Source organism: Bradyrhizobium cytisi (assembly GCF_008123515.1).
GTDB classification, from domain to species: domain Bacteria; phylum Pseudomonadota; class Alphaproteobacteria; order Rhizobiales; family Xanthobacteraceae; genus Bradyrhizobium; species Bradyrhizobium cytisi.
In genome coordinates, this window is record NZ_VSSR01000109.1 from 1 (window position 1) to 49,789 (window position 49,789).

The following is a 49,789-nucleotide window of genomic DNA, read 5'->3' on the forward strand; positions in this document are numbered from 1 at the left end:
TTCCCCATGTGAGCAATCCAGGAAGCCTCCGCAGAGGCAGCCTGGATTGCTTCGTCGCAAGAGCTCCTCGCAATGACGATCTCCCCCAAAACAAAAACGCCCCCGGCTTTCCGGGGGCGTTTTCCGTCTCCAGCCTTGCGGCCAGGATCAATCCTTTTTGAGGAAGCCCGAAAACTTCTTCTGGAAGCGCGAGACGCGGCCGCCGCGGTCCATCAGCTGGGCGTTGCCGCCGGTCCAGGCCGGGTGCGACTTCGGGTCGATGTCGAGGTTCAGCGTGTCGCCTTCCTTGCCCCAGGTGGAGCGGGTCAGGTACTCGGTTCCGTCGGTCATCACGACCTTAATCGTATGATAATTCGGATGAATCTCGGCTTTCATGGCAATTCCTGGGGCGCCCGGCGCCTTGCTTGAGTGGCTATCGAATGACGGATTTGCCGGGTCTATACCCCAGAGACCCCCTCAAAACAAGCCATTGTGGGCACAGCAGAACCGGGCGGTCCCCTAAGGGACATCCCCGATTTGCCACGACCGGCGCCCCGGCCTATCTGGAGCAGACTTACCTCTTTTGGTCGGATCTCATGAGCGCAGTAGAACGGCTTGAAACCGGGCCGGCAGAAGCCCCGTCGATCGAAGTCGAGCTGATCGAGCAGCCCGAGAAGGGCCGCGCCAGGCTGCGGCCGCTGATGGCGCTCGCGCCTTACGTGGCCCGCTACCGCGGCCGGGCGGCGCTCGCCTTTGTCGCGCTGACGGTCGCAGCCCTGACCACGCTGCTGGTGCCGGTCGCGGTGCGCCGGATGATCGATTTCGGCCTGACGCCGGAAGGCATCGCGCTGATCAACAGCTACTTCTCGGTGATGATCGCGGTGGTCGCCGTGCTCGCGCTCGCGAGCGCGGCCCGCTACTACCTCGTGATGACGATCGGCGAGCGCATCGTCGCCGATCTCAGGCGCGATGTGTTTGCGCATCTGCTCTCGCTGTCGCCGGCGTTCTTCGATTCGGCGCGCAGCGGCGAGCTGGTGTCGCGACTTACAGCCGACACCACGCAAATCAAATCCGCCGTCGGCGCCTCCGTGTCGATCGCGCTGCGCAATCTCATGATGTTTTTTGGCGCGGCGGCGATGATGGTGATCACCAGCCCGCGTCTGTCCGGCTTCGTGCTGCTGGCGATTCCCCTGATCGTGCTGCCGCTGGTCGCCTTCGGGCGCTGGGTGCGGCGGCTGTCGCGCAATGCGCAGGATACGCTGGCCGACGCGTCCGCCTATGCGGGCGAGCTGATTGGCGCGATCCGCACCGTGCAGGCCTATACCAGCGAAGGGCTGGCGGCGAAGCGTTTCGGCGGCGAGGTCGAGCAGGCCTATGAGGCGGCGCGCACGTCCACGCAAGCCCGCGCGGTTCTCACCGCCATCGTCATCTTCATCGTGTTCGCAAGCGTGGTCGGGATCCTCTGGATCGGCTCGCATGACGTGCTCACAGGGGCAATCACGCCGGGCCGGCTCGGCCAGTTCGTGCTCTATGCAGCCTTCGCGGCCGCGGGCCTCGGCCAGCTCAGCGAGGTCTGGGGCGAGGTGTCGGCCGCATCCGGCGCTGCCGAACGCCTGTTCGAGATTTTGCACGTGCAGCCCGACATCAGGGCGCCGGCGTCGCCGCGCGCGCTGCCGGTGCCGGGACGCGGCGAGGTCGGCTTCGATCGCGTCAGCTTCTCCTATCCGGCACGGCCCGACGTCAACGTGCTCGACGCGGTGTCGTTTGCGGTGCGGCCCGGCGAGAAGGTTGCGATCGTCGGCCCGTCCGGCGCCGGCAAGAGCACCATCTTCCATCTGCTGCTGCGCTTCTACGACCCGCGGGGTGGTGCAATCTCGCTCGACGGCGTGCCGGTGAAGGCTGCCGATCCGCGTGACTTCCGTTCACACATCGCGCTGGTGCCGCAGGAATCGAACGTGTTTGCCGCGAGCGCGCGCGAGAACATCCGCTTCGGCCGGCCCGATGCGACCGATGCCGAGGTCGAGCGCGCCGCCGAGCTCGCACATGCCACCGAGTTCATCCGCCGCCTGCCCGAAGGTTTCGACACCCCGCTCGGCGAGCGCGGCGTGACGCTCTCCGGCGGCCAGCGCCAGCGCATCGCGATCGCGCGCGCCATCCTGCGCGACGCACCGCTGCTGTTGCTCGATGAAGCCACCTCCGCCCTCGACGCCGAAAGCGAGACGCTGGTGCAGACCGCGCTCGAGGAGCTGATGAAGCACCGCACCACCCTGGTGATCGCGCACCGATTGGCGACCGTGCTGTCCTGCGACCGCATCCTGGTGATGGACCAGGGCAGGATCGTCGAGCAGGGCACCCATGCGGAGCTCGTCGCTGTGAACGGGCTCTATGCGAGGCTCGCGAGGTTGCAGTTCGAGGGGGCGTGAGGCGGAGCCTCATTCTCTCGTCATTGCGAGCGCAGCGAAGCAATCCAGAATCTTTCCGCGGAGGGACTCTGGATTGCTTCGTCGCATCAGCGCAAAGTCCCGATTTTCAGGACGCCAAGGTTCGCACCTTGAACGCTCTCCGGGACACCGGCCCCATGACAACTTTCGAATTTGACATGACTATCCCTCCATTGGTTGCAGCCTGAAGGCTGCTTGGAGGAGGCAATCAGTGAAACATCTCGCCCGTTCTTCAATTGCGATCTGCCTCATCGCGGCCGTTTGCACGACCGCCGCCACGGTCAGTGGATCGGCTGCGGCCGAGGACTTTCCCCACCGCACGATCAAGATCGTGGTACCGGTGCCGCCGGGGCCGTTGTTGGATGTCATACCCCGGATTGTCGCCGAGAAGCTGTCAGCGAAATGGGGCGTTGCCGTCATCATCGAGAACCGACCCGGGGCGGCTCAGAATCTCGGTGCCGAAGCCGTGGCCAGGTCGGATCCCGACGGATACACGCTCTTGGCCTCGCCCCCGGGGCCGCTCGTTGTCAGCGGTCATCTTCGGAGCAAGTTGAACTTTGATCCGGACGCGTTCGTGCCGGTGAGCCTGATGGTCAGACTTCCGACGGTGCTCGTCATCAATCCGAAGGTGCCGGCCTCAAATCTCCAAGAGTTGCTTGCCTATGCCAAGGCCAATCCCGGCAAACTCACATTCGGATCGCCAGGAACGGGTAGCACGCCGCATCTCGCCACCGAGCAATTGATGAAGGCCGCCGACATTCGCCTGGTCCATGTGCCTTATCAAGGCATGGCGCCGGCGATGAATGACCTGATCGGTGGTCATATCGACATGATGATCGACCTCTACGGCAACGTCGCAGGCAACATCAAGGAGGGCAAGCTCAGGCTTCTCGCTGTTACAACGCCAGCACGACTGCAACAGGAGCCTGCCGTTCCCAGTATTTCCGAGGCCGTCCCGGGATCTATTCACGAGGAATGGTTTGCGATCGTCGCTCCACCAAAGACGCCGGATGCTATCGCCGCAAAGCTTTCCGCAGCGATCAGAGAAGTCCTGGCGCTTCCCGATGTTGCCGGACGCCTGGCCGATCTCGCAGCGGTTCCGGTCGGCAGCAATCCGGATGAATCCGCCGCCTTCATCAAGGCCGAAAGCGCCCGCTGGAGGGAGCTGATCGACACGACCGGCCTCAAGATCAACTGACACCGCGTCAGGCCAGAGCCCCTGAGATGAGCAAACCCCGCGCCCTGGTCATCGGTGGCTCCCTGAGCGGACTGCTCACGGCGAACCTGCTACGATCCATCGGGTGGCATGCCGATATTTTCGAACGCGCACGTGGAGATCTCGCCGGGCGGGGGGCCGGACTTGGCGCGCAAGCCGACTTGTTCATGGTCATGCGGCAGATTGGAATCCGTATCGACAGGTCGATGTGGACGGAGGTGCGCTCGCACGTCTGCCTCGCCCGGAGCGGTGAGTCGATTTGCCAACTGCCGGTGCGAGAAGTGACTACGGCATGGGACCGGGTCTACCAGTCTCTCAGGGAAACGTTCTCGACCGGACCCTACCATGGGGGAATGACGCTCATCCGCTGCGAACAGAAGGAACGCAGTGTTGTTGCCTTGTTCGAAAATGGGGCGCGGGTCGAAGCTGATCTGCTGATTGGGGCGGATGGTATTCGTTCAACGGTGCGCCGGCAGTACATGCCTGAAATCGTCCCGCGCTATGCCGGCTATGTCGCGTGGCGAGGCATCGTCGCGGAAAACAGCATCTCGCCGCAATGGCGCTCCACTACACTCCAGCACATGGTATTCTGCCTGCCGAACGGGGAACTCGCGTTTTCCATCCCGATCGCAGATCGTGATGCGGTTGGCGGCCGCAGATGCATGTTTGTCTGGTTTCGTCCGGCCGACTTCGATTCCACGCTGCGGGAGTGGTGCACCGATGCGACGGGGTATTGTCACGGAGATTCGATACCGCCGCCTCTCATTCGAAAAGAGGTCATCGCCGAACTTAAGCTGACCGCTCGCACATTGCTGGCTCCTCAGCTCGCCGAGTTGGTCGCCGGCAATCAACAGCCGATTCTTTCTGCAATCTTTGACCTCGAAACGACCTGCATGACGTTCGATCGTGTCGCACTCGTTGGCGACGCGGCTTTCGTCGCTCGACCGCATGTCGGCACCAGCGTCACCAAGGCTGCGCAGGACGCCTGGGCGCTTGCCGATGAGCTTGCCAAAGGTGACATTGGCGGCGCATTGCCCGCCTACGAGCGCCGCCGAAAGCATGCGGGCAGAGAACTTGTCGCGCGCGGCCGTCGCTTGGGCCAATATCTCGAACCCACAGGCGGGGGCACACGACCTCCGATTGATACCCTTCTAAGGGAATACGGACCCGGCAGCATTGGCGCGTGGCCCTCGACGGTTTAGTCGTGGATATGGTAACTTGATGCCACAAATCGTGCTAGAGCCGCACACCCCCGTGGGTACCCGTGTTGCCTTCAACGCAGCAGATTCGCTTTTGCGCCAGCCGCGATGGCACACGCATCGCCTATGGAATATGCGGCAACGGACCTCCGCTGGTGTGGGTCGCGCATTTTGTCCACCACCTCAATTTCGATTGGGACAGCCCGGTCTGGTGGCCTTGGATATCGGCGCTGGCAAAGCGGCACACCCTGATCCGCTACGATTTTCGCGGGACCGGCCTATCCGATCGTTCGGGTGTCGAGTTCACCTTCGAAAAGCTCGTTGAGGATTTTGAAGCCGTCGTCAACGCGTCTGGAGTCCGCAATTTCGCACTCCTGGCCATGTCCGGTGGCGCGCGGATCGTTCTCCCCTTTGCCGTGCAGAATCCTGATCGCGTCAGCCGGCTCGTGCTGTATGGCACATCGCCGGCGGGGCCATTGACGGCAAAGGCCCCGCCTGAGCGGGTCGAAAATATGCAGGTACAGCTCAAGGCGTTCGAGTTGGGTTGGCCGCAGGACATTCCCGGATTTGGGACCTTCCTGACATCTCTGCACATTCCAGACGCGACTGCGGAGCAGGCTCGCTCTTTCAATGAGCTGCTACGCTTGACAACTTCTGCCGCAAACGCGGTCGCGCTGCTGCGCACCCTCGTGGAGAGTGATATGCAGGACCTGCTGCCGAACCTGCGCTGTCCAACGCTTGTCTTTCATTCCCGTCAGAGCGCGGTGTTGCCCTTTGATGATGGTCGCAGGGTCGCGGCGCTAGTTCCCGACGCGCGATTTGTGCCGCTCGAGAGCCGCAATCACATTCTGTTGGGTACCGAGCCGGCCTGGAAGCAGTTCGTGTACGAGCTCGACGAATTCCTTCCCTGTACCTCTCATGACGGCGCGACCGAGTCATTCGACGAATTGACAGCGCGGGAGCGCGATGTCGTCGAACTTCTTGCTCACGGTATGAGCAATGCCGATATCTCTGTCCGGCTGAAGATCTCGGCAAAGACTGTCCGCAATCATGTCTCGGCTGTCTTGGGGAAACTCGGAGCAAACAGCCGCGCCCAAGCGGTCGCTGTTGCTCGCGACGCGGGCTACGGCCGAAGAATGATGGCGCGTACCGGAAGTAGACAGCGCTCTGATTAGCCCCAAGTGTGAACTGGCGTTAGGCGCCCGCGAGGACCCGCTACCTTATCATCGGCTACTGTGCATGGGGTTGTTTTCGTCGTTTCGGTTGAGGCGGCTGCGCTCACGGGCACTTCGGCGAGCCCATTGGCACGTTCGGCCACGGCCAGTTCTTCCAGCTGCCGCCCTCGCCGATGCAGGCCGACCCGCCATTGGCCGGAGCCGGGCTGTCTGTCGGAGCGGGAGTGCTCGTCGACGCCGGCTCACTCGCCGTCTCATTCGCCGTCTTGGGCGGCGGCGCGAGGCGCTGGTCGACATAGATCGTCGACACATAGCCGGCGACGATGACGGCCAGAAACACCGAAGACCCCTTGGCCAGATCGCTCAGCCGCATCGATCCTCTCCATCTGCTTGCCGTCACGGCCGCCACGCCATCTTCAGCACCGGCCGTCCCGACGTCGGGTTCACATCCTCGCCGGCATGGGCAAAGCCGTTGCGCTCGTAGAAGCGGATGGCGCGGCTGTTGTCCTTGTTGACCAGCAGCGTGACGCCCGATGGTGACAGGCGCTTGGCCTCGTCAACCAGCAGCCGTGCCGCGTCCGAGCCCCAATGATCAGGATCGACCACGAGCTGGTCGAGATAGCCTTCACCATCGATGGTGACGAAGCCGGTCAGCACGCCGTCCTGTTCGGCAACCACGATCGCGGCGTTCGGCACCAGCTCGCTGCGCCAGCGCTCGCGCCACCAGTCCACCCGCGCGGCAAAATCGATCTGCGGATAGGCCTGCTGCCAGGTGCGACGCCACAGCTCGATCGTCGCCGCTTCGTCGGCGGCCAGGTAGGGGCGGAGGTGGAGCGTGCTCACTACCGCTCCGTCAGCTTCAGCTCGATTCGGCGGTTGCGCTTGTAGGCGTCCTCGGTGTTGGCGCTGTCGAGCGGCTGGAATTCACCGAAGCCGGCGGCGACGAGGCGCTGGGCCGGCACGCCCAGCGAGATCAGGTACTGCACGACCGAGATCGAACGGGCGGCCGACAGGTCCCAGTTGGATTTGAAGTTCGGACCGCTCACCGGCCGCACGTCGGTGTGGCCGTCGACGCGCAGCACCCAGGCGATCTCGTTCGGGATCTTCTTGTCGAGCTCGATCAGCGCGGCCGCCACGGTGTCGAGCTCGGCGCGGCCCTCGGGCAGCAGCGTTGCCTGTCCGGTGTCAAAGAACACTTCCGACTGGAACACGAAGCGGTCACCGACCACGCGAATATCAGGACGGTTGCCGAGAATGGCGCGCAAGCGGCCGAAGAATTCCGAGCGGTAGCGCGACAATTCCTGCACGCGCTGCGCCAAGGCAACATTCAGACGAGACCCCAGATCGGCGATGCGGTTCTGCGATTCCTTGTCGCGCTTCTCGCTGGCGTCGAGCGCCTCTTCGAGTGCCGCCAATTGCCGCCGCAGCGCGCTGATCTGCTGGTTCAGCACCTCGATCTGCGCCAGCGCCCGCGCCGAGACCGCTTTCTCGGAGTCGAGCGCCTTGCCGAGCTCGGAGGTCTTGCCCTGCGCGTCGTTGCCGGCGGCGGCGAGCCCCTCATAGAGGCCCTTGATGCGGTCGCGCTCGCTCTCGGCCGAGGCGAGGCCCGCCTTCAGCTGCGAGACCTGGTCGTCGAGCGAGAGCTTGCCGAGCTTCTCCAGCGATAGCAGCTCGTTGAGCTGGGCGATCTTGGCGTTGAGCTGCTCCAGCGCCTTGTCCTTGCCGGTCACCTCCTGCGACAGGAAGAACTGCACGACCAGGAACACCGACAGCAGGAACACGATCGATAGCACCAGCGTCGACAGCGCATCGACGAATCCGGGCCAGTAGTTGAAGGCGCCATCGCTGCGGCGGCCGCGGGCTAGAGCCATTGTCGTCGGTCTCCCATTCCGTGTCCCGGACGTGGTGCAGCGTGCAACGCTGCTCCGCAGAGCCGGGACCCATGTCTCACCTAACGCTGGGCCCCGGCTCTGCAGCGCATCGCTGAAGAAGCGCTGCGTCGCGTCCGGGGCACGCGAGCGTCTAACTCTTCTCGGGCTGGCGCGCGATGCGCTCCAGCAGGCGACGGATCTCGCGGTTCTGCTCGCCCTGGCCGTCGGCCCATTCGCGAATCATCTGCTGCTCGGTGCGCATATGCGAGACCAGCGCCTGGATCGCTTCGGCAAGGCTCGCCATCGACGCGGTGGTGCTGCGGCTGGCGGTGCCTTCCTCGAGCACGGAGCGCAGCCGCTCGACGGCCGCTTGGAGCTCGCCGCTGGCAACTCCGCCGCCGCTCGATGCGACGGCCACCTCGCCGCTGCCATATTCGCGCACGGTGGTGGCGAGCCAGTCCTCGAGGTCGGTGTAGAAGCGGTTCTGCGCCTGGCTCGATTGCAGGTCGAGGAAGCCGAGGATCAGCGAGCCGGCGAGGCCGAACAGGGAGCTCGAGAACGAGATGCCCATGCCGCCGAGCGGGGCGGCCAGGCCCTCCTTCAGCGTGTCGAACAGTGCGCCGGCATCGCCGCCGACCTTGAGGCCGTCGATCACCTTGCCGACCGAGCCGACCGTCTCGATCAGGCCCCAGAAGGTGCCGAGCAGGCCGAGGAAGACCAGCAGGCCGGTCATGTAGCGGGAGATGTCGCGGGCCTCGTCCAGGCGGGTCGCGATCGAATCGAGCAGATGCCGCATGGTGGTCTGGGTGATCGACATCCGCCCGGTGCGCTCGCCGCCCAGGATCATCGCCATCGGTGCCAGCAGTTTGGGGTGCCGGGCCGGCGCCAGGCCGGGATCGGCGATGCGGAAATTGTTGACCCAGGACACCTCGGGATAGAGCCGGATCACCTGGCGGAAGGCCAGCACGATGCCGATGAACAGCACGGCCCCGATCAGGGCGTTCAGCCCGGGATTGGCGAAGAAGGCCTGGATGATCTGCTTGTAGAGCACCACCCCCACCAGGGTGCAGAGCACCAGGAAGACCAGCATCCGCACCAGGAAGACGCTGGGCGAGGAGAGCTTGGTGTACTCGATGTCGAGGGAGGAGCGGGGCGAGGCGCCTGACGGCATGGCCGGTATCATCCGTTACGAAAGCTTGCTTGCATCCGCACTATGGCACAGCGCTCGCCCAAAAAAAGCGCCGGATGTGCGGATTTCGGGAGGGGATCGGGGAACCCAAAGCTGAAACCCGGCTTTGATACACGTATTTTGCAAAACTTCGGTATTCCACAGACTTAGGTCGGATTCTTGGCATGGCGACGTTTCCTAGGGGACTGGCGGCCATCGCACTCTCGGCGGTCTATCCGCGGGCCTGGGCCCATCTGCTTGCGCCTGTTTTCATGTACCGGATCCTGGTCCACATCACCGGCATCCCGCCTTTGGAAGCGCAGATGCTGCGATCGCGCGGCGAGCGCTACTGCAACTATCAATCCCGAATCAGCATGTTCTTTCCCCTGCCACCCAGAGAGGGAATGGCCGCATGAGCGTCGTCTCCGCGATCATCGGGACTGCCGAACGCGTGCCGCTGCCGGACCTCGTGGTCCGCGCCGCGATCCAGCGGCTGTGCTCGCGCACCGCAACGCGCCTCGCCGCGCACACCGCAGCCGACGATGCCGCTTTCGCCGGCCGCATGATGATAAGGCCGATCGCCGAGCACACCGAGACGGCCAACAGCCAGCATTACGAAGTGCCGCAAAGCTTCTTCGCGCAGGTGCTGGGCCCGAACCGCAAATACTCCTCCTGCTTCTACAAGACCGATGCGACCACCTTGCGGGAGGCTGAGGAGGAAGCGCTGCGCCAGGCCGTCGAGCATGCGGGGATCGCCGACGGGCAGACCGTCCTCGAGCTCGGCTGCGGCTGGGGCTCGCTGTCGCTGTGGATCGCTCGGCAATTTCCGCATGCGAAGGTGACCGCGGTGTCGAACTCGCAGTCGCAGCGCGCCTATATCGAGGAGATGGCGCAGAGCCGCGGCCTGTGCAATTTGCGCGTCGTCACCGCCGACATGAACGTGTTCGCGCCGGAGGGCCAGTTCGATCGCATCGTCTCGGTCGAGATGTTCGAGCATATGATGAACTGGCGCAAGCTGATGACCCGGGTGCTCGCGTGGCTTGCGCCGGAGGGGCGCTTCTTCATGCACATCTTCACCCATCGCGCCGGCTCCTACGCGTTCGACCGCGCCAATCGCGAGGACTGGATCGCGCAGCATTTCTTCACCGGCGGCGTGATGCCGAGCCATCAACTCGTCAGGCAGTATGACGATATCTTCGCCATCGAGAAGGAATGGCGCTGGAGCGGCACGCATTATCAGCGCACCGCAATTGACTGGCTCGCCAATTTCGATGCACGTCGCGACGCGATCGAAGTTTCATTGCGGAACGTTTATGGCGGGGACACCGCGTTGTGGATGCGGCGCTGGCGCTGGTTCTTCCTCGCCACCGCCGGTCTGTTCGGCTACGCCGACGGAACCGAATGGGGCGTCAGCCACTATCGCATGAGAGCCGCAGATTAGGGCGCCTACGGATCAATCGTGCGACGGGACGAAGCAGCGGTCCCTGCTTGCAAACAATTCCGGCGGTGATCGGAAACGTCGAGCTCCTCGGCGGTTATCGGCGTAAGACCCTGAGGAGGAAACACCATGCGACATCTCGCACTCGCGGCAATTGCTCTGGTGGCCGGCTTCACGGCACCGGCGATGGCGCAGCAGGCCTCGCCATCGCACAATCTCCAGAATGAGGCCGACAAAGGCATCAAGACTCAGAACTCCGGTGCATCGGGTTACGTCTCGGAACAGGAGAAGCCCGGGTCCGCGGCTCAAATCCCGGGTAGCCCTCCTCGCGCCGAGTCCGGCAGCGCGGCAACCGCGCCGAGTGCGCAGAACTCAGACGCAGGAATTGCGGGTGCTCCCGGCAACAAGAACGGGCCGCCGGCTGGTACTGGCACGGTTGGCTCGGCGTCTCAAAATCAATCGGTGCAGGAGCAGGATCCGGCGAACGTCAAGGGATTGCCGGGCAACAAGAGCGGTCCGCCAGCCAAGCGATAAGGTCGCTACCGTTCTGCAGGCCCCGCGACGGCATCATCGCCAGCGCGGGGTCGCGCGGCGGTCACGTAATGGATGATGCTGTTTTTGGAGGGCAGGTGATGTTGCGGCCAATCGCCGAATATCCGGACGCCCCAAACGTCCAGCACTACGAAATGCCCGCGGCTTTCTTCGAGCAGCTTTCTTCACCGGCGGGCGCCGTAGTCCAAAGCCTACCTAAGAAAGCCTACCTAAGTATGGTCACTTCATACCTGCGCGCGATGGCAGCGACCAAGTGTTGGTGGTACCGATACATCCAGAGTGAGAAAAGCAACGGAACCGGCCCTCCGAGCCGGCAGTTGCGGGACAAGGCCGGCGGCGTAGCGCCCACCGGCCTTTCTTCCGATCCAGCGGCGCTTTTCCGCTCAACTGATGCTTACTGTCACAGGTGGTGCAGCGAGTACGCCATGAGAAACATCGCCGGAAACATCGCCGATCTCCTCATGCGGCTCTGGCAGGGAAGCCAGCCCGCGTCCAATACTCAGGTTGCGGCCATGGCTGACAACCGAGATCGATCCAGCATGGCTGATTTTGTTCGGATCCTGCAGGCCTGCGATCAAGCCCAGTAGTTCGTAGGTAGAGCGACTTGTCCGCCGTAGCTCGAAGGCGGAAGCGAACCCCATCAAACTCCGTCCGCGCAGTGACATCGAGCTGACAACCACGAGCAGACGCTGCGTCTGCCCGTCAGGGCGATGGGTTTCGCAAGAGCTCAACCCATCTTATGAAGCTGACGGAATTCATTGTAGCCCCAGTCCCTTGCGATGTTCTGTCGCAGCGCGCGACGACGGAACCCGACTCACAATCCGGTGAGTCCCAAAAATAAGCCTGAAGTCAGCGCGATAGCTCATGTGACATTGAGCCGCCCGCCGCATGCGTTGCGCCGCAGCAAGTCCATTCTATCTTGATCGCATCAGGCGCGCAGAAATTGCCCGGGACGGGCGCTGCGCGAGAAGCGTGATCAGTTTCAACAATTTTGGGGCACCCCACTTCATGTCAGGACTTCGAGCGCGATCGGCATGCGTTGCAATGATGCTCGCGGCCTTTGCGCCGCTGCTAGGCGCTTGCGACGAATCCTCTTCCGCCGTCTCCGCTGCCCAACCCATCGACCCCGATGTCAGCGTCGTCGTCGTCAAGCAGCAGGCCCGCGCCGTGGTGCGCGAGCTGCCCGGCCGCATTTCGCCGACGCGCGTCTCCGAGGTGCGGCCGCGCGTGTCCGGCATCGTGGTCGAGCGCCTGTTCCGCCAGGGCAGCGAAGTGAAGGCGGGCGATGCGCTGTACCGCATCGATCCGCGCCCGTTCGAGGTCGAGGTGATGGCCAACGACGCGGCGGTCGCCAAGGCCGAGGCCGCGTTGATGCAGGCGCAGCAGCAGGCGCGCCGCATCGCGACGCTCACCAGCCAGCGCGCCGCGCCGGAAGCCGAGAACGAGAAGACCATCGCCGCCGAGCGCCAGGCCCAGGCCGAGGTCGAGGGCCGCAAGGCCGATCTCGCGCGGGCAAAACTCAATCTCGACTACGCCACCGTGCGCGCGCCGATCGACGGTGTGGTCGGTGCGGCGCTGGTCAGCGAAGGCGCGCTCGTCGTGCAGAACGAGACCAATCTTGCCACCGTGCAGCAGCTCGATCCGATCTATGCCGACTTCACCCAGTCGGTGACCGAGCTCAACCAGCTGCGTCGCGCTTTCGAGAGCGGCGATCTCGATCGCATCGAGGCCGATGCCGTCAAGGTGCGCCTCGTGCTCGACGACAACACCATCTATGCGCTCGACGGCAAGCTTCTGTTCTCGGACGCCAAGGTCGATGCCCATACCGGCCAGGTGACGCTGCGTGGCGAGTTCCGCAATCCCAGGCGCGAGCTGCTGCCGGGCATGTATGTCCGCGTCCGCCTCGACCAGGGCCTGGACTCCGACGCGATCGCGGTGCCGCAGCAGGCGGTCCAGCGTAATGGCGGCGGTGGCAGCGAGGTGTTCGTCGTCAAGGACGACAACCGCATCGCCGTGCAGCAGATCCGCACCGGCTCGGTGCAGGACGGAATCTGGTTCGTCACCGAGGGCCTCAAGGCCGGCGACAAGGTGGTGGTCGAAGGCTTCCAGAAGTTTGCAGCCGGCGACAAGGTCAATCCGCAATCCTGGTCCGAGGCCGAGGCGAGCGCGGACAACCGGCACGCCCTCAAGGTCACGCGGTAACGCACCATGGCCAGCTTCTTCATCGACAGGCCGATCTTCGCCTGGGTCGTCGCGCTGTTCATCTGTCTGATCGGCGCGATCTCGGTCCCGCTGCTGCCGATCGCGCAATATCCGATCATCGCGCCGCCCTCGATCTCGGTCTCGACCAGCTATCCCGGTGCGTCGCCCGAAAACCTCTACAACAGCGTCACCCGGCTGATCGAGGAGGAGCTCAACGGCGCCTCCGGCATTCTTAATTTCGAATCGACCAGCGATTCGCTCGGCCAGGTCGAGATCATCGCCAATTTCCAGCCGGGCACCGATACCAGCGCTGCGTCCGTCGAGGTGCAGAACCGCATCAAGCGCATCGAGGCACGGCTGCCGCGCGCGGTCATGCAGCAGGGCATTTTGATCGAGGAAGCATCCAGCGCGGTGCTGCAGATCATCACGTTGAATTCGACCGACGGCAGCCTCGACGAGGTTGGGCTGGGCGACTTCATGATCCGCAACGTGCTCGGCGAAATCCGCCGCATTCCCGGCGTCGGCCGCGCCACGCTGTATTCGACCGAGCGCAGCCTTCGCGTCTGGGTCGATCCGGCAAAGCTGGTCGGCTATGGGCTGACCGCCGATGACGTCAACAAGGCGATATCGGCGCAGAACGCGCAGGTCGCCTCGGGCAGCATCGGCGCGGAGCCGTCGACCGACAGCCAGCGCACCTCTGCGCTGGTGCTGGTCAAGGGCCAGTTGTCGTCGCCGGACGAGTTCGGCGCCATCATCCTGCGTGCCAATGCCGACGGCTCGACCGTGCGGCTGCGCGATGTCGCGCGGGTCGAGGTCGGCGGCCTCAGCTACCAGTTCAACACCCGCCTGAACGGCAAGCCGACGGCCGGTCTCTCCGTGCTGATGTCGCCGACCGGAAATGCGCTGGCGACCGCAAGCGCGGTCGAGGAGAAGATGAAGGAGCTGTCGCGCTTCTTCCCGGCCAACATCTCCTATGAGATCCCCTACAATATCACGCCCGTGGTCGAGGCCTCGATCAAGAAGGTGCTGACGACGCTGGTCGAAGCCGTGGTGCTGGTGTTCGTGGTGATGTTCCTGTTCCTGCAGAACATCCGCTACACCATCATTCCGACCATCGTGGTGCCGGTGGCGCTGCTCGGCGCCTGTACCACGCTGCTGCTCGCCGGCTACTCCATCAACATGCTCTCGATGTTCGGCATGGTGCTCGCGGTCGGCATCCTCGTCGACGACGCCATCGTCGTGGTCGAGAATGTCGAGCGCATCATGAGCGAGGAGGGCCTGCCGCCGAAGGAAGCGACGCGGAAAGCGATGTCGCAGATATCTGGCGCCATCATCGGCATCACGCTGGTGCTGATGGCCGTGTTCGTGCCGATGGCGTTCTTCCCGGGCTCGGTCGGCATCATCTACCGCCAGTTCTCGGTGACCATGGTCGCGGCGATCGGCTTCTCCGCCTTCCTTGCGCTGTCGCTGACGCCGGCGCTGTGCGCGACGCTGCTCAAGCCCGTCGCGGCAGGTCACGGCCATGCGAAGAAGGGCGTGTTCGGCTGGTTCAATCGCATGCTCGAAGGCGGCAAGGAGGGCTATTCCCGCACCGTCGTCTTCTCGCTGAAGCGCACCGGCCGCTTGATGCTGGTTTATGTCGCGCTGCTCGCCGGCCTGTCCTGGGCCTTCGTCAATCTGCCGGGCGGCTTCCTGCCCGTCGACGACCAGGGTTTTGTGACTACGGACGTGCAGACGCCGTCGGATTCGTCCTACGGCCGAACCGAGGCCGTGATCGAGAAGGTCGAGAAATATCTCGCCGAGCGACCAGGCGTGAAAGACGTCACCTTCCTCACCGGCTTCAGCTTCTCCGGCCAGGGCATGAACACCGCGCAGGCCTTCATCACGCTGAAGGACTGGTCCGAGCGTGGACCGACGGAGTCCGCTGCCGCGATCGTCAACGACACCAACCGCGATCTGTCGTCGTCGATCCGCGACGCCAAGATCTCGGCGCTGCAGCCGCCGCCGATCGACAATCTTGGCAACTCGTCCGGCTTCTCGTTCCGTCTCCAGGATCGCGGCCAGAAGGGCTATCCGGCCCTGATGCGCGCCGCCGACCAGTTGATCGCGGACGCCAATGCGAGCCCGGTGCTGCAAAAGGTCTATGTCGAGGGCCTGCCCGAGGCCGGCGTCGTCAATCTCGTGATCGACCGCGAGAAGGCGGGCGCCTTCGGCGTCACCTTCGAGGATATCAACAACACCATCTCGACCAACCTCGGCTCGAACTACATCAACGACTTCCCGAACCGCGGCCGCATGCAGCGCGTCGTTGTGCAGGCCGACAGCCGCGACCGCATGAGGACCGAGGACATCCTCAACTACAACGTCAAGAACTCCCACGGCCAGCTTGTGCCGTTCTCGTCCTTCGCGACGGTCGAATGGTCGCGCGGTCCGACCCAGATCGCCGGCTTCAACTACTATCCCGCCGTGCGCATCTCGGGCGAGGCGAAGCCCGGCTTCACCTCGGGCGACGCGATCGCCGAGATGGAGCGGCTCGCCGGAAAACTGCCGCGTGGCTTCGGCTATGAATGGACCGGACAGTCGCTTCAGGAAAAGCTGTCGGGCTCGCAGGCGCCGTTCCTGCTCGCGCTCTCCGTGTTCGTGGTGTTCCTGTGTCTGGCCGCACTCTACGAGAGCTGGACCATTCCGCTCGCGGTGCTGCTCACCGTGCCGCTCGGCATCGTCGGTGCCGTGGTTGCGGCCATGCTGCGCGGTCTGCCCAACGACGTCTATTTCACCGTCGGCCTCATCACCATCATCGGGCTCGCGGCCAAGGACGCGATCCTCATCATCGAGTTCGCCAAGGACCTGCGGAAGGAAGGCAAGCCGCTGGTGGAGGCCACCATCGAGGCCTGCCGTCTCCGTTTTCGCCCGATCCTGATGACCGGTCTCGCCTTTATCTGCGGCGTGCTGCCGATGGCGATCGCTCACGGCGCCGGCGGCGCCAGCCAGCAATCGCTCGGCACCGTGGTGATGGGCGGCATGATCGCGGTGGTGATCCTGGCGCTGCTGATGGTGCCGGTGTTCTTCGTCTCAGTGCAGCGCGTGCTGGGCGGGGATCGGCAGAAGGCAGAGAAGGAAAGCGAGGCGTATGGGCCGCCAGCGCCGGTGAAGCCATAGGGCACACTGTCATGCCCGCCTAGTGCGCACTTGCGCACGGGGGCGGGCATCCAGTACGCCGCCGCATTTCCGTATCCAACAGACGCCTGTGGAATACTGGATCATCCGCCTTCGCGGATGATGACAGTCGAGTGTGGAGCAGCCGTCTCCGGCCCAGACTGCTCAGCACATTCTCCCGCGCCGGCGAGGGCAGGCCACCGACCGCCGGTTCGGGCGGCTTGCTTTCTCGGGGTGGTCAATCCAGACTACATCTCTGAATTGAAATAGCATGTATTCGCACCGCAGCGCGAATGCACAGCCAACCCGCCGATTGAGAGCGTGCGATGCGTCCGACCGACGTTGCGATTTCCAACTATCGCTCCATTCGGCAGCTCTCGATACCCATCCACCCCTTGTCCGTGTTTGTGGGTGAGAATGGTGTCGGCAAATCCAATCTCTACAAGTCCTTGTCGCTGTTGCGCGACGCGGCGGCAGGTCGAATCACGCGCACGATCGCCGAGGAGGGCGGATTAAATTCCGTCTGTTGGTCCGGCCTTCGCAAGCGAGGAGAAGATGGCCGACTGCGTTTGTCGGCCAAATTCGATAATCTCAGATATTCCATTGAGCTCGGATTTCCCGGCCCGGTTGAGGCGGCATTTTCCGGCGAGCCGATGATCAAGGCTGAAAGTATCGAGACGACACAGGGCAAACGTAAGGTTCAGCTGATGGCACGAACGAATTCGCTCGTCAGCGTCCGCGGCGAGAGCGGCGCCTGGACCGGCCACAAGGATGCGGTGCTGCCGTCAGAGACGGCGCTTGCGGGTTTTTCCGATGGCAAGGAATGCCCTGAAATCGACCTGATCAGAAACGCGATGCTGGGCTGGCGATTCTATCATGACTTTCGCACCGATCCGGCGTCGCCGATACGAAAGCCGTGTCTGGCGATTACGACGCCCTCGCTCAGTGCCGACGGAACCGATTTGGCTGCCGCCCTGGCGACGCTTTATTCCATTCGGGAAGATGCCACCGACTTGCAGGACGCGATCCAGGATGCATTCCCGGGCGCTGAGCTCCGCGCATGGGAAGAAAATGGTTGGTGTGAATTTGATTTGCAGCTGGCGGATATGCCGCGGCCGTTTAGGGCTCATGAACTGTCCGATGGGACGCTGAAATACATCTGCCTGCTCGCGGTGTTCATGGGCTATCGGCTGCCGCCCTTCATCGCGCTGAACGAACCGGAGACCAGCCTGCATCCGTCGCTGCTGGCGCCATTGGCCCGGCTGGTCGCCAAGGCGTCACGCCGCGCCGACATCTGGATTGTCACCCATTCGGAACAACTGATGGAGGCATTGCGAAGCGAGAGTTCAGTCCCGCCTCGCCGGGTGATCAAGCCGAAAGGCGCCACGACCATCGAGGGCCTGACCATCGGCGGTGAATATCGGGACGAGGAATCCGACGAAGACGACTCTTAGTCGTTGCAGGTCGTGCCGTCGTGCGACGGCTACTTCCGCAAAATCTTCACCAGTTCCCCGTGCGAATGGCCTCCCAATCGAACGACATCGCCGCGGAACGATATCGCCGATCCACCGCTGTTCTAATCTGAATATTCCCAGAAATCGTCCGGGATAGAGCTTCCCATGGCAGCCCGCATGGCATCCCGAAAAAGCCTCGCTGCGGGCATTGGACGAAAAGCTAGTGTGCGATCGACGATGAATCCCTCGTCGTTTTCTTCGATAAGATCGAAGCTTTCCAGCTCGTGGCCCTGAATTTTTCCCTTCCATCTCAGTAGGGTTCTTCGGTCGTCTAGCTTCCATTCACCCGTATAGGCACCCTCCCGTAGCGTGGTCGACGTCGCGAAAATCTTCGCAACTACCGCACGACCTTCTGCAGTTCGTATCAACACGGGACTGTGAAAAACAACATTTGGAGCGAGAAGCTTTTCGTAGTCAGCAACAGTGGCGTGGCCCGACTCACGCAGTTTGCGAATTGCATGCATGGTGGACGGCTCCTTGGATGGCTGCAACCCTATGCCTGCTTCTTGGTGACATTTGGCGAGTATAGCGGCAACGCCGCCCGCTTGAAAGCGATTGCGAACGGCGCCGTTTCGGCCCCGCACCCTGACGAAATCGCTCGAAGCCTTCCGCGTTTCGGAAGGAGACTTCTCAGTTTTCCCGTCTGTTGCACCGACAGTTTTCGCTCCACTTTCACCCAACGGCGCCGCCCGAGCGCGACAGCTTACAGATGGAGGCGAATATGGGTGAGGTTATCCGGTTCGTTCCAAAGGCCGAACGCGAACGGCTCCGCCTGATTCAAGAAGCCCGGGCGATCTATGACAGCGTTTTCCCGTCTGATGTCATCGGTGGGCGAAGCGACGGGGCATCAACCGTAGATGCTCGTCGTGGCGATACCCGCCCCTAAAACACAGCACCAAAGCGCACACCACCATCTATCCACTTCGAACGAATCCAAAGGAGGTCACCATGTCGATCCGAAGCGCTCTTTTCACGATTGCATTCCTCACAGCTACCCTTGGTACAGCCCATGCCGAAAGCCTGCGTCCGATCCAAGCCAAGAGCATTGATCTCGGCGACGTATCGGGCGTCACTTACTACACGATCGAGGGCGACGGTTTTCATGTCGTCACAACCCTGGCCCAAGGCGAGGCGGGAACGCCAATCCGTGTTGTGTCAGTTCTTGCACCTGGCCAGCACGTGGTCCTGTCGACGACAAGCCGGAAGACCGGGCTTGAAATCAGCCGGCAACGCGATCGCGTAATTGTCCGCAACGCGAGCTCCACCGTCGACTGAAGTTTGATTGGTCCGCGTATTCTGAAGATTGGGAGCTGAGCATGTCTACGATCCATATCCACCGAACGACCACGTCAACACCTGAACAGTATATTGCTGGGCTCACCGACTTCGGGCCGGGTCGTCGTTCGGAGCTTTTTGGTAACAGCGCGGACGAGTACCTGAAGGTGCATCACAAGGGTATTTCGGAGGCCGACGTCACGGAGGGGTCAGGTGGCATCTGGGAACGCTTGCACTACGATTGGTCTCATCCCAATCGGGTAATCCTCTCGACGACAGATTCCAATGTTTGGGGAGGCGCGTCAGGTCACACCTACAGCTTCACTCGGCGTCCTGACGGCATGACCGAAATCGACGTGACTGTCGTTCGCGATGGAAAGAATTTCAAAGGCTGGGTGCTAGGTGCCGTACTAGGCACGGTTGGCAGGCATGTTTTAGAAAGCGCGTTTGACCGCTCGATCGAGGCGATCGAGGCTCGAAACAGTCTTTCGAGATCTCGCGAAACGGTCGAGCAGGGTCGTGCGGCCTAACTATTAAACTCTGCCAGAACTCGTTTTAGCCGCGGGGCTGCGAAATCGAGGAAAGCTCGCACTTTGATCGGAAGAAATTTATCGGCCGTATAGACGAAGTTGACCGGCATCGTGGGCGGACGAAACTCATCCAGTAGAGTTGTTAACGATCCGCACTTTAGTCCGGAATGGAAATGATACGAGAGAGCGATCGTAATTCCCACGCCCGCGCACGCCGCTTCACACGCGGCCTCGGCGTTGCTGACAACGAGCCGTGGACGCATAGGTATCGCAACCGTCGTCTTGCCTACCGCAAATGTCCAAACATCGAGCGCCATGATGGCCGGATAGCTTATGCAGTCATGACCGGCCAGATCTTCCGGCTTGCGGGGCGTTCCGCGCGTCGCCAGATAGGTGGGATTGGCGCAAACTACGCTTCGCGTTGTTCCCACAGGCACCGCTATCAGACTGCTATCCGGTAACGCGCCAATGCGCAGGCCGATGTCGACCTGCTCTTGAAACAGGCTCTGCACACGATCTGTAAGAATCAAGTTCGTCCTGATGTCAGGAAAGGTCTTGAGGAAGTCGGCAAGGATCGGGATGAGGTGAGTGCGCCCAAGACTCTCCGGAGCCGTAACCGTCAATTCGCCGGTTGGCGCGGTAAACTCTCCAGAGGCCATGCGCTCGGATTCCGTAACATCCGCAAGAATGCGCTTGCAAGCAGATAGGAGCTGCCAGCGTCGGTGAGGACGAGTTGGCGACTTGACCGGTTGAACAGCTTGACCCGCAGATGAGATTCAAGTTCGGAGATCTTGCGGCTAACTGTTGTAAGGGGCGTCTTCATCTGACGCGCCGCAGCCGACAGGCTGCCAGCCTCGACGACCGCAAGAAAGGTTGACATGGCGTCCAGGCGATCCATCGCATCCTCTTCCAAAATTCGGAAGGATAGGTTCCGATTGTGCCACGTAACCGCGGATTTCGGAAGTCGTCGCTAAAGAACACAAGTAATAAGCCCTTGGGCTTGCGGGGCTTCTTCGCTCGAGGGCAAGAGCCCGGGGACGTCGAACCTATAGACCCTCCGTGGTTTGGTAGGGCTCCTTCCGCATCCGTCAGTTGGCAATGTCGAGTGTCGCCTCCACTTTTCGCAGTGAGAGCGAAGTGCCACCATCCGGCACAACGACCACCAAAGGAGAGAATGATGGCCGAGGTTCAGAAAATGCGAGGCGAAAAGATTTACGAGTGCGACTTCAATATCACCGGAGTGACCGACTACGGCGTGACGCTGGATGCACTCCTAAGCGGCAAAGAAAGGGTGCCCCTGCAGGGAGCACGAATTGATGTGGCTTTCGAGGGAGACATCAAAGGTCGGATCACGGGCAAAGTACGTAGTGGCGTCGAATACCTCCAGCTGCGTGCCGATGGACGCACTGATCTCGACGGCAGAGCCACAATTGAAACTGAAGACGGCCATCGCATCGCCATGCGTATTGAGGGCGTTGCGACGCCGCGAGCGAATGAACCGATGATGGACCTCGTTGCCAACGTGCGTCTTACCACCGCAGCTCCGAAGTATGATTGGGTCAACACGAGGCAGATTTGGGGGCTCGCCACTGTAAATTTGGCGACGGCGAAGATACACGTCGAATCGTTCTTGCAGTGACGAACGCAAACCGGCCGGCGGGGCAGAACGCCATGAGAGAATACTTCGCACCATAGAGGAGTTAGGCATGAGCACAATCCAGGAGCAGAGGGGAGCCGCGTCCAGGCACCCGGATGCAAAGAAGGTGAACTTCAAGCTTGAGGCCGTCGTCATACCCGTATCGGATGTCGATCGTTCAAAGTCTTTCTACGGCAGCCTTGGCTGGCGGCTCGACGCAGATTTCGCCGTCGGCGACGCGTTTCGCGTGGTGCAGTTCACGCCTCCCGGTTCACCAGCCTCGGTCCATTTCGGCAAGGGGCTAACGTCCGCAACACCCGGCGCAGCACAGAATATCTACCTGATCGTATCCGACATCGAAGCAGCCCACGCCGAACTCATCGCACGTGGCGCCCAGGTGAGCGATGTATTCCACCGCGCCGGACCGGGGCAGCCGCCTCTGAGCGGACGCGATCCGGCGGGGCGCAGTTATGTCTCGTTCGCCTCTTTGAGCGACCCCGACGGAAACACCTGGCTCCTGCAGGAGATCACCGCGCGATTGCCCGGGCGCGTGGACTCCGACGACACGGCGTTCTCCTCGCCGGCTGAGCTTGCCGCAGCACTTCGTCGCGCCGCCGCCGCGCATGGCGAGCACGAGAAGCGGACCGGCACGCATGATGAAAATTGGCCGGATTGGTATGCCGAATACGTGGTGGCCGAGCAATCCGGCCGTGAGCCGCCGAAATAAGCCAAGATCCAACCGGATCAGGCAACGTCGTCGGATCGCTACACGCTACGATAAGCTTGCCGCCAACTATCTTGCCTTCGTCCAGATCGCATCCATCCGGCTATGGCTCGCTGCCCGTAGCGAGTCCACGCCCTAGTAATGCGGATGCTACGATAGCATTGGCCGGGTCGTGGCCTTCAACCATCCCCCAGGATCGGATGACCGGCCAACATTCGTCAGCGTCGCGGACCGCATTGATGAGCTGGTTTGAGCAGCGCTACGTGGCGCGCTCAAGACGCCTCATGAGTCTAATCGCCGCGCATGCCGGTGAGTACTGGATCGTCCGCCTTCGCGGACGATGACCGCAGTGTGTAAGGTGTGGCCTCGGCCTACGCTGCCTTCCTCAAAATCTTCACCAGCTCGCCGTGCACGAACTCGTTCCCGCACACGACGTCGCCCGTGACGAGCGCATCGCCCGGCGTGTTGATATCGCTCACCGTTCCGCCCGCTTCGCGCACCATCAGCATGCCGGCGGCGATGTCCCAGGATTGCAGATTGCGTTCCCAGTAGCCGTCGAGGCGGCCGGCGGCGACGAAGGCGAGGTCGAGGGAGGCGGCGCCGAAGCGGCGCAGGCCGGCGACGCGGTCCTGGATCGCGGTCATCTCGCGGCGGAATTCCTCGTGGTCGCCGCGGCCGATATGGGGCAGGCCGCAGGCCACCACGCATTCGTTGAGTTGGCGGCGGCCGGCGACGCGCAGGCGCTGGTCGTTGAGGAAGACGCCCTTGCCGCGCTCGGCGATATAGAGCTCGTCATTGGCGGGGTTGTAGATCACGCCTGCGATGATGGTGCCCTCGCGCACCAGACCGATCGAGATCGCGAATTGCGGGATGCCGTGCAGGAAGTTGGTGGTGCCGTCGAGCGGGTCGACGATCCAGGTGTGGCTCTTGTCGGAGCCTTCCCGCGTGCCGCCTTCCTCGCCGATGAAGCCGTAACCCGGCCGCGCCTTGGCGAGGTCCTGGTAGAGAATTTCTTCGGCACGCTTGTCGGCGAGCGAGACGAAATTGGCCGGCCCCTTCAGCGAGACTTGCAAATGCTCGATCTCGCCGAGATCGCGCTTGAGGCTGCGGCCGGCGCGGCGCGCGGCCTTGACCATGACATTGATAGTGGCGGAATACAGCATGAGCTCTGGTCTTGATCGGGGGAGGAGGCGCAGAACCGCGCCATTTGAGGGGATTGGGTGCCCCGCGAGGGGCCAAACGTCAAGTCGTTCAGGTCATTTGCAGGGCATTTGGTGTCAGGTCATTTGTTTCCGAGCCATTTTTTGGCGGCGGCCTCCGCCTTGGCGCGGTCGTCGGCGGGCAGATCGGCCAGCTGCTTGTCGAGCTCCGGGTCGCCCTTGCCGGAGGTTTTGGCCACCAGATGCCATTTGAACCCCTCGACCTTGTCCACGGATGTGCCCATGCCGTTGATCAGGACCCAGGCGAGGCGGTTCTGCGCGATCGCGCTGCCCTGGCGGGAGGCCTTGCGCAGCAACGCCACGGCTGCGGGCTGGTTCTTCGGCGTGCCGGCGCCGTTGAACATGGCGATGGCATATTCAACCTCGGCATCGACATTGTCGGCCAGCGAGGCTGCCTGCAGCAGCCGCACCGACCGATCGGGGTCCTTCGGCACGCCGGTGCCTTCCTTGTAGAAGGTCGCGAGGGCGTATTGCGCCTCGGGCAGCCCGGCATCGGCCGCCTGGCGCAACAGCTCGGCGGAGCGGTTGACGTCCTGCGGCAGGGTCTGGCCGTCCAGATAAAGCAGGGCAAGGTTATAGGCCGCCCTGGGCTCGCCGAGCTTGGCGGCGGAGGCCATCAGCTTGACCGCCTCGCCCTTGTCGACGGGGCCGCCGCGGCCGGCGATGCGCAGCATGGCGAGCGCGAACATCGCCTCACGGTCGCCGGCGTCGGAGGCGCGCTTGTACCATTCGATCGCCTTGGCGTAGTCGCGCCTGATGCCCATGGCGTTGGAATAGAGCTCGCCCAGCATGGTCATGGCCTTGGCATCGCCGGTCTTGGCGCGCGCGCTGGCGAGGTCGAAGGCGGTCTTGTACTGGCCGCGCTGATAGGCGCCGAACACCAGGTCGACGTTGGAATTGTCGGTCGGCGGCGCGGGGATCACGGTTGCCGGCAGCGTCGGGCTCGGCGAGGCCGACGGCTTTGGCGCCGGTGCGGCCTCCTTCTTCCTGGTGATCGTGTGCGGCGCGACCTTTGGCTTTTCCTTTGCCGTTTCCTTGGGCTTCGCAGGGCTCGGGATCGTCGCCGGCGGCGTGATCTGGAGCTGCGCGGCCGCAGGCGCCGCCAGCAGCAGCGTGGTCAGAAGCGTGATGCGCAGGAGTGTCATGGCGGGGCGCTAGCCCTGGCCCGCGGCAACAGCCGTGAAGGCCCTCTTGATCGCGGCATCGGCCTCGATCAGCGCGGCCTTCGGCCCGCGCGAATCCGCCCAGACGAGGTCGCCGACCAGCACGAAATCGGCGCCGCTGGCGGCGAAGTCGTGGGCTTCCTCGAACGACATCGCAAAGCCGACGCAGGGCGGCTCGAACAGCTCGGCCCACCAGTCCAGCCGTTCGGCGATCGCCTGGGACGACGGGCGCTGGCCCTTCGTATCGGGCTCGCCGAACAGCACGTAATCAGCACCCATCTCGCCCGCGTTCATGGACTCGTGCCGCGTCTCGAGCCCGCCGACACCGGCGATGCGATCGGGCTTGAGCGAGGGCATCGCCTCTTCCAGCGCGGCGATGCCTGCGAGATGCGCGCCATCGGCGCCGCCGCGTGCGACGATCTCGGGATGGCCGTCGACGAGCAGGGCCGCGCCGGCGTTCTGCACCATCGGCGCGAGCGCCTTGATCCGCGAGATCATGGTGCGCTGGTCGGTCTCCTTCAGCCGCACCAGCACGGCTGCGACATCGACGGCTGCGAGCAGCGCCGGCAACTCGGCGAGGAGCGCGGCGGGATCGTCGACAACAGGCGTCGCGAGATAAAGACGCGGCGCCGGGCGCGGCGGAGGCGATTTGTTCGACAAGATCTAGGCTGCCTTCTTTTCCAGGCTGCTTTGCCATTCGCCTTTGGAGGCGAGGCCATTCATGCGTGCACGATGACTGAATGCATTTTGTCCGGCCGCGACGTTCTCGGCCTTGCCCGACCAGGCCTTCTGCGGCGCGGCCTGCAGGGCGCGGCCGTAGGAGAAGGTCAGGCCCCAGGGTAGCCTGCCAAGCTTGTGCATGGCGTTGAGGTGCGCAGTCGCCTCCTCGTCCGCCTGGCCGCCGGAGAGGAAGGCGATGCCGGGCACCGCCGCCGGCACGCACGCCTTCAGCAGCCGGATTGTCTTCTCCGCGACCTCCTCGACGGAGGCCTGCTTTGCGCATTTCTTGCCCGAGATCGCCATGTTCGGCTTCAATACCATGCCTTCGAGCGCGACGCGCTGCACGCGCAATTCCTGGAACGTCTCGTTGAGCACGCGGCTCGTGACCTCATAGCAGCGGTCGATGTCGTGATCACCATCCATCAGCACCTCCGGCTCGACGATCGGCACGATCTGCGCGGCCTGGCACAGCGCGGCATAGCGCGCCAGCGCATGGGCATTGACGCTGATCGCGGTCATCGAGGGAATACCGCTGCCGATATCGATCACCGCGCGCCATTTGGCGAAGCGGGCGCCGCGCTCGTAATATTTCTTCAGCCGCTCGGCAAGCTTGTCCAGCCCGACGGTGACTGTTTCGCCCGGGCACATCGGCAGGGCTTGCGTGCCCTCGTCGACCTTGATGCCGGGAATGGCGCCGCTACTCTCGATCAGCTTGACCAGCGGCGTGCCGTCGCCTGCCGCCTGCCAGATCGTCTCGTCATAGAGGATCACGCCCGAGATGTACTGGCTCATGGCCTCTCTCGAGCGGAACAGCATCTCGCGGTAGTCGCGGCGGTTGGCTTCGGTCGATTCCACGCCGATCGCGTCAAAGCGCTTCTTGATGGTGCCGGAGGATTCGTCGGCGGCAAGGATGCCTTTGCCGGGTGCGACCATGGCGGTCGCGATTCCGTTGAGCTCAGTCAGATTCATCGAGAGGTCCTCCCAAAACGATTCTGCCCTTGCCTGTGAAAATAGACGGTTCTCGGGCAATTGCCGAGTTAACGTTCGTCGCAGGGTAAAGGGGGCGGGGAGGGCCGCAAATGAGCGGCTGGCGACGGTTCTCCTCGCCCCGCTTGCGGGGAGAGGTCGGTCGCGAAGCGACCGGGTGAGGGGGGCCTCCGCGAGTCCGTCTGTCACCGCCTTTGCGGAAGCAGCCCCTCACCCCGCCCTCTCCCCGCGAAGGGCGGGGCGAGGGAGACGATAGAGCGTGCCGGGGCTTCACGCCCTCGCGCGGTCCTTACGCCACCTTGGGGTCGAGCTCGCCCTTGGCGTAGCGCTTGGCCATGTCGGCGGGGGTCAGGATCTTCTTGAACTTGGAGGCTTGGCCGGCGGTGTTGAACTCCTGGAGCCGCTGCTTGCACAGCTTGGTCATGGCTTCCATCGCCGGCTTCAGATACTTGCGCGGATCGAACTCTTCCGGATTGTCCTTGAGCACTTTCCGGATCTGGCCGGTCATGGCCATGCGGTTGTCGGTGTCGATGTTGATCTTGCGCACGCCGTGCTTGATGCCGCGCTGGATCTCGGCAACCGGCACGCCCCAGGTCGGCTTCATCTTGCCGCCATGGGCGTTGATGATGTCCTGGAGGTCCTGCGGCACCGACGAGGAGCCGTGCATCACGAGATGCGTGTTGGGCAGCTTGCGATGGATCTCCTCGATCACGTTCATGGCGAGGATGTCGCCGTCCGGCTTGCGGGTAAATTTGTAAGCACCGTGAGACGTCCCCATTGCGATCGCGAGCGCGTCGACCTTGGTCTCCTGGACGAACTTCACGGCCTCGTCCGGATTGGTCAGGAGCTGGTCGTGGCTCAGCTTGCCTTCGGCGCCGTGGCCGTCTTCCTTGTCGCCCATGCCGGTTTCTAGCGAGCCGAGCACGCCGAGCTCGCCCTCGACCGAGATGCCGCCGAGATGGGCCATGTCGGTCACGGTCTTGGTGACGCCGACATTGTAGGTCCAGTCGCCGGGGGTCTTGCCGTCGGCCTTGAGCGAGCCGTCCATCATCACCGAGGTGAAGCCGGCCTGGATCGCGGTCATGCAGGTGGCGGCCTCGTTGCCGTGGTCGAGATGCACGCAGACCGGAATGTGCGGGTAGATCTCGGTGACCGCGTCCATCATGTGCTTGAGCATGACGTCGTTGGCGTAGGAGCGCGCGCCGCGCGAGGCCTGGATGATGACGGGCGCGTCGACCTGGTTGGCCGCGTCCATGATCGCCAGCGCCTGCTCCATGTTGTTGATGTTGAAGGCCGGGACGCCGTAATCGTGTTCCGCCGCATGGTCGAGCAATTGACGCAACGTGATCCGAGCCATCTGTCTTTTTCTCCGTTCGGGCCTCAGGGCCGCTTGTTTCTTGCCGGTTTCTTGCCGTCTGATTACTTGATGCGCAGAACCTCGACGCCGGGCAGGGGCTTGCCCTCCATCCATTCAAGAAATGCGCCACCGGCGGTCGAGACATAGGTGAAATCACCGGCCACATGGGCCTGGTTGAGGGCCGCGACCGTGTCGCCGCCGCCCGCGATCGAGATCAGCTTCTTGGCCTTGGTGCGCGCGGCGGCGTGCTTGGCGGCTGCCATCGTGCCACGGTCGAACGGCTGCATCTCGAACGCGCCGAGCGGTCCGTTCCAGACCAGTGTCGCCGCATCGTCGATGGCGGCGTGGATGCGTGCGATCGATTGTGGGCCGACGTCGAGGATCATGCCGTCGGCCGGGATCGCATCGAGCCCATAGGCGTGCGACGGCGCGTTGGCGGCGAAATGATAGGCGACGGTGGCATCGACCGGGAGGATGATGGCGCACTTGGCGGCCGAGGCCTTCTCCGCGATGCGCAACGCAGTGGCAGCGAGATCCTTCTCGGCCAGCGACTTGCCGATGCCGACGCCCTGGGCGTGCAGGAAGGTGTTGGCCATGCCGCCGCCGATCACGAGCGCGTCGACCTTGCTCACGAGGTTCTCGAGCAGGTCGATCTTGGTCGAGACCTTTGCGCCGCCGATGATCGCGATGACAGGCTTGGTCGGCGAACCCAGCGCCTTCTCCAGCGCGTCGAGCTCGGCCTGCATGGTGCGGCCGGCATAGGCCGGCAGCTTGTGGCCGAGACCTTCGGTCGAGGCATGGGCGCGGTGCGCCGCGGAGAACGCGTCACTGACCCAGATGTCGCCGAGCTTTGCCAGCTCCGCGACGAAGGCCGGATCGTTCTTCTCTTCCTCTTTGTGGAAGCGGGTGTTTTCCAGACAGAGGATGTCGCCATCCTCTAGCGCCGCTACAGCCTTGGCCGCGGGCTCGCCGATGCAATCCTCAGCGAACGCGACGGGCTTCTTCACGACCTTCGACAGCGCTTCGGCGACCGGCCTCAGTGAGTCCTTGGCATCGCGGCCCTTCGGCCGGCCGAAATGCGCGAGCAGGATGACCTTGCCGCCCTTGTCCGAGATTTCGGTGATGGTCGGCGCGACGCGCTCGAGCCGGGTCGCGTCGCTGACGCGTCCGTTGTCCATGGGCACATTGAGATCGACGCGCAGCAGCACGCGCTTGCCCTTCACGTCGACGTCGTCGAGGGTGCGGAATTTGTTCGCCATCGGATACTCTCTCTTGTCCCGGGCGCTCTTGTCCCGGGCGCAACTAGCGGCGCGAAGCGCTGCTGTGCAGAACCGGGACCCACATTGCAGCGAGTCCCGCAGTTGAATGGGTCCCGGCTCTGCGGAGCAGCGCAAGCGCGCTGCACCGCGTCCGGGACACGAGAGTAAACGCTTAGATCACCTTCGCGAACGCGACGGCGGTGTCCGCCATGCGGTTCGAGAAGCCCCACTCGTTGTCGTACCAGGCCATCACGCGCACCAGCGTGCCGTTCTGCACCTTGGTCTGGTCCATGTGGAAGGTGGCCGAGTGCGGATCGTGATTGAAGTCGATCGAGACATTCGGCGCGTTGGTGTAGCCGAGGATGCCCTTGAGCTGCTGCTCGGAGGCGCGCTTCATCGCCTCGTTGATTTCCTTCGGATCGGCGGCGCGCTTGGCGACGATCTTGAGGTCGATCACCGAGACGTTCGGCGACGGCACGCGGATCGAGACGCCGTCGAGCTTGCCCTTCAGCTCGGGCAGCACGAGGCCGATCGCCTTGGCGGCACCGGTCGAGGTCGGGATCATCGACATCGCAGCCGCACGGCCGCGATAGAGATCCTTGTGCAGCGTGTCCAGCGTCGGCTGGTCGCCGGTATAGGCGTGGATCGTGGTCATGAAGCCGGTCTCGATGCCGACGAGATCGTTCAGCACCTTGGCGACCGGCGCGAGGCAGTTGGTGGTGCACGAGCCGTTCGAGACCACCATGTGGTCCTTGGTCAGCGTGTCGTGGTTGACGCCGTAGACGATGGTGGCGTCGGCGCCGTCGGCAGGCGCGGAGACCAGCACGCGCTTGGCGCCGGCGGTCAGATGCGCGGATGCCTTGTCCTTCGCGGTGAAGATGCCGGTGCATTCCATCGCGATGTCGACGCCGAGATCTTTCCAGGGCAGCTTCGAGGGATCGCGCTCGGCGGTCACCTTGATCTTGCCGTTGCCGAGGCTGATCGAGTCGCCGTCGACGGTGACGGTGCCGGGGAAGCGGCCATGAACGCTGTCGAAGCGGAGGAGGTGGGCGTTGGTCTCGACCGGGCCGAGGTCGTTGATGCCGACGACCTCGATGTCCTTGCGGCCGGACTCGGCGATAGCCCGCAGGATGTTGCGGCCGATGCGGCCAAAACCGTTAATTCCGACGCGGACTGCCATGTTTCATCTCCTTATGACCGTTCAATGACGGGCTCGATAACGCCTAGTCTTCCCGCACAACGCGCTATACGCGCCTGCGAGGGTTTTTTAGGGGCGGACGCCCGGTTCAGCCGGGCGGTGCTTGATCATATGAGAGATTACGTAGTCCTTTTTTTTGGCAAGCTCAACTCTCAGGATACGCGCTTCAGCACGGCGTTAACCGCGGCCTCGGCGGTAATGCCGAAATGCTTGTAAAGATCCTTGGCCGGCGCGCTCGCGCCGAAGGAATGCATGCCGATAAATTCGCCATCCTGGCCGATCACGGCATCCCAGCCCCAGCGCACGGCGGCCTCGATCGCGACCTTCACCGGCGCGTTGCCGATGATGGCGGCACGCTTGGCCTCTGGTTGCGCTAACAACAGCTCGAGCGAGGGCACCGAGACCACCCGCGACGGGATGCCGCGCTCGACGAGCTGCTTCTGGGCGGCCACCGCGATCTCAACCTCGGAGCCGGATGCGAACAGCGTCGCCTTGGCTTCCCCTTGCGCGGCCACCAGCTCGTAGGCGCCCTGGGCGCAGGGATTCTCGTTCGGTGCGGTGGTGCGGAGCTGCGGCAGGTTCTGCCGCGTCAGCGCCAGCACCGTCGGGCCGTCGATACGATTCAGCGCCAGCTCCCAGCACTCGGCGACCTCGACGGAATCGCAGGGGCGGAACACGCGCATGTTCGGGATGGCGCGAAGCGCGGCGAGATGCTCGACCGGCTGATGGGTCGGGCCGTCCTCGCCAAGGCCGATGGAATCGTGCGTCATCACGTAGACCACACCGGTGCCCATCAGCGCCGCCAGGCGCATCGCCGGACGCGCATAGTCGGTGAACACGAGGAAGGTCGCACCGTTCGGTGCGAAGCCGCCGTGCAGGAAGATGCCGTTCATCGCGGCACACATGCCGTGCTCGCGGATGCCGTAATGGATGAAGCGGCCTTTCGGCGTCTTGGCGGAGAAGGCGGTTGCCGACTTCGCCTTGTTGTTGTTGGAGCCGGTGAGGTCGGCGGAGCCCGCGAGGAATTCCATCGGCATCGCACCGGCAATCACCTCGATCACGGCTTCCGACGACTTGCGGGTGGCCGCGGTCATCGGCTTCTCCAGCAGCTCCTTCTTGTACGTGCGCACGGCCTTCGCCAGCGAAGCCGGACGCTCGTGGCGCACGCGGCGCTCGAACTCGGCGCGCTTGCGGCTGCCGAGCTCGCCGAGCCGTCCTTCCCACTCCTGTCGTGCCGCGGCGCCGCGCGAGCCGGCTGCGCGCCAGGCCTTAAGCACGTCATCCGGCACTGAGAACGGCTCGAGCGAGATGCCGAGATTTTCCTTGGCGGCCTTGAGCTCGTCGGCGCCGAGCGCCTCGCCATGCGCCTTGGCGGTGCCGGCCTTGTGCGGCGCGCCGAAGCCGATGGTGGTGCGGCAGGCGATCAGCGTCGGCTTGTTGGATTTTTGCGCACGGGTGATCGCGGCGGCAATCGCGGCCTGGTCATGGCCGTCGATCTTCTCGGCCGCCCAGCCGCACGCCTTGAAGCGCTTCACCTGGTCGACCGAATCGGAGATCGAGGTCGGGCCGTCGATCGAGATGCCGTTGTCGTCGTAGAGCACGATCAGCTTGCCGAGCTTCCAGTGCCCGGCCATCGCGATCGCTTCCTGCGACACGCCTTCCATCAGGTCGCCGTCGGAAGCGAGCACGTAGGTGTGGTGGTCGACGATCTTCTTGCCGAACTCGGCGGCGAGCATCTTCTCGGCGAGCGCCATGCCGACTGCGGTCGAGATACCCTGGCCGAGCGGGCCGGTGGTGGTCTCGATGCCCTTTGTGTGGAAGTTCTCGGGGTGACCCGGCGTCAATCCGCCGAGCTGGCGGAATTGCTTGAGCTGGTCCAGCGTCATGTCGCCGTTGCCGGTCAGGTGCAGCAGCGAATAGAGCAGCATCGAGCCGTGACCGGCGGAGAGCACGAAGCGGTCGCGGTCCGGCCAGTCGATTGCGGTAGCATCGTATTTGAGGAACTGCGTGAACAGCACCGTGGCCATGTCGGCGGCGCCCATCGGTAGGCCCGGATGACCCGACTTTGCCTTCTCGACGGCATCCATCGAGAGGCCGCGGATCGCGTTGGCCATACGGTTGGGATCGACCTGCGTCATGTCTGAAATCCGTCTGAAATGAGGCGCTTGTGGCAGAATTCGCCGCGCCGGAAAGAGCCTTTCGGCCGCTGGGGGCGCGGCTGGGATAGCATCTCGGTTCCGGCAGGCCAAGGCAGTCAAACGCCGGTTTGGCCGTAAAAGTTGCTTAGCGGTGCATAGTTTCGCGGCGGCGTTGCGCTTGGCTAGCTTGCCACGTAAATTTCTGCTTCTAACCGCTTGCCGAACCGAGTCTTTTGCCGGACGGCAAGCTCCCAGGTAAAGGCCACGGGTCAAGCCCACAGGTTCCGCCGCTGACTGCATGAACGATCGCGTATCCAACAGCGCTGCCATGACGGAGTCCTCCGCCGTCGAGATCGAGATCGCGACCCGCAGGCTCACGGCGGCGCTCGACGCGCTTGAAAGCGCAGTCGAGCGAAGGCGCGATGCTGACCGCGACGAGAATGAGCTTGCGACGCGAATCCAGGCGCTGGGCGCCGATCGTTCGCGGCTTGCCGACGAGCTCGACGGTGCACTGGTGAAAGCGCGCAAGCTCGAGCGCACCAATCGCGAGATCTCCGATCGGCTGGAGTCCGCAATCGTCACGATACGTTCGGTACTTGATACCGGAGAGGACGGATGAGCCACATCAACGTCACCATCAACGCCCGGCAATACCGCATGGCCTGCGAGGAGGGCCAGGAGGTGCGGCTGTTGAAGCTTGCCGAAGGCCTGGAGACGCGGATTCAGTCGCTGCGCGGAAAATTCGGCGAGATCGGCGATGCCAGGCTCACCGTGATGGCGGCGCTGACCGTCTGCGACGAGTTGGTCGACGCCGGCAACCGCATCCGCACCATGGAGCAGGAGCTGACCGAACTGCGGGATTTCCGCAACGCTGCCGTCGAGCGTGCCCGGATGACCCAGACCGCCGTGGTCAACGCGCTGAACTCTGCCGCCGAGCGCATCGAGAAGTCGACTCAGGTCCTGAACCGCACCGTCGGCAACGGCATCGCGATCGGTTGATTTTGGCGTTTCCCTTGTGGCCATCCTTCGAGACGCCCGCTGCGGCGGGCTCCTCAGGATGAGGTCTTGTTTCGCGGTGAAATCTTAAACCCTCATGGTGAGGAGCCCGCCCAAAGCGGGCGTCTCGAACCATGCAGGCCAAGTTCTCTCGCCGCGTTCGGTGGCCACGTGCGATCGCTCTGGTGATTCGTCAGTATCGTTGTTACATTGCGCAGGCGAGGCTGCGACGCGCGTCCGGAGCCATATATCCCCGGGGCCTTATCGATCCTTTAGGGAACTGTCCCTGGCCGGGCCCGTGGGCCCGGACATATGGTGCCCACCTACTTTCGTAGGGAACTCCGGGATCGAGTGCTTCAACGGCGTTTGCGGCTTCGCACTTTTGTGTTTGCCTGGTTTGTGCTTGTCGAAACGACTGCGGCCAATTCAGTAGGTGTCATGCCCCGGCTTGACCGGGGCATCCAGTACGCCGCTGCCTCTGTGTGAATCACCACCGGCTCTGGAATACTGGATCACCCGCCCCAGTGCGCAAGGGCGCACAAGGCGGGTCATGACGTGGGGACCGAAGCACATGACCAACACCAAATCCGAGCTCCGTGCCAAAGCCCTCGCGGCGCGTGATGCTCTGAGTGAGAAGAAGCGCATCGCAGCCGCCGCCAAGCTTGCCGAGCGCGGGCTGCCGTTCAAGCTGCTGCCCGGCAGCATCGTCTCCGGCTACTCGCCGATCCGCAGCGAGATCGATCCGATGCCGCTGCTGAAGAAGCTCACTGAAGAGGGCGCCAGGCTGGCGCTGCCCTGCGTCACGGCGCGCGGACAGTCGCTGGTCTTCCGTCTCTTCCATCCGAACGACCGCTTGATGCTCGGTCCGCTCGGCATTCCCGAGCCTTCGCCGGCGGCCGCCGAAGTCATCCCCGACATCATGCTGACGCCACTCGCCGCCTTCGACCGTCTCGGCCATCGCATCGGCTATGGCGCGGGGCACTACGACCACACCTTCGCGCACCTCCGCAAGACGAAGCAGATCGTCGGCATCGGGCTCGCTTTTGCAGCGCAGGAGATCAAGGCGGTTCCGGCACTAGCCCACGACGTGGCGCTGGATTATGTGCTAACGGAATCGGACGTTTTCGATTTCCGGAGTTCTGAAGTTGCGCATTCTGTTCGTGGGTGATGTCGTCGGCCGTAGCGGCCGCAACGCCATCGCCGAATATCTGCCCGGCATGATCAAGGACTGGTCGCTCGATTTCGTCGTCGTCAACGGCGAGAATTCGGCGGGAGGCTTCGGCATCACGGAAGCGATCTATCAGGAATTTCTCGATGCCGGTGCCGATGCGGTGACGCTCGGCAATCACTCCTGGGACCAGCGCGAGGCGCTCGTCTTCATCGAGCGCGCCGAGCGACTGGTGCGGCCGGCGAACTATCCGCGCGGCACGCCCGGCCGCGGCGCCGCCCTGGTCGAGGCCAAGAACGGCAAGCATGCGCTCGTCGTCAATGCTTTGGGGCGCGTCTTCATGACCCCGTTCGACGATCCCTTTGCAGCGCTCGAGCGCGAGCTCGGCGCCTGTCCGCTCGGCATTGCTGCGGACGCCATCGTGGTCGACTTCCATTGCGAGGCGAGCAGCGAGAAGCAGGGCATCGGCTTCTTCTGCGACGGTCGCGCCAGCCTCGTCGTCGGCACCCACACCCATGTGCCGACCGCCGACCACCAGATTCTATCAGGCGGCACCGCCTACATGACCGACGCCGGCATGACCGGCGATTACGATTCCATCATCGGCATGCAGAAGGAAGAGCCGCTGCGGAGGTTCACGTCGGGAATTCCGTCGGGCCGGTTCGAGCCGGCCGCGGGCGTCGCGACGCTCAGCGGCGTCGCGGTGGAGACCGATGACGCGACGGGCCTCGCGCTTCGGATTGCTCCGGTGCGTGCGGGCGGCCGGCTGGAGCCGGCGACGCCGAAGTTCTGGTTGAGCTGATTTCTCGTGCGGCATTGTCGGTGCACCCTCGCCCCTTGTGGGCCCCCTTGTGGGAGAGGGTGGCTCGCCGCATAAGCGGCGAGACGGGTGAGGGGTCTCTCTCCGCGAGTCTCACTCTGAGCCGCACTCGCGGAGACAGACCCCTCATCCGGCGCTTCGCGCCACCGGCCCATACCCTCCGCGCTGATGCACGTCACCACCAGCGGCGCGAGCATTTTGAGCCGGTTGATCCGAGATGTTCCGGAGCAGACCTGTTCGATGCTTCGCGGACCGTAGCGCACGACACTGGTCGAGCGCTTGCGTCGATGGTGACCAGATGAAGCGGCGGCTCGAATCCGCAGCGATCGTCAAGTCAGAGCTCATTTTCGCGAAGCGCTGCTGATCGTGCGGCGACATCGGGCGATGGCAGCAGAGATACCATCGCAAAGCAGTCCTTCTGTGGATTCACGTTGCTTACGGCAGGCTACGGCGCAAGGCGCTCTGATTTCCATCAACGGAGCGAGGCGACGAACTCACCCCACGACCATACCTTTACCGAAATATTGGCGCGCCGGATTTTGGCGGCAAGCCGGGTTTCGTTTGTTACAAGAACATCAGCCTCGCACGAAGCTGTTGCTGCTATCAGCGCATCCTCCGCGTGCTTTGCATTTCCCCCCGTTAGCGCCGCGATAGAGGCGTTCCCTTCGTCGCTGCCCCAACTGCATTCATCCCAACTAGAGACGTCCCAAACTGCGCCAGCCGTCGATACATTTTCGGTCAACCCATAGATCGCCATCAACGCGGCTCGCTTCGGCTCCGGAGCCCGTGACAGTTCATCGCGCTGAACGTGGGTGCTGACAAGTTTAATCGAGCCTTCAGCGATGCGCTCTCGAAGCACGCGAAGGACAGCCTGATCGGCCGCAATTAAGTCGTGTACGTTGCTGTCCAGCATGATGCGCAAGCAAAAAACCTCATAAATCCGAATGTTACTCTTTCGATTTCCGCATCCGTTCTAACGCTTGCGTCATAAGAGGCGAGTCGGCGCATTGCTTCTTGAGTGCCTCTACAGCCACCGGCAAGCCGGGATGGTTCAGGTACGATGTGAAGGTGAATGCAACACCCCAGAGCTGGACTATCTCGGCTTCGAGGCGTTCAAGATCGGCTAGTTTGTAAATGTAAGTGCAGCATTTTTGAGCGAGCTTCTCGTCTTGCTGTTTCGGTGAGTCTTCTTTTTTTGGCTTGTGGAATCTCTCGATCCAGTCTTTGGAAAGATTCTTGGTTTCGATCCACGGGATTTCATCCTCTTTGCCGTCAGGAATAGAACCAAAAATTCCGTGTGCTATGTCAGCGCGTTGGGTTTGAAGGCTCGCATAGATCAGCATGATCGCGTCAAATATTTCGCGGTCTGATTCCGCAAGTGTCATCTCTGCGGCGGCAACGAGGACATCGCGTTGAGCCCGCGCATTTCTGAGCGTGAGGAAGATCGCGACCGAAGCTTCTGAGTTTGCCTTTATCAGAGCGGCCAACAAGACCGCCATTTGCCAGTCCACATACGACCAAGCCATTATGCATCGGCCTGTTGCTTCGGCAATCTTTGGTTTTTTAGAAATATGTCCGATGCCGTAAATAAGATCGGCCTTCGAGTGGCTCGGTAAGAACGGTTGTCTTGGCATAAAAATTCCTAGTGCAAAAAACCGCTATTCCCCGGCGACCTTGGCACGGATATCGAAGACCTTGGTCACGGCATCAGATTGGAAGGTTCGCTGTGCGGCGTTCATTAGAACGACGATGGACGGCAGCGGCGCTGGGCAGGACGACGGGCCAAGCCGTTTGATGCAGTTTTCCTGCGCCTCTTTGAGTGTCGGACTTGCATCCATCTCTCGGCCAACAGGGTCAAAGGCTTCGCGCCATTTGTCGGAGCATCTCCGAAAAGCCATTTCGGCAATTTTTTCGGCGGGTTCGGCGCTGGTCAAGGCGTAGCTCGCCAACGCGGCTTCGCTGCATTGTTTGGCGTCGGCAACCGAATCTAGCGCTGACGCTGCCCTCGTCATGATCGCGAGCGTCAGCAGCCCCAGCAGTATCTTCATCGAGGGATTCGTCATGCAGCGATGGTAGCACGAGCGCATGGAACCACGTGGAAGGGACGCTAGATGAACGCAAGATTTAATTTACGTAGCTGTCTCAACGCGCTACATAGACCCGCGTTCTCCCATAAGGGGCGAAGGGGCAGCAGCGTTCGCGCGAGATTAATCCGCCGTCTGCTCCCGTAACTCCGCCACATCCTTCGCCGTCAGCTTCGAGCCCTTCGTCCCGAACCGCGCCGTCACGTAGTTCGCCACCGCCGCGATCTCATCGTCCGTATAGGCACTACCGAACGCGGGCATCGACAGCGCGCCGTCGGGCGTGTGGCGCTTGGTGCCTGAGAGCACGATCTGCGCGACGTTGGTGGCGGCGGGGTCGTTGACGGTCCAGGTGCCGGTGAGCGTCGCCATCGGCGACACCGGGCTTTCGCCGCTCCAGCCGTGGCAGCTGGCGCAGGCGCTGGCGAACACCTTTTTGCCGTGGGCATCTGCCGTGACGCCGTCCTTGTGCGAGGCGGGTGCGACCGGCGCCGTGGTGGCCGGCAGGTCGGGCGAGGGCACTGGCGGCACGCTGCGCAAATACGCAACGATGCTGCGGACGTCCTCCGGCGCAAACTGGCTGAAACTGTGGTCGACGGCTTCGCCCATCGGACCCGAGGCCGCGCCGTGGCCCGGCGCGTGGCCGAGCGATAGATAGGCGATCAGATCCTCGTCACGCCAATTGCCGAGGCCGGTGGCCTTGTCGGAGGAGATGTTGAAGGCCTGCCAGCCGGCGGTGATGGCACCGGCGAACTTCTTGCGGTTGTCCAGCGCAAAGCCGAGATTGCGCGGCGTGTGGCACTCGCCGCAATGCGCCAGGGCTTCCGCCAGATACGCGCCGCGATTCCACTCCGGGCTTTTCGAGGTATCAGGCGCAAACCGAGTGTCCGGGTTGAACACGGCGGACCAGAACATCATCGCCCAGCGCTGGTTGAACGGGAACGACAGCGTGTTCTCCGGCGGCTTGGCGCGCACCGCCGGCAGGCTGAACAGATAGGCCTTCACCGCCAGCACGTCCTCGTCGCTCATGTAGGTGTAGGACGTGTAGGGCATCGCAGGATAGAGCCGGGCGCCGTCGTGCCGCTTGCCGCGCTGGACCGCGTCGAGGAAGTCCTGGTCGCTGTAATTGCCGATGCCGGTCTCTTTGTCGGGCGTGATGTTGGTCGAGTAGAGCGTGCCGAACGGCAGCTTGAAGCCGAGCCCGCCGGAATAGTCCTTCCCGCCCGGACTGGTGTGGCAGACCATGCAGTCGGCCGCCTTCGCCAGATATTCGCCGCGCTCGACCAGGTTTGCTTTTTCGAGCCTGGCCGGCACGCCCGTGGGCTTGCCGGCGCGATAATCGGCCAGCGCCACCTTGGTGCCGCCAGCGAAATCCAGCGGACCGGGTCCGCGGATGATGAAGACGCCGAGCGCCACCGCGACGATGGCGATCACGACCAGGCTTGCGAGGATACGCATTGTCCGGCTCATGCCTTCCTCCCCGCAGCCAGCAGTTTCCGATCGATCGGTAGGCGCCGCAGCGCTACGCCGGTTGCGGCGTAAATCGCGTTGCGTAGCGCCGGCGGTCCGGCATTGACGCCGGCCTCGCCGATGCCGCCGGGCGCCTCGCCGCTCTTGACGACGATGACCTCGATCTTCGGGGTCTCGTTGATGCGCATCATGCGGTAGTCGTGGAAGTTCGATTGCTGCACGCGGCCCTTGTCGATGGTGATCTCGCCATACAGCGCGGCGGTGAGGCCGAAGATCAGTCCGCCCTCGATCTGCGCCTTCACCGTGTCGGGGTTCACAGCGATGCCGGTGTCGATCACCGAGGTGATGCGGCGGAGCACGATCTCGCCGATGTCGTCGATCTCGGCTTCCACCACGGTCGCGAGGTAGCTGGCAAACGACGGCTGCACGCAGACGCCGCGGCCGACGCGTGGCGGCAGCCTCTCACCCCAGCCGGATTTTTCCGCGACCAGATTCAGCACAGCCAGCGCGCGCGGGTTCTTTGTCAGATGGGCGCGGCGAAATTCGACCGGGTCCTTGCCGGCCTTGCGCGCCAGCTCGTCCATCGCGCATTCGAACGCGAACACGTTGTTGTTCGGGCCGACGCCGCGCCAGAAGCCGGTCGGCACCGCAGGCGGTTCGGCGCGGACATATTCGACCTGGAAGTTGGGAAAGTCGTAGGGCATGTCCGCCGCGGCATCGACCGCGTCGATATCGATGCCCTTCTGGAACGCCGGCGGCAGCCAGCGTGCAATCACCGCCGAGCCGGCGATCTTGTATTTCCAGGCCGACACCTTGCCATCGACCAGTGTCGCGGTGACCTGGTCGCGATAGACCGGGCGGTAGACGTCGTGCTGGATGTCCTCCTCGCGGGTCCAGATCACCTTGACGGGATAATCGACCTGCTTTGCGATCTTCACTGCCGCAACCACCATGTCCGGCTCGAGCTTTCGGCCGAAGCCGCCGCCGAGCAGATGCTGGTTGACGATCACCTTGTCGACGGGAACGCCGGCGGCCTTCGCCGCCTCCGCCTGCACGCGCGTCATGATCTGCGTGCCGGTCCAGATCTCGCAGGCGTCCGGTCGGACGTGGACAGTGGCGTTGATCGGCTCCATCGAGGCATGCGCCAGGAACGGCAATTCGAAGCTCGCCTCGAATCTGTCGCCGCTCGCCAGCCCCTTGGCGATGTCGCCGACTGATTTTGCGATCGCGCCGTCCTTCTCGCTGGCGGCGCGCAGGTCCTGCCAGATGTCCTTGGTGCTGATTTTTGCGTTCGGTCCCTCGTTCCATTCGATCTTGAGCGCTTCGAGACCTTTTTGGGCGGCCCATGTGTGGTCGCCGATCACCGCGACCGTATCCTCGAGCACCACGATCTTGCGCACGCCGGCGACTTTCATCGCCCCAGTGTCGTCGACCTTGCCGACCTTGCCGCCGAACACCGGACAATTGGCGATCACCGCGATCTTCATGTTCGGCAGGATCGCATCGATGCCGTAGACGACCTTGCCGTTGACCTTGTCCGGCGTGTCGAGCCGCTTCAGCGGCTGCCCGATGATGACGAAGTCCTTGGGGTCCTTGACCGCAACGTCCTTCGGCGGCGTTTGGCCCTGTGCGGCCAATGCCAGTTCGCCATAACCGATCTTGCGGCTGCTCGCGGCGTGCACGACCTCGCCTTTCGACGCCGTGCAGCTGGCAGGATCGACCTGCCATTGCGCCGCTGCGGCCTGCACCAGCATGGCCCGCGCGCTGGCGCCGGCGGCGCGCAGCGGTTTCCACCAGGCGCGGATCGAGGTCGAGCCACCGGTTGCCTGCAAGCCGAACACGGGATTGGCGTAGAGCTTGTCGTTGGGCGGCGCGTGCTGGACCTCGACCTTCGCCCAGTCGGCATCGAGCTCCTCAGCCAGGATCATCGCGATCGAGGTATAGACGCCCTGGCCCATCTCGACCTGCGGCATCATCAGGACGGTGCGGCCGGTCTCGTCGATGCGGATAAAAGCGTTGGGGGCGAACCTGCCGTCGGTCGTATCCTTCTGCTCTGGTTCGTTGGCGGCTGCGCGCAGCGGCAGATGAAAGGCGAGCAGGAAGCCGGTGGCGAGACCGCCGGTCAGCAGCGCGCGGCGGGAGACGTTCGGAAGATTCTTGTCGGTGAACATGGCGGACCTCACGACTGACGGCCGTTGGCGGCCTGCTTGATGGCCTCGCGGATGCGCACATAGGTGCCGCAGCGGCAGATGTTGCCGGCCATCGCCGCGTCGATGTCGGCATCGTCAGGGTTGGGCGTCGACACCAGCAGCGCCGCGGCCGACATGATCTGGCCGGACTGGCAATAGCCGCACTGAATAACCTCGGCATCGAGCCAGGCCTTCTGCACCTTCGCGCCTGACGGCGTGCCGCCGACATGTTCGATGGTGGTGACGGCGCGATTCGCGACCGCGCTGACCGGCAGCACGCAGGAGCGCACCGCCTTGCCGTCGACATGCACGGTACAGGCGCCGCATTGCGCGATGCCGCAGCCGAATTTGGTGCCGGTCATGCCGAGAATGTCGCGCAGCACCCACAGCAGCGGCATTTCGGGTGGCGCGTCGAATGATTTCGTTTCGCCGTTGATGGTGAGAACAGTTGCCATATGCATTCCCTTCTTCGCCAGATTGCTTACGGCGATCTAGTTGGCGAACTCGTGCGCGACAATAATCATACCGATGTGAAACGATGAAGCGTCGAAATTTCCGGCGATGCATATTTGCGTGGCTCGAGCATCAGGCCATGACGTTCACGAATTTGTGCGGCGATCGCTGCGGCGCTTTTGGGCTAATTGATATGATAAGCGTCATTTTCTGACGCTTTTGCATCCTATGCGGTGTCGACCTCCGCGCATCAGCGTGCGAATGCGCAAAACCATGCCAAGACGAAAGTCGTGCGATTGTGAAAGTCGGGTGAGGGCGGGCACGGTGCGCGTCTGAAGCAATCAGTTCCAATGGCGCAAAAGCCGACGTGCCCGATGATGGCATCGTGCTCCTGTTTTGCCCGACGGGTCAACTGGGACATTCGGAATTTGCTCAACGTCCCCCGCAAGCGAGAGAGGTCGCGCACCTTCTCCTTGGCAACCAGCCAAGCCTCATTTCATCCCGCTAAGCCATTGATTCCGCGCACCCCGGCTACTGTGCATGGGGTTGTTTTCGAGGTTTTTGATTCAGCCCTGACGAAACCCCATGCGGAATGCACCCCAGTGCTTGCCGCGGACCATGATCGGCGAGGACAGGTCCTTCATCAGCACGAACTGCCCGCCGCCCATGTCGCGCCGGTAGGTCTGCAGCAGGAAGGGTTTTGTGTTGGCCGCGACCTTCTTCACGGCGCGATCGGTGAAGAGGCGGCGGTTGCGGCAATTGGCGTTGTTCCAGACCGGGTCCTTGCCCTGCGGTAGCCGGTAGTTCGGATTGTGCGTCGGCAGATAGCCGCTCCTCGCCCAGGCGACGCAGAACACGATGCGGGGATCGGATTTCTGGACAGGGTCCTGGATCGCAGGCAGCACGCGATCGGTGAACTCGACATATTTGGTGAGATACTGCTTGGGGTCGGTGCCGGCGATCTCCCGGTAGCTCTCGTCCATGAGCTGGTCGAGCGTGATCTCGCCGCGATCGATCGCGGCCTCGAACTCGGCCGAGATGCGTTTGGCGGTGTCGACGACGGCGCGGATCAGCGGCGCATCGGATGTCTCCACGCCACTGTCGGCGATCAGCGCGATCAGGCCTTCGGAGGTGTCGAGCAGCTTTGTCACCCGCTGATCGGCATTCTTGAGATCGCGCGAGGACAGGTCGACGCCCTTGGCGAGCTCGTTGAGCTCGTTGATGACGGTGTCGCAGTGGCCGAGATTGGAGGTTGCTGCACGCGTGACGCTGTCGATCTCGGCTTCCACGGAGGCGAAGCCCTGCTGGACGCGCGAGATGATGCCGGAGATCTGCTGGGCGCCTTCGCCCGCGGTCTTGGCGCGCCGGGACGCATCGCTGCTCTCGCCGATCAGGCCTTCGATCTGGCCGTCGAGATCGCGCACGGTGTCGGCGATCTGGTGCGTGGCCTGCCGGGTGGCCTCCGCGAGGTTCTTGACCTCGCTTGCGACCACCGCAAACCCGCGTCCGGCATTTCCGGCACGCGCGGCCTCGATCGTCGCGTTCAACGCAAGCAGATTGGTCTGCTTGGCGATCGCCTCGATCGAGCCGGAGACTTTTGCGACCTGCGCCAGCGCCGAGCCGACGGCGCTCAGGCGCGCCTCGATCCGCTCCACGGCAGCAACGAGCTCGGAGATATGGCTGACCGCGGTGTCGACCGCACCGCGCGACTGCGCGATCTCTCCGACCGCCGCCGATGTGGTCGATTGCACCGCCTGTGAGGCGTTGGCGATGTCGTGGTTAGCCGAGACCATTGTCTCAGCCGTCGTCTGGAGATGGTGGAACCGTTCCGACTGGCTGGCGACGCGGTTGGCGACCTCCTGGACGTTCCCGGCGATGTCGGCAAGCTCGACACCGAGGCCGCCGATGCGGTCGGCAAGCTGGTCGATCAGCCGCTCGGCGAGCGTCCGGTTGGATCCAGTGTCCATGACTGCAAGCTGGGCGAAGGACATGTACGGGGCTTCCTCAAGTCAGAGCCGTTCGCCGGCCCTCCGCGGCATTCCCATTCCAACTTCACCTAAAGACGTGATTCGCGCCCGGCGTCTTGCCTGAGCGTGCACTACAGCTTGTAGGCCGTGCGAAATCCGCCCCAGTGCCGGCCCTGCACGCGGATCGGGACATCGATCTCGCGCATCATCACCGTGTTGCCGTTGCCCATGTCGCGCGCATAGCTCTGGATCAGGTACGAGCGCAGGTTGTGCGCCGCGGCCAACCCCGCCGGATCGTTGAAGATGCGGCGGTTGCGGCAATTGGCCGTGTTCCAGGCGGCATCGCCCGGCCGCTGCGGGTGCGAATAGATCTTGTTGTGGACCGGCAGGAAGCCGTTTCGGTCGACCATGGCGCAGAACGCCATGCGCGGTTCCTTGGCGAGAAAAGCTTCCTGGAACGGCGGCAGCGCGCGGTCGGCCCAGTCCAGGTATTTTGTGCGGTATTGCTGCGGACTGGTGCCGGCGATCTCGGCGTAGTCGGTGTCGAACAGGTCATCGATCTTGATCTCGCCGCGCGCGACCGCCTGCTCGAAAATCCGGGTCAGCGCGGTGCCGGCCTCCATCGCGCGGGTGACGAACTCGGTGTTCTCCTCGTGGATCGACCAGAGCTTGTCTTCGATCTTCTCGCGCTGCGCGGCATCGGGGTTGACGAATTGCGTGCGGGCGCCGGCCTTGGACTGCTCGACCACGCGCAGTCGGCAGGCCCCGACGTCCTCGAGGGTGCCGTCGATGATCGCCTGCGGCGCGAGCCGGCTTGCTTCCGCACCACCGATCAAGACGCCGTCCATCGCGATCTCATAGACCGGCAGCACGCCGCGCGCGCTCTCGAATTTGAGGTGGCAGGGCAGCCGCTCGGTCTTGCGGCGATCGTCGTGCTCGCTCTGGCGGAGCAACACCGCGCAGCGCGATTTCAGCTTCCGGGCGAAGGTCGTCACGGCCTGGCCGGCGCTGGCGACGTTCTCGCCATGGGTCTCGGCGGCCTTGGTCGCGGCGTCGATCTCGGCCGCGCTTTCGCCGACCGAGATGATGAACTGCGATGCGCTGGCCGCGTTGCCGGAGACCTCGCTGGTGGTGGCGTTCTGCTCGGCGACCGCGCCATTGACGGTGTCAAACACCGGGCGGATCGCCTCGATCGCCTGCGAGATCCGGTGCACCGCGTCCGCGGAGCCGGCGGCGTCGCGCTGGAGCGCGTCGATCTTTTTGGAGATCTCCTCGGTGGCGCCCTGGGTCTGTACCGCAAGCGCCTTGACCTCGGTGGCAACGACCGCAAAGCCTTTGCCTGCGGCGCCGGCGCGCGCGGCCTCGATGGTGGAGTTGAGCGCGAGCAGGGTGGTCTGCCGCGCGATCTGCGCGATCAGATTGACGACATTGCCGATCGCGGCGGAGGATTCACGCAGGCGGTCGACATTGGCGCGCGCCTCCTGCGCGGCGGCGCTGGCCTCGTCGGCGAGCTTGCCGGCCTCGCGGACCTGCGCGCCGATGCCTTGCGCGGACTGGGTGAACTTGTCGGCGGCATGGGCAAAGCCCGAGGCGTTCGACTGGGCGGCATTGGTCCGCCCGGTCAGTGCGTCGGTGCGCTGACGGATATCGGCAAGTGTCGTCGCGGTGGCCTCGGCGCCGCCCGCCACCGAATTGGCGGCGCGCTCAAGCTGGCGGATCATAGCGCCGAGCTCGAGTTCCAGCAGTTCCAGGATTTCCCGGGCCGAATCGACCTCGACCGCCGGAGCGGGCGCTGCCGCCGGCTGCGCGGCCTGCGCGGCTGCCGCTGGTGCGGCCATGTCCGGCCGGCGCTTCCGAAATAATGCGAACGCCATTGGGTCTACTCTTGTCGGGAGATGGGCGGACGCTATTTTCTCAGGCCGGAATGAAATCAGGGTTAACGGTGCCTGACTTCTGGGCACGGGTCCCTACGCTATTACCTTAAAGTATGAGAGGCTCTTTCATTCCGGTGGGTTGGCGGCCTATAAGGCCGCGCTTCCCCACGCTCACCTTTGGCGCACGATTCTCTCGAGAAGATCACGCATGGCCGGACATTCCCAATTCAAGAACATCATGCACCGCAAGGGGCGGCAGGATGCCCAGAAGTCGAAGCTGTTCGGCAAGCTGGCGCGGGAAATCACCGTTGCCGCCAAGCTGGGGACGCCCGATCCCAACATGAACCCGCGCCTGCGCGCGGCCATCATCGCGGCGCGCCAGGAGAACATGCCGAAGGACAATATTGAGCGTGCCATCAAGAAGGCGCTCGGCAGCGATGGCGAGAACTATGACGAGATTCGCTACGAGGGCTATGGCCCCGGCGGCGTCGCCGTCATCGTCGAGGCGCTGACCGACAACCGCAACCGCGCCGCCTCCGACATCCGCTCCTTCTTCACCAAATCCGGCGGCAATCTCGGCGAAACCGGCTCGGTGTCCTTCATGTTCGACCGCACCGGCATCATCGAATACGACCGCAGCGTCGCCGATGACGACGCGGTGCTCGATGCCGCGATCGAGGCCGGCGCCGACGACGTGGTCTCGGGCGAGGGTGGCCACGAAATCTATGCCTCGACCGAAAGCTATCGCGACGTCGCAAAGGCGCTGGAGGCCAAGTTCGGCGAGCCGCGCAAAGCTGCGCTGATCTGGAAGCCGCAGAACACGGTCGCGGTCGATGACGAGACCGGCGAGAAGCTGTTGAAGCTGATGGACCTGCTCAACGAGCACGACGACGTCCAGCACGTCTACGCCAATTTCGAGATTTCGGACGCGCTGGTCGCGAAGATGGGCGGCTGAGGCCTCGGAGCGGCGCTCACCTCACGAGACCGCCTTTCTCCGGGGACTTCTGTTCTGTTTCTGTTTCGCTATCATGGGCCAACCGCTATCACTGGCCCATGAGCGCGCTCCCGATTCGCCAACCCGTCCGCATCATCGGCATCGACCCCGGCCTGCGCCGCACCGGCTGGGGCGTGATCGAGGCCGACGGCAATCGCCTGATCTACGTCGCCTGCGGTTCGGTGGAACCGCCGGACGATTTGCCGCTGTCGAGCCGGCTGCTCGCGATCCATGAGGGGCTCACGGCGGTTCTCTCCAATCACAATCCGATGGAAGCGGCAGTCGAGCAGACCTTCGTGAACAAGGACGGCGTCGCGACGCTGAAGCTCGGCCAGGCCCGCGGCGTCGCCATGCTGGCGCCCGCAATGTTCGGCATCCCTGTCGCCGAATACGCGCCGAACCAGGTGAAGAAGACGGTGGTCGGCGCCGGTCACGCCGACAAGCAGCAGATCGCGATGATGCTGAAGATATTGCTGCCCAAGGCCGAGCCGCCGTCGGCCGACGCCGCCGACGCGCTCGCCATCGCCATCACCCACGCCCATCACCGCCAGAGCACGGCGCTCAGGCTGAAGGTGGTGGGACTATGATCGGCAAGCTCAAGGGCCTGATCGATTCCTACGGCGAGGATTATGTGCTCCTCGACGTCGGCGGCGTCGGCTATCAGGTGCATTGCTCGGCGCGGACGCTGCAGCATCTTCCCTCGCCGGGCGACGCAGCGGTGCTCTCGATCGAAACCTATGTCCGTGAGGATCAAATAAAACTGTTCGGCTTCCGCACCGACCAGGAGCGCGAATGGTTTCGCCTGCTCCAGACCGTACAGGGTGTCGGTGCCAAGGTCGCGCTCGCCGTGCTCGGCACGCTCGCGCCGGCCGATCTCGCCAATGCGATTGCTCTGCGCGACAAGGCTGCCGTGGCGCGCACCCCCGGCGTCGGGCCCAAGGTGGCCGAGCGCATCGTCACCGAGTTGAAGGACAAGGCGCCGGCCTTCGCCAATGTCGACCCCGCCGTGGTGCATCTCGCCGGCGCCGTCGACGAGCAGCGCGCGCCGCGACCTGTGGCGGACGCGATCTCCGCGCTGGTCAATCTCGGCTACGGCCAGCCGCAAGCCGCCGCGGCCATCGCCTCGGCCTCGCGCAGCGCGGGTGAGAACGCCGAAACGGCGCAGCTCATCCGGCTTGGGTTGAAGGAGCTCGCGAAGTGAGCGATCCCAAGGCCAACCGCATGGTCACGCCCGAGCGCCGCAGCGATGATGTCGGCGACATCGCGCTGCGGCCGCAATCGCTGTCCGATTTCGTCGGCCAGGCGCAGGCGCGCAAGAATCTCTCGATCTTCATCGAGGCGGCGCGCAAGCGCGGCGAGGCGCTGGATCACGTTCTGTTCGTAGGTCCCCCGGGCCTTGGCAAGACCACGCTGGCGCAGATCGTGGCCAAGGAGCTCGGCGTCGGTTTTCGCGCCACGTCAGGCCCGGTGATCGCCAAGGCCGGCGATCTCGCGGCACTCCTCACCAATCTCGAAGAGCGGGACGTGCTCTTCATCGACGAAATCCATCGCCTCAGCCCGGCGGTGGAAGAGGTGCTCTATCCCGCGATGGAGGATTTTCAGCTAGACCTCATCATCGGCGAAGGCCCGGCAGCGCGTTCGGTCAAGATCGAGCTGTCGAAATTCACTCTCGTCGGCGCCACCACGCGCGCCGGCCTGCTCACCAATCCCCTGCGCGATCGCTTCGGCATTCCGATCCGGCTCAATTTCTATACGATCGAGGAGCTGGAGAGCATCGTCACTCGCGGCGCGCGCGTGCTCAACGTCGGCATGAGCGCGGATGGCGCCAACGAGATCGCGCGGCGCGCCCGCGGCACGCCGCGCATCGCCGGCCGCCTGTTGCGTCGCGTGCGTGATTTCGCCTCGGCCGCCGATGCCGACCGGATCGACCGCAAGATCGCCGATCACGCGCTGAGCGCGCTCGAGGTCGATGCCGCCGGCCTTGACGCCATGGACCGCCGCTACCTCACGACCATCGCGACGAACTATGGTGGTGGCCCGGTCGGCGTCGAGACGATGGCCGCCGCGCTGTCGGAGCCGCGCGATGCGATCGAGGACATCATCGAGCCGTATCTCATTCAGTGCGGCTATCTCCAGCGCACCCCGCGCGGCCGCCTGCTCACCTCGCACGCCTTCCGCCATCTCGGCATCGCAGAGCCTTCGCGCGATGCGGCGGCCCAGTTCGGCCTGTTCGGTACGGACGAGAGCGACGACTGATTTGCGCGCATTGCCCTGGTGTCATGAACTTCCGGTAATCTCTGTGCAGACACTCTGCACGAACGCACCCCAATTCCGCTCCAATCGGATCGCATCAAGAGGCCGCATCACTATCGGACTTCCATGATCAATCGGCGTCATCTCATCCGTTCCATCGGCGGTCTCTCCGCCCTCGGCGTCTCGACCGCGGCTTACGGCGTTGGTGTCGAGCCGGTGTTGCGGCTACGCGTTACTCGCTATCATCCAATGCCGCGGCAATGGCCAGCGGATTTTCCGCTGAAGATCGCCGTCGTCGCCGACATCCATGCCTGCGATCCCTGGATGTCGCTGGATCGGATCGAGGCCATCGTCGATCGCACCAACGCTCTCAGTCCCGATCTCACCGTGCTGCTCGGGGACTATGTCGCCGGTCATCACCATGTCACGCGCATCATCCCGGCCGATGAATGGGCGGGGGTGCTGACTGGCCTCAAGGCGCCACTCGGCGTTCATGCCGTCATGGGCAACCACGACTATTGGGACGACAAGGTCGTGCAGCGGGCCGGGCGCGGGCCGACGGTCGCCCATCGTGCGCTGGAGGCGGCTGGCATTCCCGTCTACGAGAACGACGTCGTGCGTCTCACCAAGGATGGTCGCCCGTTCTGGCTCGCCGGCCTCGGCGATCAGCTCGCCTATGCGCCGTCGCAGCGCTACGGCCGCGCTCAGCGCTTCGGTGTCGACGATCTGACCGCGACGCTCGCAAAGGTTACGGACGACGCTCCAATCGTCCTGCTCGCGCATGAGCCGTATATCGCGACGCGCGTGCCCGCGCGTGTCGCGCTCCAGCTTTCCGGCCACACCCATGGCGGTCAGGTCCGCCTGTTCGGCTGGTCGCCTGCGCTTCCGCCGCAACACGGCATTCCGCTCGCCTACGGCCATCTGCGGCTGAAGTGCGACGTCATCATCTCCGGCGGCCTCGGTTGCAGCATCATGCCGGTCCGCGTCGGCGTGCCGCCGGAGATCGTCGAGGTGACGCTGGGGCGGGCGCCGGTGGTGGCGTGACGACGGGGCGTGAAACCTACATCAGATAATGCTACATCTGACGTAGAGGAGCGCTCATGATAGCCACGATTTCAATTGACGATGAGCTTTTCGCACAGGCACGACAGTTTGTCGGCGTTGCAGAGACATCTGCCGTTGTCGAGCAAGCATTGAGGGCGTTCGTCCAGATGAAGGCCGCACGCCGTCTTGCGCGCGCCGGGGGGACCCAGTCTGATGCCCATGCTTCGCCACGGCGCCGTCCCTGATATTCAGCGAGTTGTAGCTTGATGTCTCATCTCGACGGCGAAATCCGCGACGGCCGCCACCACATGCAGGTCCGCGTCTATTACGAGGACACGGATTTCCCTGACTTGCCATTGTCG

The 49,789-nt window shown here is 63.7% G+C and carries 47 protein-coding genes, 1 other RNA gene and 3 pseudogenes; 28 read left to right on the forward strand and 23 right to left on the reverse strand.

What is annotated here, in order from left to right; genetic code table 11:
• Positions 1–147: 147 nt before the first annotated feature.
• Positions 148–375 (reverse strand): 50S ribosomal protein L31, encoded by a 228-nt coding sequence (gene rpmE, locus FXB38_RS40030; protein ID WP_007599895.1) that lies wholly within the window; start codon positions 373–375, stop codon positions 148–150.
• 200 nt (positions 376–575) lie between these two features.
• On the opposite strand from rpmE, the gene FXB38_RS40035 reads away from it, so the two are divergent.
• From FXB38_RS40035 to FXB38_RS40055, 4 genes are all read left to right on the forward strand, one after another.
• A complete protein-coding gene (locus tag FXB38_RS40035) occupies positions 576–2,402 on the forward strand; it encodes an ABC transporter ATP-binding protein/permease (RefSeq protein ID WP_148756391.1) in 1,827 nt (608 codons plus the stop codon).
• A 229-nt stretch (positions 2,403–2,631) separates the two neighbouring features.
• Positions 2,632–3,618: a Bug family tripartite tricarboxylate transporter substrate binding protein gene (locus FXB38_RS40045; protein ID WP_187435486.1), complete on the forward strand. Its 987-nt coding sequence runs from the start codon at positions 2,632–2,634 to the stop codon at positions 3,616–3,618.
• A 26-nt stretch (positions 3,619–3,644) separates the two neighbouring features.
• Entirely contained in the window at positions 3,645–4,838 is a 1,194-nt protein-coding gene (locus tag FXB38_RS40050) for an FAD binding domain-containing protein (RefSeq protein ID WP_148756394.1), read from the forward strand.
• Between the two features lie 62 nt (positions 4,839–4,900).
• The gene (locus FXB38_RS40055; RefSeq protein ID WP_148756395.1) at positions 4,901–6,010 is read left to right on the forward strand and encodes an alpha/beta fold hydrolase; all 1,110 of its coding nucleotides are present in this window, start codon (positions 4,901–4,903) and stop codon (positions 6,008–6,010) included.
• 103 nt (positions 6,011–6,113) lie between these two features.
• On the opposite strand, the gene FXB38_RS40060 is transcribed toward FXB38_RS40055, so the two are convergent.
• From FXB38_RS40060 to FXB38_RS40075, 4 genes are all read right to left on the reverse strand, one after another.
• Positions 6,114–6,383, reverse strand: coding sequence for a hypothetical protein (locus tag FXB38_RS40060; protein WP_148756396.1), 270 nt, complete (start codon positions 6,381–6,383; stop codon positions 6,114–6,116).
• Positions 6,384–6,406: 23 nt separating this feature from the next.
• Positions 6,407–6,853, reverse strand: coding sequence for a GNAT family N-acetyltransferase (locus FXB38_RS40065; RefSeq protein ID WP_148756397.1), 447 nt, complete (start codon positions 6,851–6,853; stop codon positions 6,407–6,409).
• Positions 6,853–7,881, reverse strand: coding sequence for a peptidoglycan -binding protein (locus tag FXB38_RS40070; RefSeq protein WP_148756398.1), 1,029 nt, complete (start codon positions 7,879–7,881; stop codon positions 6,853–6,855). The genes FXB38_RS40065 and FXB38_RS40070 overlap by 1 nt, the downstream gene beginning before the upstream one ends.
• A 151-nt stretch (positions 7,882–8,032) precedes the next feature.
• Positions 8,033–9,052 carry a flagellar motor protein MotA gene (locus tag FXB38_RS40075; RefSeq protein ID WP_187435487.1) on the reverse strand — a complete coding sequence of 340 codons (1,020 nt, stop codon included), beginning with the start codon at positions 9,050–9,052 and terminating at the stop codon, positions 8,033–8,035.
• Positions 9,053–9,264: 212 nt separating this feature from the next.
• Here FXB38_RS40075 and FXB38_RS40080 point away from each other — a divergent pair.
• From FXB38_RS40080 to FXB38_RS40110, 7 genes and pseudogenes are all read left to right on the forward strand, one after another.
• Positions 9,265–9,465, forward strand: a pseudogene (locus FXB38_RS40080) (DUF1295 domain-containing protein); the annotation flags it as partial.
• Positions 9,462–10,490: an SAM-dependent methyltransferase gene (locus tag FXB38_RS40085; protein ID WP_148756401.1), complete on the forward strand. Its 1,029-nt coding sequence runs from the start codon at positions 9,462–9,464 to the stop codon at positions 10,488–10,490. The pseudogene FXB38_RS40080 and the gene FXB38_RS40085, both read left to right, overlap by 4 nt.
• 306 nt (positions 10,491–10,796) lie before the next feature.
• A complete protein-coding gene (locus tag FXB38_RS44340; protein ID WP_246230585.1) occupies positions 10,797–11,021 on the forward strand; it encodes a hypothetical protein in 225 nt (74 codons plus the stop codon).
• A gap of 68 nt (positions 11,022–11,089) precedes the next feature.
• Positions 11,090–11,626: a hypothetical protein gene (locus FXB38_RS40095; protein ID WP_148756403.1), complete on the forward strand. Its 537-nt coding sequence runs from the start codon at positions 11,090–11,092 to the stop codon at positions 11,624–11,626.
• A 421-nt stretch (positions 11,627–12,047) separates the two neighbouring features.
• Positions 12,048–13,241: an efflux RND transporter periplasmic adaptor subunit gene (locus tag FXB38_RS40100; protein WP_148756404.1), complete on the forward strand. Its 1,194-nt coding sequence runs from the start codon at positions 12,048–12,050 to the stop codon at positions 13,239–13,241.
• A gap of 6 nt (positions 13,242–13,247) precedes the next feature.
• On the forward strand, positions 13,248–16,400 hold the full coding sequence (locus tag FXB38_RS40105; protein WP_148756405.1) for a multidrug efflux RND transporter permease subunit: 3,153 nt from the start codon (positions 13,248–13,250) through the stop codon (positions 16,398–16,400).
• A 323-nt stretch (positions 16,401–16,723) separates the two neighbouring features.
• Complete coding sequence (locus FXB38_RS40110) at positions 16,724–17,851, forward strand: AAA family ATPase (RefSeq protein WP_148756406.1); 1,128 nt, start codon at positions 16,724–16,726, stop codon at positions 17,849–17,851.
• Positions 17,852–17,973: 122 nt separating this feature from the next.
• On the opposite strand, the gene FXB38_RS40115 is transcribed toward FXB38_RS40110, so the two are convergent.
• A complete protein-coding gene (locus FXB38_RS40115; RefSeq protein ID WP_148756407.1) occupies positions 17,974–18,375 on the reverse strand; it encodes a hypothetical protein in 402 nt (133 codons plus the stop codon).
• A 257-nt stretch (positions 18,376–18,632) separates the two neighbouring features.
• Here FXB38_RS40115 and FXB38_RS43350 point away from each other — a divergent pair, with 257 nt between their 5' ends.
• The 3 genes from FXB38_RS43350 to FXB38_RS40125 all read left to right on the forward strand — a co-directional run bounded on the left by FXB38_RS43350 (position 18,633) and on the right by FXB38_RS40125 (position 19,716).
• Complete coding sequence (locus FXB38_RS43350; protein ID WP_187435488.1) at positions 18,633–18,797, forward strand: hypothetical protein; 165 nt, start codon at positions 18,633–18,635, stop codon at positions 18,795–18,797.
• Positions 18,798–18,859: 62 nt separating this feature from the next.
• On the forward strand, positions 18,860–19,186 hold the full coding sequence (locus tag FXB38_RS40120; RefSeq protein ID WP_148756408.1) for a hypothetical protein: 327 nt from the start codon (positions 18,860–18,862) through the stop codon (positions 19,184–19,186).
• A gap of 41 nt (positions 19,187–19,227) precedes the next feature.
• Positions 19,228–19,716: a hypothetical protein gene (locus tag FXB38_RS40125; RefSeq protein ID WP_148756409.1), complete on the forward strand. Its 489-nt coding sequence runs from the start codon at positions 19,228–19,230 to the stop codon at positions 19,714–19,716.
• Here the strand turns inward: FXB38_RS40125 and FXB38_RS40130 are convergent.
• Positions 19,713–20,614: pseudogene (locus FXB38_RS40130) on the reverse strand (LysR family transcriptional regulator). The gene FXB38_RS40125 and the pseudogene FXB38_RS40130 sit on opposite strands and share 4 nt — an antisense overlap.
• Before the next feature lie 276 nt (positions 20,615–20,890).
• Between FXB38_RS40130 and FXB38_RS40135 the strand changes: the two are divergent.
• The 3 genes and pseudogenes from FXB38_RS40135 to FXB38_RS40145 form a co-directional block, all read left to right on the forward strand.
• On the forward strand, positions 20,891–21,355 hold the full coding sequence (locus tag FXB38_RS40135; protein ID WP_148756410.1) for a DUF3237 family protein: 465 nt from the start codon (positions 20,891–20,893) through the stop codon (positions 21,353–21,355).
• A 67-nt stretch (positions 21,356–21,422) separates the two neighbouring features.
• Entirely contained in the window at positions 21,423–22,079 is a 657-nt protein-coding gene (locus tag FXB38_RS40140; RefSeq protein WP_148756411.1) for a VOC family protein, read from the forward strand.
• A 10-nt stretch (positions 22,080–22,089) separates the two neighbouring features.
• A pseudogene (locus tag FXB38_RS40145) lies at positions 22,090–22,215 on the forward strand (IS5/IS1182 family transposase); the annotation flags it as partial.
• Positions 22,216–22,447: 232 nt separating this feature from the next.
• On the opposite strand, the gene FXB38_RS40150 reads toward FXB38_RS40145, so the two are convergent.
• The 8 genes from FXB38_RS40150 to tkt all read right to left on the reverse strand — a co-directional run bounded on the left by FXB38_RS40150 (position 22,448) and on the right by tkt (position 32,127).
• Positions 22,448–23,239, reverse strand: coding sequence for an inositol monophosphatase family protein (locus tag FXB38_RS40150; protein ID WP_148756412.1), 792 nt, complete (start codon positions 23,237–23,239; stop codon positions 22,448–22,450).
• Between the two features lie 119 nt (positions 23,240–23,358).
• Positions 23,359–24,441, reverse strand: a complete 1,083-nt coding sequence (locus tag FXB38_RS40155) for a tetratricopeptide repeat protein (RefSeq protein ID WP_148756413.1) — start codon at positions 24,439–24,441, stop codon at positions 23,359–23,361.
• A gap of 9 nt (positions 24,442–24,450) precedes the next feature.
• Positions 24,451–25,119 carry a thiamine phosphate synthase gene (locus FXB38_RS40160; protein WP_148756414.1) on the reverse strand — a complete coding sequence of 223 codons (669 nt, stop codon included), beginning with the start codon at positions 25,117–25,119 and terminating at the stop codon, positions 24,451–24,453.
• A gap of 3 nt (positions 25,120–25,122) precedes the next feature.
• A complete protein-coding gene (locus tag FXB38_RS40165; protein ID WP_148756415.1) occupies positions 25,123–26,148 on the reverse strand; it encodes a class I fructose-bisphosphate aldolase in 1,026 nt (341 codons plus the stop codon).
• Between the two features lie 307 nt (positions 26,149–26,455).
• Positions 26,456–27,523 (reverse strand): class II fructose-bisphosphate aldolase, encoded by a 1,068-nt coding sequence (gene fba / locus FXB38_RS40170; protein WP_148756416.1) that lies wholly within the window; start codon positions 27,521–27,523, stop codon positions 26,456–26,458.
• 62 nt (positions 27,524–27,585) lie between these two features.
• Positions 27,586–28,782 carry a phosphoglycerate kinase gene (locus FXB38_RS40175; RefSeq protein WP_148756417.1) on the reverse strand — a complete coding sequence of 399 codons (1,197 nt, stop codon included), beginning with the start codon at positions 28,780–28,782 and terminating at the stop codon, positions 27,586–27,588.
• A 172-nt stretch (positions 28,783–28,954) separates the two neighbouring features.
• Positions 28,955–29,962, reverse strand: coding sequence for a type I glyceraldehyde-3-phosphate dehydrogenase (gene gap / locus FXB38_RS40180; RefSeq protein ID WP_148756418.1), 1,008 nt, complete (start codon positions 29,960–29,962; stop codon positions 28,955–28,957).
• 170 nt (positions 29,963–30,132) lie between these two features.
• Entirely contained in the window at positions 30,133–32,127 is a 1,995-nt protein-coding gene (gene tkt / locus FXB38_RS40185) for a transketolase (RefSeq protein ID WP_347340269.1), read from the reverse strand.
• A 289-nt stretch (positions 32,128–32,416) separates the two neighbouring features.
• On the opposite strand from tkt, the gene FXB38_RS40190 reads away from it, so the two are divergent.
• The 5 genes from FXB38_RS40190 (at position 32,417) to FXB38_RS40210 (ending at position 35,084) form a co-directional block, all read left to right on the forward strand.
• Positions 32,417–32,737, forward strand: coding sequence for a DUF4164 domain-containing protein (locus tag FXB38_RS40190; protein ID WP_187435489.1), 321 nt, complete (start codon positions 32,417–32,419; stop codon positions 32,735–32,737).
• Entirely contained in the window at positions 32,734–33,117 is a 384-nt protein-coding gene (locus tag FXB38_RS40195) for a cell division protein ZapA (RefSeq protein WP_148756420.1), read from the forward strand. The genes FXB38_RS40190 and FXB38_RS40195 overlap by 4 nt, the downstream gene beginning before the upstream one ends.
• A gap of 215 nt (positions 33,118–33,332) precedes the next feature.
• A non-coding RNA gene (gene ssrS / locus FXB38_RS40200) (6S RNA) lies at positions 33,333–33,493 on the forward strand.
• A 192-nt stretch (positions 33,494–33,685) separates the two neighbouring features.
• Positions 33,686–34,282 carry a 5-formyltetrahydrofolate cyclo-ligase gene (locus tag FXB38_RS40205; RefSeq protein WP_148756421.1) on the forward strand — a complete coding sequence of 199 codons (597 nt, stop codon included), beginning with the start codon at positions 33,686–33,688 and terminating at the stop codon, positions 34,280–34,282.
• Positions 34,260–35,084: a TIGR00282 family metallophosphoesterase gene (locus tag FXB38_RS40210; RefSeq protein WP_187435490.1), complete on the forward strand. Its 825-nt coding sequence runs from the start codon at positions 34,260–34,262 to the stop codon at positions 35,082–35,084. The genes FXB38_RS40205 and FXB38_RS40210 overlap by 23 nt, the downstream gene beginning before the upstream one ends.
• A 490-nt stretch (positions 35,085–35,574) precedes the next feature.
• On the opposite strand, the gene FXB38_RS40215 is transcribed toward FXB38_RS40210, so the two are convergent.
• The 8 genes from FXB38_RS40215 to FXB38_RS40250 form a co-directional block, all read right to left on the reverse strand.
• On the reverse strand, positions 35,575–36,024 hold the full coding sequence (locus FXB38_RS40215) for a hypothetical protein (RefSeq protein ID WP_148756422.1): 450 nt from the start codon (positions 36,022–36,024) through the stop codon (positions 35,575–35,577).
• Positions 36,025–36,049: 25 nt separating this feature from the next.
• Complete coding sequence (locus tag FXB38_RS40220) at positions 36,050–36,736, reverse strand: hypothetical protein (RefSeq protein WP_148756423.1); 687 nt, start codon at positions 36,734–36,736, stop codon at positions 36,050–36,052.
• A 24-nt stretch (positions 36,737–36,760) separates the two neighbouring features.
• Positions 36,761–37,150: a hypothetical protein gene (locus FXB38_RS40225; protein WP_148756424.1), complete on the reverse strand. Its 390-nt coding sequence runs from the start codon at positions 37,148–37,150 to the stop codon at positions 36,761–36,763.
• Between the two features lie 159 nt (positions 37,151–37,309).
• Positions 37,310–38,653, reverse strand: coding sequence for a cytochrome c (locus FXB38_RS40230; RefSeq protein WP_148756425.1), 1,344 nt, complete (start codon positions 38,651–38,653; stop codon positions 37,310–37,312).
• Positions 38,650–40,824 carry a xanthine dehydrogenase family protein molybdopterin-binding subunit gene (locus tag FXB38_RS40235; protein ID WP_148756426.1) on the reverse strand — a complete coding sequence of 725 codons (2,175 nt, stop codon included), beginning with the start codon at positions 40,822–40,824 and terminating at the stop codon, positions 38,650–38,652. Before FXB38_RS40235 ends, FXB38_RS40230 begins: the two co-directional genes overlap by 4 nt.
• A gap of 8 nt (positions 40,825–40,832) precedes the next feature.
• On the reverse strand, positions 40,833–41,297 hold the full coding sequence (locus FXB38_RS40240) for a (2Fe-2S)-binding protein (protein ID WP_187435491.1): 465 nt from the start codon (positions 41,295–41,297) through the stop codon (positions 40,833–40,835).
• 564 nt (positions 41,298–41,861) lie between these two features.
• Complete coding sequence (locus FXB38_RS40245; RefSeq protein ID WP_148756428.1) at positions 41,862–43,286, reverse strand: methyl-accepting chemotaxis protein; 1,425 nt, start codon at positions 43,284–43,286, stop codon at positions 41,862–41,864.
• Positions 43,287–43,393: 107 nt separating this feature from the next.
• On the reverse strand, positions 43,394–45,136 hold the full coding sequence (locus FXB38_RS40250) for a methyl-accepting chemotaxis protein (protein ID WP_148756429.1): 1,743 nt from the start codon (positions 45,134–45,136) through the stop codon (positions 43,394–43,396).
• Between the two features lie 208 nt (positions 45,137–45,344).
• Between FXB38_RS40250 and FXB38_RS40255 the strand changes: the two genes are divergently transcribed.
• The 6 genes from FXB38_RS40255 (at position 45,345) to FXB38_RS40280 (ending at position 49,672) form a co-directional block, all read left to right on the forward strand.
• Positions 45,345–46,091: a YebC/PmpR family DNA-binding transcriptional regulator gene (locus FXB38_RS40255; RefSeq protein ID WP_148756430.1), complete on the forward strand. Its 747-nt coding sequence runs from the start codon at positions 45,345–45,347 to the stop codon at positions 46,089–46,091.
• Positions 46,092–46,189: 98 nt separating this feature from the next.
• Positions 46,190–46,717: a crossover junction endodeoxyribonuclease RuvC gene (ruvC, locus tag FXB38_RS40260; RefSeq protein ID WP_148756431.1), complete on the forward strand. Its 528-nt coding sequence runs from the start codon at positions 46,190–46,192 to the stop codon at positions 46,715–46,717.
• Positions 46,714–47,331 (forward strand): Holliday junction branch migration protein RuvA, encoded by a 618-nt coding sequence (gene ruvA, locus FXB38_RS40265; RefSeq protein WP_148756432.1) that lies wholly within the window; start codon positions 46,714–46,716, stop codon positions 47,329–47,331. The genes ruvC and ruvA overlap by 4 nt, the downstream gene beginning before the upstream one ends.
• Positions 47,332–47,351: 20 nt before the next feature.
• Positions 47,352–48,386 (forward strand): Holliday junction branch migration DNA helicase RuvB, encoded by a 1,035-nt coding sequence (gene ruvB, locus FXB38_RS40270; protein ID WP_187435492.1) that lies wholly within the window; start codon positions 47,352–47,354, stop codon positions 48,384–48,386.
• 123 nt (positions 48,387–48,509) lie between these two features.
• Positions 48,510–49,427, forward strand: coding sequence for a metallophosphoesterase (locus FXB38_RS40275; protein ID WP_148756434.1), 918 nt, complete (start codon positions 48,510–48,512; stop codon positions 49,425–49,427).
• Positions 49,428–49,483: 56 nt separating this feature from the next.
• A complete protein-coding gene (locus FXB38_RS40280) occupies positions 49,484–49,672 on the forward strand; it encodes a type II toxin-antitoxin system VapB family antitoxin (protein WP_148756435.1) in 189 nt (62 codons plus the stop codon).
• Positions 49,673–49,789: the final 117 nt, after the last annotated feature.

Bases quoted from the DNA above. Each gene is read 5' to 3' on its own strand.
- rpmE (WP_007599895.1), bottom strand. From the start codon at position 375: ATGAAAGCCGAGATTCATCCGAATTATCATACGATTAAGGTCGTGATG.
- FXB38_RS40035 (WP_148756391.1), top strand. From the start codon at position 576: ATGAGCGCAGTAGAACGGCTTGAAACCGGGCCGGCAGAAGCCCCGTCG.
- FXB38_RS40050 (WP_148756394.1), top strand. From the start codon at position 3,645: ATGAGCAAACCCCGCGCCCTGGTCATCGGTGGCTCCCTGAGCGGACTG.
- FXB38_RS40060 (WP_148756396.1), bottom strand. From the start codon at position 6,383: ATGCGGCTGAGCGATCTGGCCAAGGGGTCTTCGGTGTTTCTGGCCGTC.
- FXB38_RS40070 (WP_148756398.1), bottom strand. From the start codon at position 7,881: ATGGCTCTAGCCCGCGGCCGCCGCAGCGATGGCGCCTTCAACTACTGG.
- FXB38_RS40075 (WP_187435487.1), bottom strand. From the start codon at position 9,052: ATGCCGTCAGGCGCCTCGCCCCGCTCCTCCCTCGACATCGAGTACACC.
- FXB38_RS40085 (WP_148756401.1), top strand. From the start codon at position 9,462: ATGAGCGTCGTCTCCGCGATCATCGGGACTGCCGAACGCGTGCCGCTG.
- FXB38_RS40095 (WP_148756403.1), top strand. From the start codon at position 11,090: ATGGATGATGCTGTTTTTGGAGGGCAGGTGATGTTGCGGCCAATCGCC.
- FXB38_RS40100 (WP_148756404.1), top strand. From the start codon at position 12,048: ATGTCAGGACTTCGAGCGCGATCGGCATGCGTTGCAATGATGCTCGCG.
- FXB38_RS40105 (WP_148756405.1), top strand. From the start codon at position 13,248: ATGGCCAGCTTCTTCATCGACAGGCCGATCTTCGCCTGGGTCGTCGCG.
- FXB38_RS40110 (WP_148756406.1), top strand. From the start codon at position 16,724: ATGCGTCCGACCGACGTTGCGATTTCCAACTATCGCTCCATTCGGCAG.
- FXB38_RS40115 (WP_148756407.1), bottom strand. From the start codon at position 18,375: ATGCATGCAATTCGCAAACTGCGTGAGTCGGGCCACGCCACTGTTGCT.
- FXB38_RS43350 (WP_187435488.1), top strand. From the start codon at position 18,633: ATGGGTGAGGTTATCCGGTTCGTTCCAAAGGCCGAACGCGAACGGCTC.
- FXB38_RS40120 (WP_148756408.1), top strand. From the start codon at position 18,860: ATGTCGATCCGAAGCGCTCTTTTCACGATTGCATTCCTCACAGCTACC.
- FXB38_RS40125 (WP_148756409.1), top strand. From the start codon at position 19,228: ATGTCTACGATCCATATCCACCGAACGACCACGTCAACACCTGAACAG.
- FXB38_RS40135 (WP_148756410.1), top strand. From the start codon at position 20,891: ATGATGGCCGAGGTTCAGAAAATGCGAGGCGAAAAGATTTACGAGTGC.
- FXB38_RS40140 (WP_148756411.1), top strand. From the start codon at position 21,423: ATGAGCACAATCCAGGAGCAGAGGGGAGCCGCGTCCAGGCACCCGGAT.
- FXB38_RS40150 (WP_148756412.1), bottom strand. From the start codon at position 23,239: ATGCTGTATTCCGCCACTATCAATGTCATGGTCAAGGCCGCGCGCCGC.
- FXB38_RS40155 (WP_148756413.1), bottom strand. From the start codon at position 24,441: ATGACACTCCTGCGCATCACGCTTCTGACCACGCTGCTGCTGGCGGCG.
- FXB38_RS40165 (WP_148756415.1), bottom strand. From the start codon at position 26,148: ATGAATCTGACTGAGCTCAACGGAATCGCGACCGCCATGGTCGCACCC.
- fba (WP_148756416.1), bottom strand. From the start codon at position 27,523: ATGGCTCGGATCACGTTGCGTCAATTGCTCGACCATGCGGCGGAACAC.
- FXB38_RS40175 (WP_148756417.1), bottom strand. From the start codon at position 28,782: ATGGCGAACAAATTCCGCACCCTCGACGACGTCGACGTGAAGGGCAAG.
- gap (WP_148756418.1), bottom strand. From the start codon at position 29,962: ATGGCAGTCCGCGTCGGAATTAACGGTTTTGGCCGCATCGGCCGCAAC.
- FXB38_RS40190 (WP_187435489.1), top strand. From the start codon at position 32,417: ATGAACGATCGCGTATCCAACAGCGCTGCCATGACGGAGTCCTCCGCC.
- FXB38_RS40195 (WP_148756420.1), top strand. From the start codon at position 32,734: ATGAGCCACATCAACGTCACCATCAACGCCCGGCAATACCGCATGGCC.
- FXB38_RS40205 (WP_148756421.1), top strand. From the start codon at position 33,686: ATGACCAACACCAAATCCGAGCTCCGTGCCAAAGCCCTCGCGGCGCGT.
- FXB38_RS40220 (WP_148756423.1), bottom strand. From the start codon at position 36,736: ATGCCAAGACAACCGTTCTTACCGAGCCACTCGAAGGCCGATCTTATT.
- FXB38_RS40225 (WP_148756424.1), bottom strand. From the start codon at position 37,150: ATGAAGATACTGCTGGGGCTGCTGACGCTCGCGATCATGACGAGGGCA.
- FXB38_RS40230 (WP_148756425.1), bottom strand. From the start codon at position 38,653: ATGAGCCGGACAATGCGTATCCTCGCAAGCCTGGTCGTGATCGCCATC.
- FXB38_RS40235 (WP_148756426.1), bottom strand. From the start codon at position 40,824: ATGTTCACCGACAAGAATCTTCCGAACGTCTCCCGCCGCGCGCTGCTG.
- FXB38_RS40240 (WP_187435491.1), bottom strand. From the start codon at position 41,297: ATGGCAACTGTTCTCACCATCAACGGCGAAACGAAATCATTCGACGCG.
- FXB38_RS40245 (WP_148756428.1), bottom strand. From the start codon at position 43,286: ATGTCCTTCGCCCAGCTTGCAGTCATGGACACTGGATCCAACCGGACG.
- FXB38_RS40250 (WP_148756429.1), bottom strand. From the start codon at position 45,136: ATGGCGTTCGCATTATTTCGGAAGCGCCGGCCGGACATGGCCGCACCA.
- FXB38_RS40255 (WP_148756430.1), top strand. From the start codon at position 45,345: ATGGCCGGACATTCCCAATTCAAGAACATCATGCACCGCAAGGGGCGG.
- ruvC (WP_148756431.1), top strand. From the start codon at position 46,190: ATGAGCGCGCTCCCGATTCGCCAACCCGTCCGCATCATCGGCATCGAC.
- ruvA (WP_148756432.1), top strand. From the start codon at position 46,714: ATGATCGGCAAGCTCAAGGGCCTGATCGATTCCTACGGCGAGGATTAT.
- ruvB (WP_187435492.1), top strand. From the start codon at position 47,352: ATGGTCACGCCCGAGCGCCGCAGCGATGATGTCGGCGACATCGCGCTG.
- FXB38_RS40275 (WP_148756434.1), top strand. From the start codon at position 48,510: ATGATCAATCGGCGTCATCTCATCCGTTCCATCGGCGGTCTCTCCGCC.
- FXB38_RS40280 (WP_148756435.1), top strand. From the start codon at position 49,484: ATGATAGCCACGATTTCAATTGACGATGAGCTTTTCGCACAGGCACGA.